Genomic DNA, 54,074 nt, shown 5'->3' with positions numbered 1-54,074 from the left:
TATCCCGCAACACGCAAAAAAAACGCCGGGGCATGCCCCGGCGTTTCCTTTCGTCCGTCGCCGTCCGCTTATTCTGCGGCGACGCTCTGGCCGGCTTCCCATTTGTAGAGCGAGAAGCTCGGCGAGGTGAGATCGCCGGTTTCGCCGTAGGTTAGCTTGCCAATGGCGGTGTCGATCCCGTCGCCGGACTTGATTGCCGCCGCGACTGCGTTCGGGTCCTCAGCGGAGCCCGCCTTTTCGATGCCGGCCTTGAGGACCTGCACGGCGGCATAGGCATTGAGCGTGAAGGCTTCGGCAGGGATGTTCTTGGCCTTGAGAGCTTCGATCACGGGGGCAGCCTCCGGGTTGCGGGTCGCGTCACTCGCGTTGGTGTAGATCGTGCCGCTGGCCGCTTCGCCGCCGATCGCCCAGAACTCGGTGTTGGAGAGGCCGTCGCCGCCGATGAGCTGCGCTTTGACGCCCTGGTCGTGCATCTGGCGCACGAGCAGGCCCCCTTCAGCGTGGTAGCCGCCGAAATAGACGACATCGACATTTTCGGCCTTGAGGCGCGTGACAATGGCGCCGAAGTCCTTTTCACCGGGAGTCAGACCCTCGTAGACGACTTCGGTGATACCGCCCGCGTTGATCGCAGCCTTGAACCCGTCGGCGAGTCCCTTGCCGTAGGCGGCCTTGTCGTGCAGCACGGCGACGCGCTTGTCCTTGAAGTTCTTGACGACATAGTCGGCGGCGACGACCGCCTGCTGGTCATCGCGCCCGCAGGTGCGCAGCACGTTCCACAGCCCGCGGGTCGTGAGGTCCGGCGTGGTCGCCGTCGGCGTGACCATCAGGATGCCGTTTTCCGCGAGCACGTCGGACGCCGGCATCGAGGTGCCGGAGGTTACCGGGCCGACGACATAGCGCAGACCTTCGCCGGCAAGCTGGTTCGCAACGGATACGGCTTGCTTGGGTTCGCCGCCGTCATCGACGGTCTTGACGACGATCTTTTCGCCATTGATGCCGCCAGCATTGTTGATGGCTTCAACTGCCGCTTCGGCGCCGTTCTTGACCTGCTCGCCGAAGGCTGCGACCGGGCCTGTGAGCGGGGCGATCACGCCAATCGTGATATCGGCATGGGCAAGCGGTGCGAACGCGACACCGGCCGCCAAAGTCAAACCGGTCAATATCGAAAGACGCATGGTGTCTCCTCCTTGGAAAATAACGCTTATGGACTGCTTGATGTAAGCCCTTGGGCGCTGCGCGAAAACCATGATTTTCGTAGGAAGGTCATGCGCAATCAATGCGGCACGGCGTCCTCGCGCGCCGAAAGGGACGCGCCCCATTGCAACCCGCGGGATTTTCCGTCCCGGCAGCAGCCGGGGCGAAAAAGATTGAGCCGATCGCGCTACTTCATGTTTCCTTAAATCGTAGTCGATTGGATAAAAAATGTGCAGCAATTCAAAGTGCTACAGCGTTCTTGCTCGTCTGATAAGACGCGCGGTGCTGTAGCATGACCGTCAAGCGGTCATGGACTCCGACCATTCGGCGAGCGCTGCGATCACGCCGGGCAAGACCGCCATGCGGGAAATCACCGTCTCGGCGCCGGCTTCCGTCAACTTGTCCGCATGCGACGGATAGGTATGGGCGCCGCCGGTGAAGCCGACGACGCGCATCCCTGCGGCGCGGGCGCCATGGATGCCGTGCACCGAATCCTCGATGACGAGGACGCGCGAAGGGTCGATTCCGAATTGGGCGGCGCCATGCAGGAAGATGTCCGGCTTCGGCTTGACACGGTCTGGGCCGAGATCGCGCGCCGAGTAGATATGCTTGCCGAAATGCTCCCTGATGCCGACCTTGCCGAGCATTATGGCAAGGCGCTCGGAGGTGGAGTTGGAGCAGACGCAATGCGGCAGTGTCAGTTGCATCAGCGCCAGCTTGACGCCGTCGATGATCTTGACGTCGCGGGCGAGCCGCTTGTCGAGAATCGTGTCGACCTTGTCGATCAGCGATGCCGACAGGGGAATGCTCGCTTCCTTCTCGATTGCGAGCAGCGTGTTGCGCCAGGTCATGCCAGCGAAGCGCTCGGCCATTTCCTCGACGCTGATCGGATAACCCGCTTCCGTCAGCAATCCGGCCTCGACTTCCGAGGCGATGATTTCCGAGTCGACGAGAACACCGTCGCAGTCGAAGATAATGAGATCGATACCGGTCATTTGGGAGTCAGTTCCTTGGGAGAAAAAGGCGCCACTGGCAGGGGAGGAGTCTGGATCGCCATGAACGCGACAGCAGGCAGAGCTTTATACGATGGCGGCCCAAAGCTCAACCTTTGGAAATCGCCGGAAGAGTACCCGGGCTTCCTCGACAGCGTCGGCATGCGCCTCTATCTGTAGCGCATGAACAAGGAACGCGACGACACGCTTGCGAGCCGCATCAGCCGCGTGCTTGCCGAAAGGATCATCTCCGGAGCGCTGCCGCCGGGCGAGCGGCTGCGGCAGGATCACGTTGCCGAGGAGTTCGGCGCCAGTCACGTTCCTGTGCGCGAGGCCTTTCGCCGGCTTGAAGCGCAGGGGCTCGCGGTCAGCGAACCGCGCCGTGGCGTGCGCGTCGCCGCTTTCGACCTCAAGGAGGTGCGCGAAGTGGCCGAAATGCGGGCCGTCCTGGAGGTTTTGGCACTACGCCGCGCTGTGCCGCACCTGACGCCAGCGATCCTCGATCGGGCCGAGGCGGCAACAGTTGCGGCCGACCGTTCCCGGGACGTGCGCTCCTGGGAGGCGGCGAACCGCGCCTTCCACCGGATAATTCTCGAACCTTGTGGCATGCCGCGCTTGCTCGCGGCGATCGACGATCTTCATGCGGCAAGTGCCCGGTTTCTTTTCTCGGCTTGGCGTTCGAGCTGGGAAGCCCGCACCGACCACGATCATCGGGCCATTCTGGCGGCGCTCCGTCAAGGGAAGGGCGAGGAGGCGGCAGCCATTCTCGAGCGTCATGTGGGCTGGATCGGCAAGACTCCGGTGAAGACCGCGGCCGGTGAGATCCACGACGCCTTCTCTATCGTCGGTTAGAGCCGTCGCTGCGACGATTCAAAATTATCTATAATTTCTGCAGCCGGAGGCGCGCGGATGCGTCACTCCAGAGCTTCCGTTCGGTTGCGGCGCAAATTCGCGGCCCCGTGACTATTGATCGCGTCTCAGCCTACGGTTATTGGATGATTATAGATAGTTCCAGAAATTATCTATAATTCGGAGTTTCAACTTGAGAGAACCAATGTCCGATCTTGTTTCTACGCATTCGCCCGTTTTCGATCCGCTGCGTCTCGACGGAAAAGCGTGGCCACTCAAGGCGCTGTTCGTGCTGGCAGGCACAGGCTTCCTTGCAATCTCCTCGCAGATCAACGTGCCGATGGTGCCGGTGCCGATCACCATGCAGACCTTCGCAATCACCATGATCGGCGTCATCTACGGCTGGCGTCTGGGTGTGGTCACCATCATGGCATGGCTGACCGAAGCCTTGGTCGGGCTGCCTGTGCTTGCCAATGGCGCGGGCGGCATCGCCCACTTTGCCGGTCCGACGGCCGGTTATCTCGCCTCGTTTCCGCTGATCGGCGGCCTCGCCGGTTGGCTGGCCGCGCGCGGCTGGACAGGCGATCGGGTGGTGCTGAGCTTTATGGCGCACTTCTCCGCCAATATCCTCTGCCTCGTCATCGGTGTGGCGTGGCTTGCGACGCTGATCGGCCTCGAAGAGGCTATCATGTTGGGCGCCGCTCCATTCCTGCTCGGTGCGGTCCTGAAATCAGCGCTCGCCGCGGCGGTTCTCAAGGCAATCCAGCGCTCCATTCGTAAGCCGGCAGGCCTGTTTTGATGGTTCGCCTGCGCGGGCATCACCTTCTGTGTCTGCTGACCTTCGTGGGCGAGGGCTATACGCCCTCGTTCACCGGCAACTATCGCCAGATTGCCGGTCGCCTTTCGGCCGGCGAGCCGATCGAGATCGTCGACGGGCCGGACGATATCTGCGCGCCGATGCGGGATGTGCCCGAGGCGCATTGCCGCAACGAAAATATCGGCTGTCGCGACAACCGGGCTTTGGCTGCGGTATCCGACCTGCTCGAGCTGTCGCTTGGTCATGGCTCGGTTCTCATTCTCGATGACGGCCGCCTTCAGGACCTCCGCGGCGCCTTTGCGCGTGGCTCTGTCCGCGCCGCCTGCGATGAATGCGAATGGTCCGCGCTTTGCACACGCGTCGCGACGGATGGATTTGACGGCGTGCTCGTTCGAGGAGTGCCGGCGCCGCCTGCCGCATCACTATTGCGGAAAGAGCTCTGAGAAGGCTTTTTCGCCGGTGTCGGTAAAGCGGATGGCACGGCTGTTCTGCTCGCGGTTCGCCCAGCCCTTGTCGATGAAGAGGGTCAGGAACGCCTCACCGAGCGAGCCGGCAAGATGCGAGCGACGCTCGCTCCAGTCGAGGCACGTCCGGCAGATCGGCCGGCGCGATTTCTTGAGTGCAGCATAATCGATGCCCAAGGCCTCGACCCGGGCCCGACCGGCATCGGTCAGCGCAAGGTCTTCGCCGGTCAATACGATCTGGCGCGCAGCGACCAGGCTGTCGAGCATGCGCACGCCGTAATCGCCGGCCAGATGATTGTAGCAGACGCGCGCCTTTCTCAGCGCCGGGTCCTTCGGCCCCGGTTGATGGCGCGTCAGGCCGTGGCTCGCGGCAAAACCCATGATGCTTTCGAGCATCAGCCCGACCTCATCCTCGCTCAAGGCATAATAGCGGTGGCGGCCCTGCTTGCGCTGCGTCAACAGGCCGCCAGCCTCGAGCTTGGCGAGGTGCGAACTCGCGGTCTGCAATGTGATTCCGGCATGGGCCGCAAGCTCCGTCGGCGTCAATGCCCGACCGCCCATCAGCGCGGTCAGCATGTTGGCGCGCGCAGGATCGCCGATGAGCGAGCCAATCAAGGCAATGTCCGGACCTTCCTTCATACTTCGATCTTAGTCGAAGCATTCGCGCCGGACAAGGAGGCATAATTGTTTCCAGGCCAGAAGGAGAAAACCATGATCACCTGCTTCATCTGTTACGAGATCGACCCGTTCCGCAAGGACGACTTTGCGACCTACGCCCGCAATTGGGGCCAAGCAATTCCCCGCTGCGGCGCCGATCTCATTGGCTATTTCGGGCCGCACGAAGGTTCGGCGACGACCGCCTACGGCGTCTACAACATCGGGAGCCTCGCCGCCTACGAAGCCTATCGCGCCAGACTCGCCGCCGACCCGCTCGGGCGCGAGAACTACGAGTTCGCCCGGAGGGAACGCTTCATCCTGAAGGAGGATCGCATCTTTTTGCGGAACGTCTCTCTGCCGCATGGAAAGGAATGACGCGATGATTGCTGTGATATTCGAAGTCGTCCCGGCCGAGGGGAGGCGCGACACCTATCTTGGTCTTGCCGCCGATCTGCGGCCCCTGCTGGACAGCATCGATGGCTTCATTTCCATCGAGCGTTTCCAGAGCCTCACCGATCCGAACAAGCTGCTGTCGCTCTCCTTCTGGCGCGATGAAGCGGCGGTGCAGACGTGGCGCAACGGCGCCGAACATCGCGCCGCCCAGGAGGCGGGCCGGCGTGGAGTCTTTGCCGACTATCGTCTGAGGATTGCTGCAGTCGTCCGGGACTACGGCCTCAACGATCGCGATCAGGCGCCGCCCGACAGCCGCGAGTGGCATGATCGGGACGAGACGACGTGAGGAAGGCGCTCCACAGGTGAACCAATGATGCGGATTGGTCGGCATAAGCATGGACGCCAATTTTTCTGGAGCGGCTTCAGCCTTTGGTAACCATCTTCGGTAACCATAAGCGTATAGTCAGTCCGAGTAAGCGTATTTGCGAGTTGTCCAATGTCTTCAGTTGTTTCGCTTGCCGAAATCTCCCGTGCCGCCCGTCCGTTGAACTGGCTCGACAGCATCATCAAGGGAGATTGCGTGGCAGCGCTGAACGCGCTTCCCGATAATTCCGTCGATGTCGTTTTTGCCGATCCGCCCTACAATCTCCAGCTCGGTGGCATGCTGCACCGGCCGGATCAATCGCTGGTCGACGCCGTCGACGACGACTGGGACCAGTTCGCCTCCTTCGAGGCTTACGATGCCTTCACCCGCGCCTGGCTGCTCGCCTGCCGCCGCGTCCTTAAACCGACCGGTACGCTTTGGGTGATTGGTTCCTATCATAACATCTTCCGGGTCGGCGCAATTCTGCAGGACCTGCATTTCTGGATCTTGAACGACATCATCTGGCGCAAGACCAATCCGATGCCGAACTTCAAGGGCCGCCGTTTCCAGAACGCCCATGAAACGCTGATCTGGGCGACGCCGAACGCGAAGGCCAAGGGCTACACCTTCAACTACGAAGCCATGAAGGCGGCAAACGACGACGTTCAGATGCGCTCCGACTGGCTGTTCCCAATCTGCTCGGGCAATGAGCGCCTGAAGGGTGACGACGGCAAGAAGGTGCATCCGACGCAGAAGCCGGAGGCGCTTCTCGCCCGTATCCTGATGGCCTCGACCAAGCCCGGCGACGTCGTGCTCGATCCCTTCTTCGGCTCCGGCACCACCGGCGCTGTTGCCAAGCGCCTCGGCCGCCACTTCGTCGGCATCGAGCGCGAACAGGACTATATCGACGCCGCCGCCGAGCGCATCGCCGCCGTCGAGCCGCTCGGTAAGGCGACGCTTTCCGTGATGACCGGCAAGAAGGCGGAGCCGCGCGTTGCCTTCAACACGCTGATCGAAAGCGGGCTGATCAAGCCCGGCACGGTCCTCACCGATGCAAAGCGCCGCTACAGCGCTATCGTGCGTGCGGATGGTACGCTCGCCTCGGGCGGCGAGGCGGGCTCCATCCACCGCCTTGGCGCGAAAGTTCAGGGGCTCGATGCCTGCAACGGCTGGACATTCTGGCACTTCGAAGAGGGAAGCAGCCTGAAGCCGATCGACGAACTCCGATCCGTCATTCGAAATGACCTGGCAAAACTGAACTGATCAACCAGTTCCGCTTGGGTCTTCGAAAAGCGCTCCATCCGGTTTTTGTACCTTCAGTCCCGGGGGAGAGCTTTAAACGCCCGGAATCCGCAAGGATTCCGGGCGTTTGTAATCAACGTCGGAAAAGAAAGACCCGCCGCGGCTGCAGCGGGTCCTTTGTCGAGAGACGCGGCGTATCAGAGGAAGAAGTCGTCGAACCGCAAGCTGGAGACGCCATTGACCTTGATCTGGAAATCGGCGTAGCCGTCGCCATTGACGTCACCGGAGACGACCCCGTAGCGGAAATTGAGCTCGCCCGCCTCTCCGGAGAAGGTGCTGCTGCCGATGAAGGTGAAGCTCTGATTGCCGCTCCAGGTCGTGTCGGCGTCGATCGTCGAAAGGTCGATCACGTCGTATTCGGAACGATGGAAATCGGTGATCACATCGCGGCTGCTGCCGACCGCCGTTTCGCTGATCGAATTGAAGTCGAAGTCGTCGGCGCCGGTACCGCCGACCAGATAGTCGAACCCTGTGCCGCCGCGCAGGATGTCTGCGCCGGAGCCGCCATAGAGATCGTCTGCACCGCTGCCGCCGTCGAGAAAGTCGTTGCCGCCGAGGCCGTCGAGGATGTCGTTGCCGCCGAGTCCGCGCAGGACGTTGGCGACCGAGCTGCCGGTAATATCGTCGTGGCCGTAATTCGTGCCCGTCGCATTCTCGATGCTGATCAGGTCTTCCCGACGACCCGTGCCGGTGGTCGCATATTTATAGCCGAGGTCGATCGTCACCCCTCTGCCGCGCTCCGAGCTGAAGCTGTCCTGCAGTTGATAGCTGATCGTATCGACTCCGGTGCCGCCGTTGAAATAGTTCTTGAAACCGACGGAGAGGAAGGTGTCGTTGCCGCTATCGCCATAATAGTCGCTCGCGTAGGTCTCGATCTCGAAGCGGTCGTTGCCGGTGCCGCCGGAAACTACGTCATAGGAGCTTGCGTCGCGAACACGTGCGTCGGCGATGTAAAGATCGTCGCCGGCACCCATGAAGATATCGTTGCCACCCTCGAAGTAATTCACGACGATGTCGTTGCCGTATCCCGCATCGACGAAGTTGTATCCGCCGTAGACGTCAGTCCTGTTCAGGTAGATCTGGTCGTTGCCATCAAGTGCATAGATCTCAACCGAGATGTAACCGTTCTGAACGATCTTATCGCTGTAGTTCGTTCCGTAGATACGCGTCGCCATGGAGAAGAACCTTTCGGGGTGGACGTCGAATTCTGGCCGTGATCATGAACGGTGGGACCTGAATGACGGCTGAACCGATTGTGGCGCTTTGGTGATTTCACAGCCACCACGGACATGGAAAAACCGTGCGGCGTCATGACTTAAGAGTCTTAATGCGTGTCGTCCAAAACTAGTGATGAATGCCATACGCCGCGAGATCGACCTTCAGCTTCTCGGGATCGATGAAGCGAACCGCATGCCAGCCCGCAGCGCGCGCGCCTTCGACATTGGCGATGCTGTCGTCGATGAAGAGCGTGGCGGCGGGCTCGAGGTCAAAGGCCTCGGCATGGGCCTCATAGATTGCGACGTCCGGCTTTATCAGCCCGACGTCACCGGAGACCGTCACGCCGCGCGGCAGCGTCAGGAACGGAAAAAGCTTCTGCGCCTCCCGGAACGTATCGGACGCAAAATTGGTGAGCATGGTGACGTCGCGTCCTTCGGCGATCAGTCCCTCCATCAGGGAGACGGTCTCGACATAGGCATGCGGTACCATCTCCTGCCAGCATCGGCGAAATGCGCGAATCTGCTCCTCGCGGTCCGGGTGTTCCCGAATCAAGATTTCCTCCGCCTCGTTCCATGAGCGTCCGCGATCCTGCTCGACGTTCCAGTCGTGCGTGCAGACATTGGCGAAGAACCAGTTGCGCTCGGTCTCGTCGGGAATGATGCGGCAGTAGGGAAGATGCGGGTCGTAGTGGATCAACACCTTGCCGATATCGAAGACTATGTGGCGTATGTTGGCGCTGCTCATCGGCAATCCTTGGTTGTCCAACAGGTTCTGTGCGGGGAGATTGACGAAAAACGCTTCATGCCTCGGCTCGATCTAGCTTCGCTCGGCCTTGAAGGCGTTTGGTATAGCCTGGGCGATTGCCTTTTTCATGACGGTTGGCAGCGCCTGTGCCTTTAGTGACGCGATCGGTTCCCACCATCCGTTCGCGCCTGTCTCGGCGCGCTGGACATTGGCGCGGTAGACCGAAAGGTGCAACTCGAAATGGGTGAAAACATGCGTGATCGCTCCGCAGGGCTCCCAGCGCGCGGCGAACGGCTGGGCATAGATCGAGGTCTCGCCGTCGCGGCGGGCCGTCCACCCTGTGCCGGGAACCTCGGTCATGCCCCCGAGAAGGCCCGTATCGGCGCGCTTCTGCAGGTAGACGGCGTTCGAGTTGTCGATCGCCACGAAAGCTGCGCCGAGACGTAGCGGCTTTTGCTTCTTTTCCGCCTTGCGCGGGAACGTTTCGGGGTCGGCCGTCGCAAGTGCCAGACAGCTTGAACGGAAAGGACAGAGCGAACAGGCTGGCCGCTTCGGGGTGCAGATCGTCGCGCCGAGATCCATCATCGCCTGCGCAAAGTCGCCCGGGCGATCCTCCGGCGTCAGGGCAAGGACACGCGCCCGCATTTCGGGTTTGGCAGCCGGCAATGGCGTTTCGATGGCATGGAGCCGGGAAATCACCCGTTCGACATTGCCGTCGAGAACGGCGCTTCGGCGGTTGAAGGCAATCGCGGCGATCGCCGCCGCCGTGTAGTCGCCGATGCCCGGAAGTGCTTTCAGGCCCTCCTCGGTGTTCGGAAAGTGCCCGCCGTGCTCACCCGCTACCGCTTCGGCGCATTTTTTCAGGTTGCGCGCGCGGGCGTAATAGCCGAGCCCGGCCCAGGCTTTCATCACGTCCTCGGTATCCGCAGCGGCGAGATCATCGATCGTCGGCCACAGCTTCAGGAACTTGTTGAAATAGGCCCTGACCGCCTGGACGGTGGTCTGCTGCAGCATGACCTCGGACAGCCAGACATGGTAGGGATCGGCGACCGCGCCCTTTCGCGCCATCGGCGGCGAGACCCGCCACGGCAGGTCGCGATGGTGGCGATCATACCAGTCGAGAAGAAGAAAGGTGGCGTCCGCCTCCTTCGGGGTGTCGTGCATCATTTGCCGGGGAATCCTTTTCCGGCCTATAGTTGGATCACGTCAGCCTGGGCTGCAAGGCGCAATCGGAGTTGCAAACAGAAAGTCGTGCCGGTGAATCAAGAGAAGGCCCGCAAGGGCGTCGTCCAGATCAGCGAGGTCGCGAACGGTCTGATCGATCCGGTGCTCGCCAAGCGCGCGGGCATCAACACCATGCTGCTGGGCTCCTGGGACGAGATCGCCGGGCCGAAGTTTGCCGACTGCACGCGGCCGGAAAAAATCGCCTGGCCGCGGCGCGCCTCCGAAATGGGCGGCGAGGGCGGCCATCAGCCGGGTGTTCTGACCATCGCCTGCGAGGGCGCGAGGGCACTTTTCCTGACCCACGCCCAGGGCGAACTGATCCAGCGGATCAACGGCTTCTTCGGTTTCCATGCGATCGGGCAGGTGCGCATCGTGCAGAAGCCGGTTGCGGCGTCGCCTAGACCGTCCCGTCGTTCGCCTCCGCTCGTCGGCGAGCCCGCGCGAAAGCTCGAAGCCATGGTGGAAGGCGTGGAAAGCGAGGCGCTGAAGGCAGCGCTCCGGCGCCTTGGGACCGCCGTGTTTTCGTCGCGTCCGAAGAGAACCTGATCTTCAAGCGGTCACATTTCTTTGAATTCAGTTGAGACGCCGCCCCTTGTCGCCTCCAGTCAGGCAAGTTATCGAATTCGCAATTCAATTTTCCCTCATAGAACACGGGTCAAATTCATGTCCGCTTCCGAAAAGAGCCTTTCGAAACGCCTTCTGGGCGGTGCTGCCGTCGCCGCGCTCGCCCTGATGCTCGTCGCCTGCAGCGAGGAGAAGAAGGAGACGGCTTCGACTGCGCCGGCCGAAACCAGCGCGACCACAGAGGCGACGACCACTGCGTCCACCCCGGCAGCACCGGCCGCCACCAGCGAGGCAAAGCCTGCTGAAACCGAGGTTGCCCAGGCATCCCCATCCACTGCCGCCAAGATTGAACTGCCGCAGCCGGAAGGCACTGTCGACGTGAAGAAGCTGCTCGAACCGGGCGCGCTGCCGGAAATGGCGCTTGGCGAGGCCAACGCACCGGTGACCATCGTCGAATACATGTCGATGACCTGCCCGCACTGCGCGAACTTCCACAACAAGACCTTCGACGCCATCAAGGCGAAATATGTCGACAGCGGCAAGGTGCGCTTCATCATCCGCGAGTTCCCGTTCGATCCGCGCGCGGCTGCGGCCTTCATGCTGGCGCGCTGCGCGCCGGAAGGACAGTATTTCCCGATGATCTCCATGCTGTTCAAGCAGCAGGAGCAATGGGCCGCAGCGCAGAATGGCCGTGATGCGCTCTTGCAAATGTCCAAACTCGCCGGTTTTACACAGGAGAGCTTCGAGGCCTGCTTGACGAACCAAAAACTTCTGGATGATGTGAATGCAGTAATGCAGAGGGGCGCCAAGGATTTCGGTGTCAAGTCGACGCCGACCTTCTTCGTCAACGGTGAGCACTATTCGGGAGACATGTCGGTTGACGTTATGTCGGCCCTCATCGACAGCAAGCTCTGATCCTTCGCTTTTCCTCAAAACGGGCGACGGCGGCAACCGTGCGCCCGTTTTTGCTGTTCAGAGCAGAGGGGGTTCTGAACCGCGCGGAGGGGGGTACACGCCATCCGCCCCAGCGTTCCGCCGATGAAGTTCAACAAGCTCCGCCTGCTCGGCTTCAAGTCCTTCGTCGAACCGACCGAATTCATCATCGAGCGCGGGCTGACCGGTGTCGTCGGCCCGAACGGCTGCGGCAAGTCGAACCTTGTCGAGGCGCTGCGGTGGGTGATGGGCGAAAACTCCTACAAGAACATGCGCGCCTCCGGCATGGACGACGTGATCTTTTCCGGCTCAGGCAACCGGCCGGCGCGCAACACGGCTGAAGTCGGCCTCTATCTTGACAACGCCGATCGCACGGCCCCTGCCGCCTTCAACGACAGCGACGAGATCCAGGTGACCCGCCGCATCGAGCGCGAGCAGGGATCGGTTTACCGCATCAACGGCAAGGAAGCGCGTGCCAAGGACGTGCAACTGCTTTTTGCCGATGCGTCGACCGGCGCGCGTTCGCCGTCGATGGTCGGCCAGGGCCGGATCGGCGAACTGATCGCCGCCAAACCCCAGGCCCGGCGCCAACTGCTTGAAGAGGCGGCCGGCATTTCCGGCCTGCATTCGCGCCGCCATGAGGCGGAATTGCGCCTGCGGGCGGCCGAGACCAACCTCGAGCGGCTCGATGACGTGACGTCCCAGCTCGAAAGCCAGATCGAGAGCCTGAAACGCCAGTCCCGCCAAGCCAACCGTTTCAAGATGCTATCCGCGGATATCCGCCGGCACGAGGCGATCCTTTTCCATATTCGCTGGGTGCAGGCCAAGGAGGCTGAGGCCGAGGCGACAAGCCAGCTGAACCAGATCACCGCACTAGTCGCCGAGAAGGCGCAGATCCAGATGGAGGCAGCGAAAGCCCAGGCGATCGCCAGCCTCAAACTGCCGGAGCTGCGCGAGAACGAGGCGAAGCTCGCGGCGGCGCTGCAGCGCCTACAGATCGCCCGCGCGCAACTGGAGGAGGATGCAGGCCGGATCCTCAGGCGCCGCGATGAATTGCAGCGTCGGCTGGCGCAGCTCGCTGAGGATATCGCGCGCGAGGAGCGGCTGGTTGCGGACAATGCCGGCATTCTCGCTCGCCTCGACGAGGAGGAGGCGGAGCTCCAGGACGTCCTGGCGGAGGCGGATGACCGCGCCGGCGAGGCGCGCGAACGGCTGGAGGCGGCCGACGGGACGCTGTCGATCAGCGAGGCCGAACTTCAACGGCTGACGGCTGAGCGTGCCGAGGCCCAGGCTGCCCGCAATCAGATCGAGAGAACGCTTCGCGACCTCTCCGAGCGGCAGGCGCGTCTCGCCCGTCAGCTTTCCGACCAGACGCGTGATCTCGATGATCTCGATCGCCAAATGGCGGCACTTCCAGATCCGCATGAAAAGCAGGGGCAGGTGGAGGTCGCGGAAGCTGCGCTCGAAGAAGCCGAAACCGCTGTCATCGCCATCGAAGAGGCGCTTTCCGACGCCCGCGCCGATGAAACTGCTGCGCGCCCGCCGGTCGACCGGGCGCGTGCAACGTTGAATGGCATCGAAGCCGAGGCACGCACGATCCGCCGGATGCTGGAGGCGGTCGGTGGCGGGGCCTATCCGGCGATCGTCGAGGAGGTCAAGGTCGAGCGTGGTTTCGAGACGGCACTTGGTGCAGCGCTCGGCGACGATCTCGATTCGCCTTTGGATCAGGCGGCGCCCGCCCATTGGCGAATGCCCGGCGACCATTCTGCCGATCCATCCTTGCCGGCTGGTGCCGTGCCGCTGGACGGCTATGTGCGCGGGCCGGAGGCGCTGAAGCGGGTGCTTGGCCAGATCGGTATCGTCGAAAGCGAAGCGGAGGCGGAGCACCTGCTGCCGCTTTTGAAGACCGGCCAGCGCCTGGTGACGAAAGAAGGCGCGGTCTGGCGCTGGGACGGTCACGTGACGGGATCGGAGGCGCCGAGCGCCGCAGCCTTGCGGCTCGCGCAGAAAAACCGGCTTATCGAGCTCGAGAGCGAGACCGAGGATGCGACTGAGGCGTTGCGGCGGGCCGAGGCTGACCTCACCGCGGCCAGTGCACGCATCCGTGCCGAGGATGAACGGCTGCGGCTTGCGCGCGATGCCCAGCGCATGATCGCCCGTCAACTCGGCGAAGCGCGGGAAGCCTTGGCTACGGCCGAGCGCGCCTCGGGCGATCTCGCCCGCCGTCGTGCCGTGCTTACCGAAACCAAGCTTCAGGTGGAGGGGCAGGTCGACGAGGCGGCGGAACAGATCGAGGCGGCCAATGACGCGCTTGCCGCAGCACCCGATCTCTCCGAACTCGAGCTTAGCCTCCGCAACCAGGCGGCCGTGGTCGCCGCCGATCGCGCAGCGGTCGCCGAAGCCCGTGCCGCTCATGATGGCCTCGCCCGCGAAAACGAGGTGCGGCTGCGCCGACTTTCGGCGATCGCCGCGGAGCGCGAGACGTGGCGAGCGAGGGCCGCGAGCGCGGAGGAACATATCGGCACGCTGCGCGATCGCGAGGCGGAAGCGCGGGAAGAAGTCGAGGAACTGATCGATGCGCCCGACGAGTTCGAGGACAAGCGCCGCGCGCTGATGAGTGAATTGCAGAAAGCGGAGGCTTCGCGCCGCGAAGCGGCCGATATTCTCGCCGAAGCGGAAGGTCGCCAGCGGGAGACCGATCGGGTGGCCGCGGCTGCGCTTTCGGACCTCGCGGAGGCGCGTGAAAAGCGTGGTCGCGCGGAGGAGCGCCTGGTCTCGGCCCGCGAGCGGCGCGTCGAGATCGAGGCGCGCATTCACGAAGGGCTTGCCTGCGCCCCGCATGAGGTAATGCGCCTGACGGGACTGGCTGCCGATGAGGCGCTGCCCGGCATGCACGGCGTCGAGCGCGAACTCGAGCGGCTGAAGATCGAGCGGGAAAGGCTCGGAGCTGTCAATCTTCGTGCCGAGGAAGAGCAGAAGGAACTCTCCGATCGCCTGGCTGCGATCCTCAAGGAGCGCGACGATGTCATCGAGGCAATCCGCAAGCTCCGCAGCGCCATCCAGAACCTCAATCGCGAGGGGCGCGAGAGGCTGATCGCCGCGTTCGACGTGGTCAACGGGCAGTTCCAGCGGCTGTTCACCCATCTCTTCGGCGGCGGCACGGCGGAGCTCCAATTGGTCGAGAGTGACGACCCGCTGGAGGCCGGCCTCGAAATTCTTGCCCGTCCGCCCGGCAAGAAGCCGCAGACGATGACGCTGCTCTCGGGCGGCGAGCAGGCGCTGACGGCGATGGCGCTGATCTTTGCCGTGTTCCTCACCAATCCGGCACCGATTTGCGTGCTCGACGAAGTGGACGCCCCGCTCGACGACCACAATGTCGAGCGCTATTGCAACCTGATGGACGAAATGGCGGCCTCGACAGAGACCCGCTTCATAATCATCACTCATAACCCGATCACCATGGCCCGCATGAACCGTCTCTTCGGCGTCACCATGGCCGAACAGGGTGTCTCGCAGCTCGTTTCCGTCGATCTGCAGACGGCAGAGCGTATGCGGGAAGTGGTCTGATCGGTCCGCCCTTGGCATTTCCAGCGGCTTCGAACAGGTCGAACCGGCCGTCGCCGCACGGGTGCGTCAGCTTCACGTTTCAATTTTGATGCACTGCAGCAAAATTCTTCGCTGAGTGCATTTTCACGCCGAAGCATATACTGTAGATCGTCATAAAAGGCTGTTTCGGGTGGAGAGCAGGCATGGCGAAATGGGTATACACCTTCGGCGGAGGCAAGGCCGAAGGGCATGCGGGGGATCGCGACAGGCTTGGCGGCAAGGGAGCAAACCTCGCCGAGATGTGCAATCTCGGCCTGCCGGTGCCGCCGGGACTGACGATCGTCACGGATGCCTGCAACAGCTATTTCGAGAACAATAGAGCCATGCCCGACGGCCTGCGCGAGCAGGTGCGGGAAGGTATTCGGCGGATGGAGGAGATTACCGGCCGGACATTCGGCGATACGACCCGTCCGCTTCTGCTGTCCGTTCGCTCCGGCGCGCGCGCGTCGATGCCCGGCATGATGGATACCGTTCTCAACCTTGGCCTCAACGACCAGTCTGTGCACGCCCTTGGCCACGACGCCGGCGATGCGCGCTTCGCCTGGGATAGCTACCGACGCTTCATCCAGATGTATGGCGATGTCGTCATGGGCGTCGACCACGAAGTCTTCGAGGAAATCCTTGAAGACGAGAAGGGGCGGCTCGGCCACGAGCAGGATACCGAGCTTTCGGCCGTCGAATGGCAGCACGTCATATCGCGCTACAAGGAAGCGATCGAGGAAGTGCTTGGCACGCCGTTTCCGCAGGATCCGGAGGTTCAGCTCTGGGGAGCGATCGGCGCCGTCTTTTCGAGCTGGATGAACCCGCGTGCGATAACCTACCGCCATCTTCACGGAATTCCCGCCGCCTGGGGCACGGCGGTCAATGTTCAGGCGATGGTCTTCGGCAATCTCGGAAATTCGTCGGCCACCGGGGTCGCCTTCACGCGCAATCCTTCGACCGGCGAAAGCGAACTCTATGGCGAGTTTCTGGTGAACGCCCAGGGCGAAGACGTCGTCGCCGGCATTCGCACGCCGCAGAACATCACCGAGGCCGCGCGTATCGCGTCGGGTTCCGACAAACCCTCGCTCGAAAAGCTGATGCCCGAGGCGTTCGCCGAATTCGAGGCGATCTGCAACAAGCTGGAGCGGCACTACCGCGACATGCAGGACCTGGAGTTCACGATCGAGCGCGGCAAACTGTGGATGCTGCAGACCCGGTCCGGCAAGCGCACCGCCAAGGCGGCCCTGAAGATCGCGGTCGACATGGCCGAACAGGGGCTTATCTCCAAGGAAGAGGCGGTGGCGCGCATCGACCCGGCCTCGCTCGACCAGCTGCTGCATCCGACGATCGATCCCCACGCACGGCGGGACATTATCGGTTCCGGCCTGCCGGCTTCGCCCGGCGCGGCAACCGGCGAGATCGTCTTTACCTCCGAGGAGGCCGTGCAGGCGGTCAAGGAAGGCCGCAAGGTCATTCTGGTCCGCGTGGAGACGAGCCCCGAGGACATTCACGGCATGCATGCGGCGCAGGGCATCCTCACGACCCGCGGCGGCATGACGAGCCACGCCGCAGTCGTTGCCCGCGGTATGGGCACGCCTTGCGTCTCCGGCGCGGGCAATATCCGCGTCGATCCGCGCAACGAGCTGCTGATTGCCGCGAGCGTCACCTTGAAGAAGGGTGACGTCATAACCATCGACGGGTCTTCCGGCCAGGTGCTGAAGGGCGAAATCCCGATGCTTCAGCCCGAACTTTCAGGCGATTTCGGCAGGATCATGGAATGGGCCGATGCAAGCCGCCGGATGACCGTGCGCACCAACGCCGAAACGCCGGCGGACGCGCGTGCCGCCCGCTCCTTCGGAGCCGAAGGCATTGGTCTCTGCCGCACCGAGCACATGTTCTTCGAGGACGATCGCATCAATGTGATGCGCGAGATGATTCTGGCCGAAGACGAGGCGGGCCGGCGCACGGCGCTTGCCAAGCTTCTGCCGATGCAGCGCTCGGATTTCATCGAGCTCTTCTCGATCATGCACGGCCTCCCGGTAACGATCCGCCTTCTCGACCCGCCGCTGCATGAGTTCCTGCCGAAGACGGACGAGGAGATCGCCGACGTCGCCGCGGTCCTTTCGATCGATCCTTCGGAATTGCGCCAGCGGGTAGATGCCCTCCACGAGTTCAACCCGATGCTCGGTCACCGCGGTTGCCGTTTGGCGATTTCCTATCCGGAAATTGCCGAAATGCAGGCGCGCGCCATCTTCGAGGCCGCGGTCGAGGCGGCGCATGAGACCGGTGCGGCTGTGGTCCCGGAGATCATGGTGCCGCTCGTCGGCCTTCGCTCGGAACTCGACTACGTCAAGGAACGGATCGAGACCGTTGCCAAGGAAGTGATAGGGGAAGCGGGAATTGGTATCGACTATCTCGTCGGCACGATGATCGAGCTGCCGCGGGCAGCCTTGCGCGCCGGCGTCATCGCCGAGGCGGCCGACTTCTTCTCCTTCGGCACCAACGACCTGACGCAGACCACCTTTGGCATCTCGCGCGACGATGCGGCCCCGTTCCTCGCCACCTATCAGCAGAAGGGCATCATCGAGCAGGATCCGTTCGTCTCGCTCGATTTCGAGGGCGTCGGAGAGCTGATCATGATTGCGGCGGAGCGCGGGCGCCGGACCAAGAACGGTCTGAAGCTCGGCATATGCGGCGAACATGGCGGCGATCCCGCGTCGATCCGCTTCTGCGAGGAGGCGGGTCTCGATTATGTCTCCTGTTCGCCCTTCCGCGTGCCGATCGCCCGTTTGGCGGCGGCGCAAGCGGCGATCAACAGTGGCAGCGAGGCACAAGCCTCTGCAGCGGCGAGTTGATCGCTGGCGCTTGACCGGCGGGCGGTGGAAACCTCGAATATCCGGCCACCATCAGTTCGGCCTGACGACCACCCGCCGTTCGACAACTATCGGCCGGCTCCAGCCCCACATCATCAGATCATTGCTGTAGCGCAGGCTGCGTGCCTCGGCGCGGCGGTCGAGTTCGATGCGCTGAAGGCAGGTCGCGAAGGCATCGGTGCCGCGGCGGAAGCCGTAGGAGGCGCAGGTGTTGCTGTCGGCAGCCCGCCGTTCCTCTGGTGTCTGGCACGCGGCGAGCAATAGCCCGGTCACGGCGAGGGTCAGCAGTCTCAAGGGTTTCATCATTGCCTCCTGATCGGCACCAGTGGCACGCGACGCTTCCGCACAAGATCAACGGGCCACGAGCGATACAGCGCGGCGTCGGTCAAGGCCGCCAGTGCCGGCGTGTTGGAACAGAGGTCGGCCGCAAGGCGGGTGTCATGTCCACGGTGGAACGAGGGAAAAGGCGCAATGCGCTTCGTGGCTCTGTATGTAGAGGCCATAGGCATGCACGGGTGACGCATGACGTAGATCCGCAAGGCGCAATTCATTTAACAACAATATCATGCGCCCGCCGCCGGCGACCGGTCAACGGTCGCTGAGCCGCTGTTCAGATCCGCTCGAGCACGCCGACAAAGGCCTCGGCAAAGCTCTTCAGATCCGCGGTTCTCTCGCTCGGCTGCTCGACGCGGATCGCGCTTCCGTCTCCGCCAAGGCAGACGAACAGGATTGTAGGCATTTTTCCGGCATCGCTGTAACGAATGGCAGCGATCGTGAGACAATCTTCGAGGAGACCGGACGCCGGCAGGGTGAAAAGCAGTTCGCCACCGATATCGGCGGCCACCGTACGCACAAAGGCGGCAAATTCTTCCTTGGTCCCGGAAAATCCATCGAGAGAAAGTTCCAGCTCAAGCAAGGCCATAGGGATGGCCGCGTCGCCTGGCTGAGGCAGCGGGGTGGGGGCAGGCTTCGTCACGGTTGTTTCCGATGCGACCATGATGTCCTCTCCGTTGGTTGCCGTGCGCTCGTTCCATTCGCCGACGCCGGCTGATGCCTCCAGTTGAACTCCTTCCGCCACGGAACGTTTGGCGGGAATTTGAAACAGGTGATTAACGAGAATGGCGAATTTGCGGCAAAGCTTCAAGTGCGGCATTGTCGGAGGGATGGGCGAGCATTGTCTGTTCCCACGTCCGCAGCCATGGTCTAAGAAGGCCGTGGTCTGTTCCGCTTGGGGGATTGATTCCGTTAGATGATTGTCCGCTACGAGCGTCCCTATTCGCACGCCGCCCACTGGGCGCGCCGGCTTGCCCGCATTGCATTCGCGATCTTCGCGTTGTCGCTGCTGGCGCATCGTTTTGGCCCGTTGACCACACCGCATTTTCTGGCGCTGGCATTGCTGTCGGGCGCCTTTGCGCTTGTCGGCGTGGTGCTCGCGACGATCGGGCTTGCGCGCTTGTGGCAAGTGGCGGCCGTCGGCGGCATCGCGTCGCTGTCCGCGCTGGTCTACGCCGCTGCTCCGCTCGGCTTTCTCGGCTTCGGTGCCGTGCAATATCTGAGGCGGCCGACGATCTACGACGTCACGACCGACGCGGTGACGCCGCCGCCATGGATCAGGGTTCCGGCGGCCGAAAGGAGCTGGCTCGCGCGCAACCCGACAGTCACGCCGCAGGATCGGGAGGCGCAAATCGTCGCCTATCCGGGATTGACGGGACGGCGCTACGACGGCGCGCTCGACCGCGTGTTCCAGGGCGTGCGCAAGGTGGTTGGCGAAACGCGCATCGCCACCACGGCGGAGCTCGGTGTCGAGAACGCCCGCGCGGACTTCGAGGATCTGGCCGTCCGCCCCGGTGCCGGGGTGGACACGAACGGTGAGCCGGACGTCATTCCGGTTCCGGCCGCACGTCCCGCGCCTGATACAGACGGCGCGCTTCCCGGACGGCTCTCCAGCGACATCGTGCTGCAGGGCGAATGGCGTACGCTGATTGTCGGCTTTCGCTTCGATGTGCTGATCAGGCTACGGGAAGAGGCGGAAACGACGTTTGTCGACCTGCGCGTGGCATCGCGCTACGGTGCGCACGACCTCGGCATGGGCGCCGCCTTTGCCGAAGAATTCCTGCGAGCGCTTGATGCCGAACTCCTGGGTATTGCCGGCGGTTGACGCGGCGCCAACGGGTTATCCAGCGCCGCCGGGGACCAGCCGATAGTCGCCGAAGAGCGATGGCGGACCATCGGTTTCGACGCGACCCTGTTCGACGAGGTCTTCGAGGTGCGCCAGGACCGAAAGTGCCGCTGCACCGTGGAGCCGCGGATCGGTAGAAGCATAGATCACCTTGACCATATCCGGAATCTTCTGGTCGCCGCTGCGGATGCGTTCAAGCACCGAGCGCTCGCGCATCTTGCGATGTGCCCGAAGCGCCCGGAGGAACGAACCAGGCTCGGTAACCGGACCGCCATGGCCGGGCAGATACAACCGGTCGTCTCGCTGCAACAGTTTCTCCAGCGAGGCCATGTAGTCGGCCATGGCGCCGTCCGGCGGCGCGACGATGCTCGTTGCCCAGGCCATCACATGATCGGCGGAAAAGAGAATGCCGGTGCCGTCAAGCGCGAAAACGGCATGATTTGCTGTGTGGCCAGGCGTCATCACGGCAGTCAGGCTCCAGCCGTCGCCGTCGACCCGTCCGCCCTCGGTAAGCGCGATGTCAGGCGCGAAAGCCATGTCCGAGCTTTCGGCGAACGGATTGGTTTCGCCGGCGTGCAAGGGGCGCGCTGCCCGGTGAGGGCCCTCGGCAACGATTATGGCGCCGGTCGCAGCCTTCAGCCGTCGGGCGAGGGGGGAATGATCGCGATGCGTATGACTAACGGCGATGTGCGTCACTTCGCGACCATCGAGCGCCGCCATAAGGGCGCGGAAATGCGAGTCGTCCTCCGGCCCCGGATCGATCACCGCGACAGAGCGCCTGCCGACGATATAGGTGTTCGTTCCATGGAAGGTGAACGGGCCGGGGTTGTTGACAGTGATCCGCTGTACGCCATCGGCAACCGTTACCGCTTCGCCGTGGGCCGGGTTGAAGTCGAGATCGAAATCCGGTCCCTGCATGCGTCTCTTCCTGGCTTTCAATTGTACCCGATCCCGGCAGTGGCCATCGCCTTTGCGCCTGCCTTCGCCATCTTGCGCGCTTGCGCCGGCGCGTCGCGACAATAGGCCAAAGGGTTATAGGAGGAAACTGCTTCCCGCTCCGGAATTATAAACACGGCGGTCGCTGTTCGCATTGAACCGTTCTATGGTCGGCGAAATAAATCTGCGTGCGAAGCGAAGTTAAGCATTGTGACGGCGCACGAGCTTTGCTAATCAGGCGCACGATTTGGCGAGGTGATCTCGCCGCCTTAAGTTGGGGCGTAGCCAAGCGGTAAGGCAGCGGTTTTTGGTACCGCCATTCCCTGGTTCGAATCCAGGCGCCCCAGCCAAGTCTCCCTTTTCAAGTCCTGAATCGCCGTTTTCCAGCACTTCTTCCCGTGCTCCAGCATCTCCTCCAATGGCCTCGGGTGGCGACGAATTCGCCACCCGTCGGTTTGGGCTCAGCTAAGTTCCGGAAGTCCATTGATCAACTTGTCGAGCGTGATCGGGTAGTCGCGAACCCTCACGCCGGTCGCGTTGTAGATGGCATTCGCCACCGCCGCTGCGACGCCGCAAAGGCCGAGTTCGGCGATCCCCTTGGCCTTCATCGGCGACGACATCGGGTCGGTCTCGTCGAGGAAGATGACCTCCTGGTGGGGGATGTCGGCATGCACAGGCACCTCATAGGCAGCCAGGTCGTGGTTGACGAAGAAGCCGCGCGCCTTGTCGACGACGAGTTCCTCGGACAGGGCCGCGCCGACGCCCATCGTCATGGCACCGATTACCTGGCTGCGTGCCGTGATCGGATTGAGGATCCGACCGGCAGCGCAGACGGCCAGCATCCGCCTGAGCCGCGCCTCGCCGGTCGCCACGTCCACCCCGACTTCCACGAAATGCGCGCCGAAGGTGGACTGTTGATGGGTCTCCGTGAGCTTGCCGAATTCAATGCGATCCTCGGCCGCGAGTCCTTCGTCGCCGGCGGCTTCAGCAAGCGTTATTCGGCGGTCGCCGGACCGGACCTCGCCATCTGCGAAGATCACATCGTCGGCGTTGTTGAAGCCGAGCTTTTGGGCCACGGCCTCGCGCAGCTTGACGCAAGCGGCGTAAACCCCCGCGGTGGAGCTGTTTCCTCCGAACTGTCCACCGGAGCCCGAGGACACCGGAAAACGGGAATCGCCGAGACTGACCGCAACGTTGTCTACCGGGACACCGAGCATCTCCGCGGCGGTCTGGGCGATGATCGTGTAACTCCCCGTGCCGATATCGGTCATGTCGGTCTCGACGGTGACGACACCTCCCCGGTCGAGGCGGACACGCGCTCCAGAGGGGACCACAAGATTGTTGCGGAAGGCCGAGGCCACCCCCATGCCCACGAGCCAGTCTCCGTCCCGGCGGCTTCCCGGTCTCTTGCTGCGATCCTTCCAGCCAAACCGTTCGGTCCCGGTGCGCAGGCAGCCGACGAGGTCGCGGTGCGAGAATGGCCGCTCGGGCTTCTCCGGATCGACCTGCGTATCGTTGATGATCCGGAACTCGACGGGGTCGAGCCCCAGCCTCTCCGCCATCTCGTCGATCGCGATCTCCAGGGCCATCATGCCCGGCGCTTCGCCCGGTGCCCGCATGGCGTTGCCTTCAGGCAGGTCGAGCGTCGCAAGGCGCATCGCTGTCATCCGGTTCTCGCCGGCATAAAGCAGGCGCGTTTGCTGAACGGCCACTTCGGGGCCGCCGCCCGGAAGATCGCCGGACCAGCTCTCATGGGCAATCGCCGTGATCCTGCCGTCGCGCCCGGCGCCGATGCGGATTCGCTGGATCGTAGCAGGGCGGTGCGTGGTGTTGTTCATCAGGAAGGGGCGGGGGAGGGCTACCTTTACGGGACGCTTTGCTTCGCGCGCAGCAAGGGCCGCAAGAACCGCGTCTGCACGAAGGAACAGCTTGACGCCGAACCCGCCGCCGATGAACGGCGACATGATGTGCACCTTCTCTTTGTCGATCCCGAGGGTCGTCGCCAGATCGGTCCGCCACCAGTCGATCATCTGGCTCGACGTCCAGACAGTCAGTTCATCGCCGCTCCAGGCGGCGATGGAGGCATGCGGCTCCATCATGGCATGCGACTGGTCCGGCGTGGTGTAGGTCTGGTCGAGCTTGACCGGTGCTGTCTCGAACGCAGCATGGAAATCGCCTGCGGCGGAGTCCGGTTCGCCATCCTCTGGCTTGACGGCGGTGTCCCTGGCTGCCGCGAGGTCGAAGACACCCTTCTCCTCCGCATAGTCGACCTTGACGAGCGAAGCGGCGGCGCGGGCTTCTTCGAAGGTTTCCGCGACTACGACGGCAATAGCCTGGTGATAGTGCTGTACCTCCGCGCCACCGAAGAGCTTGGCCGTATTGTATTTGCCCTTCTTCAACTCCCCCACGCCGTCGGCGGTGACGACCGCGAGCACTCCAGGGGCGCTCTTTGCCGCGGTGACGTCGATGGACCTGATTCGGCCTTTGGCGATCGCCGAGCCAACGATATAGCCGTAGGCATAGGGCGTGTTCGGATCATGCCATTCATAGGCATAGACCGCCTTGCCCGCGGTCTTGAGCGGGCCGTCGATGCGGTGGATGGGCTGACCGACGAACTTGAGCTGGTCGATCGGGTTCGTCGTTGCTGGTGTGTCAAATCTCATTTTCTCATCCCCTCGCTTCGGCAAGAACCGCGCTCAGCATGCGTTCGACGAGCGTGATCTTGAAAGCGTTCTGTTCGGTTGGTCGGGCGTCTGCGAGAAGCCTGGTGCTGGCCGCCTTAGCTCCCCTCGGAAGCTCTTTTTCGGCAGCTTCGTCGCGCCAAGGCTTGGGTGCGATGCCGCCGACGGCGATGCGGCCGGTTCCGTCCGGCTGCACGATGGCGCCGACAGAGACCAGCGCGAAGGCGTAGGACGCGCGATCACGGACCTTCCGGTAGATATGTTTGCCGCCCATCGGCTTCGGCAGGACGACCGCGGTGATCAGTTCGCCGCGCTCGAGTACATGCTCGATTTCTGGCGTCTCGCCCGGAAGGCGATGGAAATCCGCGATCGGAATGCTGCGCGTGGTGCCGTCCGCTCCGATGGTCTCGACGACGGCGTCGAGCGCCCGCATCGCGACTGCCATGTCGCCCGGGTGCGTCGCGATGCAGGCGTCGCTCACTCCGACCACGCCAAGCTGGCGGCTGAAGCCGGCAATCGCTGCACAGCCGCTGCCGGGCTGCCGTTTGTTGCAGGGCTGATTGGTGTCGTAGAAATACGGACAACGCGTGCGCTGAAGCAGGTTGCCGGCCGTCGTCGCCCTGTTGCGCAACTGTCCTGACGCCCCGGCGAGCAGGGCGCGTGACAGAAGTCCATAGTCGCGGCGAATCCGTTCGTCGGCCGCAAGATCGGTATTGCGGACGAGGGCACCGATCCTGAGGCCGCCTTCCGGCGTCGGCTCGATCCTGTCCAGCCCAAGGCCGTTGACGTCGATGAGATGGGTGGGCGTCTCGATCTCAAGCTTCATCAAATCCAGCAGATTGGTGCCGCCGGCGATGAATTTTGCGCCGTCGGTGCTGGCCGCGGCCTTTGCTGCCGCCTCGATCGAAGAGGCGCGCTCGTAGCTGAAAGCTCTCATGTCTTCCTCCCCGCAACTTCGGTAATGGCTTCGACGATGTTTGAATAAGCGCCGCAGCGACAGATGTTACCGCTCATGCGTTCCCGGATTTCGGCCGCCGTGATCTCGGCCGGCGCCGTCAGGTCACCCGTCACATGGCTCGGAATATTGGCCCGGATCTCCTCCAGCATGGCGACGGAGGAACAGATCTGGCCGGGGGTGCAATAGCCGCATTGGAAACCATCGTGCTCGACAAACGCAGCCTGCATCGGATGAAGATTGCCCGGCTGTCCCAATCCTTCAATCGTGGTGATGCTGCCGCCTTCGTGCATGACGGCGAGGGTCAGACAGGCATTGATACGGCGTCCGTCGACGAGGACGGTGCATGCGCCGCACTGACCATGGTCGCATCCCTTCTTGGTGCCTGTCAGATGGAGGTGCTCGCGCAGCGCGTCGAGAAGCGTCGTCCGGTTGTCGAGCTCGAGTTCGAGGCGTTCACCGTTCACGGTGAACGAGACGTTCGTGCCTGTCGATGCTTCAGGGATGTTCGTCTGAGAATGACCGAGCGAGGGTGCGCCCGCTACTGTAACGGTGGCGGCGGAAGCGACCAGCAGGTCGCGCCGCGAGATTTCGAGTGCGCCAGGACTTTGCATATCCAGCTCCATGTCTTGATGATGAAAGGTCTAGGACGGCGTGAAAGTTGTCCGATGAGCCGCCAAGGCGAAACAACGCAAACGGCAGAACGATCCCGTTCATGCGTTCACAAGTGAGTTAGCGCGCCGGCAGCCGCGGAATAGTGCCTCAAAATTGATAGGGCCTATTAGCCGTGTTCATGAATGCCCGGCCCAACCGCACGGGCGAAGCCGATTGCTCGCGAACAAAACGCCCGTCCGCGCGTTGGGGGGTGACATGCAGCAAGGAGCTCGAGATGCCTTCGAAAAAGCAAAATACCTCGCTGCCGCGCGAGGAAGACTACCGGGATTTTGAGGAGCGGAACATCCGCGACGGCTGGCCGTATTCGGACCAACCCGATGCTGCCCCCAACAAGCCAAAGAACCGAGCCTACGGTGAACCTGAGGCTAACTTCGACAGAGAGCAAAAGTCCGGCTTCAGCATCGAGGGAAAGGAGGAGGTGGGCACCGATAGCCAGCTTACATCGAAGCAGGAGCCTATCCGGCAAAGCGACGATCTTGAGGTCCGTGTCACAGAATATCTGGAGAGCATGGAAGACTTGGACATAAACAGTATCGATGTCCATGCTCGTGGCGGCACGATCATACTCGAAGGCGCCGTTGAGACGGCCGCCATTGCTCGTAAAATTGAGCTGGCCGTCTTGTCCTTCCACGGGGTTCGGCACGTCCGCAACAATTTGCGCATTGCTGGGGTCGATGCGCGGGTTCCGGACCAAGACGTTTGAACAAGCGGGAAACTGCTTTGGCCGGCCACCCGATCTCGATACCTGCATGATCGGGACAGCCGGCTGGACTTGGCTTTCCTCCTGGATAACGGCGCCTGCTCAAAAGCGCGCAAGAGCCCGAAGAGTCGGAACAAGGCATTTCCTCCGGAGTTGCTAATGCACGCGGCGAGAAGCGGCCGGTCTCGTCAATCAGCGGATGCCGATCCATGGGTGCGAAAGAAGCCGATATTGCCGAAAGGCTGGCCACGGAGCCGGGACGAGGAAGGGACGCCGTCACCCCGGGAGACATACCTGCGAAGGGGATGCGGGACGTATTCTGGCGAGTCGTATCGGAGATCGGCGAAGAGCGGATCGTTCTGATCGCGGCGGGGGTGAGCTTTTATCTTCTGCTGGCGCTGTTTCCTGCGCTGGCTGCCCTGGTTTCAATCTATGGACTCGTCTCGGACCCTTCCGCGATCGGCACACACATGAGCATGCTGGCAGCGGTGTTGCCACCCGGATCCTACGATCTCATCATGGATCAGTTGCAGAACCTCACGACGCAGAAGACGACCACGCTCGGTATCGGCTTCCTTGTGAGCCTGCTGGTCTCGTTGTGGAGCGCTGCCAATGGCATTGCGGCGCTCTTCGACGCGATGAATGTTGCCTATGGTGAGAAGGAAAAGAGAGGCTTCCTGTCGAGAACCCTCTTGTGTCTCGCATTCACCTTCGCGGCCCTGTTGTTCGCCGTCGTGCTGATCGTGGCGATTGGCGTGGTGCCGGCGGTACTCGCCTATTTGTGGCTCGATCGGTGGGTGGAGGTCTTGACCAAGGTGGCGAGGTGGCCGGCCATTCTGCTTCTTGCCACCATCGGCACCGTCCTCATCTATCGTTTTGGGCCAAGCCGGGAACGGGCGAAGCTCAGATGGCTGAACTGGGGCGCGGTATTCAGCACATTGCTCTGGCTCGCCGCCTCGTGGATTTTTTCCTTCTATCTGGAACACTTCGCCAACTACAACGCCACATATGGTGCTCTCGGCGCACTTGCTGGCCTCATGATGTGGGTCTGGATCTCGGTAATCATTCTTATCGTTGGTGCGCTCCTCAATGCCGAACTCGAGCACCAGACAGCGACGGACTCCACAACAGGTGAGCCACTGCCAATGGGCGAACGCGGTGCTTACGTGGCCGATACGCTGGGGAAGGCGGCCGATTGACGGGCGAACTCACGGGACACGAATGGCTCCGCGAGATGGGGCCGTTTGCCCGCAAGGCGTCTGAAACATCGACAATAATTCCGGAATCGGCCCTGGCAGGGAACAAGGCTTCAAGTGGCTCGTTTGATTGCACACACGTGAATCGATCCCGTTACGCGATGGGAGGAGCCGAAAATGAACAATGAACCAAATGACCGCGGCGACCCATTGGGAGCGCCCGCCATGGCCCCGCAAAGTGTCGACGATATTCATGGCGCGCAAACCAGCGGAACTGGCATGACAGATCGCAACTTGCAGCAGGCAGTGCAGGAGGATCTGAACGACGTCAGAGAGTTCGCCGACGAGCAGGCGGAGCGCACCAAGGAAGCCGCAAGCCGCGCCGCCGAGCACGAGAAGAACGTCGTGGCGCGCCAGTTGAGCGGCGTCGCAATGGCCGTTGAGAAAGTCGGCTCCGAACTCCAACAGTCGGATCAACAGGCTCTCGGCCGCTACGCCCAACAGGTCGGCACGTCGCTCGGGAACTTCGCGCGCGACGTCGAAGGGCGCGACTTCGGCGAAATTGCGGGAATGGCTGAAGACTTCGGCCGAAAGCAGCCGCTCGCCTTTCTCGGAATGGCGGCGATCGCGGGCCTGGCCGCCAGTCGGTTTCTGACCGCCTCGGCTCAGCGTCGCACTCGCCGGAATGTTTCCCGAACGTCCTCCGCGTCGCCGTCGGCAAGTGGCCGATCCAGTGAAGGCGGGTGGAATTTTGAGGAGGATCAGCGCAATGGCTAACCATCGGGACGACCGCCCCTTGTCGGAACTCATGACCGGTTTGGTGGCGGATATATCCGGGCTTTTCCGCAAGGAAATCGACCTGGCAAAGACAGAGGCATCCGAGACATTGAACCGGGCAGTAGGCAGCCTCGAAACGCTTCTTGTCGGCTTGATCTTCGCAATCGGCGCCATCGGTGTGCTCCTGGCCGCGGTCGTCCAGGGACTGGCCGCGTTTCTGGTGACCCGGGGCATAACCGAACCGAATGCCGAGGCATTGTCAGCGGCTATTGTGGGTGTCGTCGTGGGATTGCTCGCCTGGGCAATGATTTCGCGCAGCCTGTCGACACTGAAGGGCAGCAGTCTCAAGCTCGATAGAACAGCAACCTCGCTGCAGCGCGACCTGGACGTGGTGAAGGAGAGAGTGCGATGAACGATGCTTCCCACACGCATTCGGCTGCCGAGTTGCAGCAAGAGATCGAGGCCGATCGCCAGCGGATCGAAGAAAAGCTCCACGCTATTCAGGAGCGCATGTCGCCAGGACAGCTGATGGACGAACTGCTCGACTATGCCAAGACGAGCGGGGGAGCCGAATATCTCAGCAATCTTGGTGTCGCACTTAAGGCAAATCCGATCCCTGTCGCATTGATGGGGGTCAGTCTCGCTTGGTTGCTCGCCAATCCGGGATCCCGCGCTCCAGGATTAAGGGAAGACGACGAGGTGGATGAATATCCGCTCGCGACCGTGAAGGGTTCCGTAAGGCGCATCGGACCGGTGGAGGCGAGCTTCGGCGAGCGGTATAGCCACTTCACGGATGAAAGCGGCAATCGCTTCAGGGCCCTGACGGATCCAGAAGGTCGTCGGGCCGGCCACTTCGTCGACCCGAGCGGCAGCGTTTATCGCGGTTTTGCCGACGCGGCCGGAAAGCAGATCGAAGATATACGCGACGAGACCGGTGCCTTGTTCGACGAGGCCTCCGGTTGGGCATCCAGAACATGGCGGGAGGTGGGTGCCACGGTAAGCCGCGTGACCGGCTCCATTGCTGACGCCGGCAAGTCTCTCGCGAGCCGTGCACAGGACGCGGGCCGATCGCTGCAGGATGAGGGTGCGCAGCTCAATGCGGCTATCCTCAAGCATTTCCGCGACCAGCCCCTGGTCGGCGGCGCGCTCGCCTTCGCGGTCGGCGCAGCGATAGGCGCCGCGCTGCCGCATACCGAGACTGAGGATGAGGCCATGGGCGAGGCGTCCGACCAGGTGCGTGGTAACCTGGCGGCGAGAACGAATGCGGCGGTTGGCGAGGCGCTGGAAACGGGGCAGGAGATCCTGGACAAGGCGGGTGATGCTGCGCTTGAAGCTCACGACGCCGCCAAGGAGCGAGTGCGCGAATCGGTCCGCGAATGAAACCGCGCCTCGCGGGTGTACGTCGAAACCCAAGCGATCATAGCGGTCGAGGGATTTTGGGCGGAAAGAAGCCGTGGGTCGGTTTATGGGGTCATTGCTGGACGGCAAGACCCGGGTTCATGGAGTTAAGGCCTCGCCGATCGCTCTGCGGCATCTGAGTGCGCCGAAAAACTCGACGGACGCCGAGCATGACCAGCGTTCTGGTGGGAAGGTCGGCGCCGTCGCCCAAGCATTGTGTCCACTCGCGAGTCCACCTCCCTACCACTCGATGGCCGGTCGGGTGATCATCAGCCAGAAAATCGCAAGAACGGCACCAAATGCCGGAAAGCCGAAGGCGAACCACAGACGGAAGAGCTGATGGTAGCGTTTTGGCAGCGGCTCGACGTCTTTGCACGCCACTTCCGCGAGCCTGCGCATTTCCATCTGCATCCAGACAACCGGAAGCCAAAACGCTCCCGTAACAGCGTACAGAAGCAGGGAAAGAAGTATCCAGCCTTCCATCAATGAGTAGCCGACGTGCCAAGCAAGGGCGATCCCGGTGACGGGCTGCAGGATGACGGCGGTTGCGGTGAAAAGGAAGTCGGCCAGGACGACGATACGCGCCACGGCAGCAATCGTATCTGTGCGACCGGTGCGGTGGGCGAGCAACATGAAGAACGCGATTCCGGCTCCCGTGCCCAGCAGGACTGAAGCGCCGATAAGATGCAGGTACTTGAGCACGAAATAGAGCATCATCGTTCCTTGAGAATCGCCAGCGCGACGAGGTGCAATGCGAGGATCGGCCAGATTTTCATGAGAGGCCCCAGCGGTTCGCTCCATAGCTCTGGGAGCAGGACCGTTCCGGCGAGTGCATAGAAGAGCGACAGACAGATCGCGCCGTAGAGTCCGATGCGGCTGGTTCGACGGACTGCGATCGCGAGCCCGACAAGAATGTCTGCAAGTGCTCCGGCGACGACGCTGGGTCCTGCGAGAATATCGGCTCCGGCTCGTTGCATCAGATCGACGCCGATGCCGTATCCGGACGTAAGCGAGACAATGCCCGTACCGATCCAAAACAGCGACAGAATAATGAAAATAACGGGCTTCAGGAGATAGAGCTTGGCGAACCAGCGTTCCTGGACGGAAACCGGCGTTCTGGCGAGTGCCTCGGACAATGCCAATGGTTGAATCTGCGTGGTCTCGAGCCACGGCTGGATATCGCCAACCGCGCCGCGTGCGATCTCTTTTTGCGCGGTGCTCCGTGTCGGCGGGCGCCAGCCCATTGCGCCGGCAAGATCGCTAAACCTGTAGATGAGATCGGCCAGAAGGATAGGTATCCTGATCACTCGAGCAGCCCGAAAGCCAAGCCAGCGACGGTAGGTGCCTACAACGTCTTCAAAAGACAGGACCTCCGGCCCGGCGATCTCCAGCACGAGCCGCTCGGGAGCATCCGGGCTGACGAATATCTCGACTGTGCGCACCACGTCTTCGAGGCGAACGACCTGGAGCGGGCCAGTCTTCGGCATGAGCGGCAGGACCGGCAAAGCCGCCAACCCCCTGAAGAGGGCACTGGCTCCGAAGGCTCCGGGACCGAGTACGACAGAGGGGCGGAGAATGACCCAATCGAGATCTCGAGCCATCAATGCCCTGTCGCCTTCAAGTTTCGTTTGCGAAAAAGACGAGGGCTGCTCCTTTTCCACGCCCATCGCAGAGAAATGGATAACCCGGCGCACGCCGGCCTGTTCACAAGCCTTGAATAGTGCCGACGGGCCACGCGCATGAACGCCGGACGTACTTTCGCCGGGACCGTCTTGAAGTGTGCCTGCGCAGTTCACGACAGTGGCAACACCCGATAAATGAGGCAGCCAGTCTGCGGGTTCGACTGCCCGCGCGAGATCGATTTCGACGACTTCGCCGCCTCCTCCAGAAGCCAATGTCGAGCCGGGCCGAACCACGCGCACGATTGTCATGCCGCGCTCGGAAAGCTTTGCGCATACTGCTGAGCCGATCAGGCCGGAAGCGCCTACCACAAGCACTCTCATAGTCCATCCTTACGAATGTTCGGCGCTGCGCAGCACTTCACCCGAACGAAGGTCTGGTAGTTCTCGCGGCTCCAGATCTGGGGACAGCCTTATGTGCTCGATGCTCTACAAACTCGCATCAGGTCTTCGCGATTGAATTCGGATTGTGCTTGTCGCTTTCGCTGACAGAACCCTTCGAGGCCTTGGAACCCCCACCCCACTGTTGCGCCTTACGCGCATGGTCGCCTCCGACGTGACCAGGTTGGTTTTTCTTGGCAGTACCGCTTTCTCCCTTGTTCTTGGGACGGTCTGATTTGTTTGCCATCTCATGCTCCATAGGTTTTGGTGCCGGCTTCCGCGCCTGGATCAGCACATGCGGGAAACCTTTGCCCGCCGGCTGCATCCGACCGGAGTTCATCGGGCCATGGTCCCGCCGCCAACCGGTTGAATACCGATCCGAACGATCGAGGAACTGATCGGTTCCAAACTCGCTCCAAGGCAAGGTATGACGCATGAAGTCGAGCGATCCGCCGTGCGGAAGGCAGGTTCTCCCCAACTCCATGTTGTCGCGACCGCGGTCGAGCGAGGGGCGTCACTCGCGTATTTCCGATTGCTGCGCCTCGATCAAAGCGGTCAACGCGGGAACATCGGTTCGTCCCGCGGGTTCGACCATCATCGAGAATCGTCGGTGCTGCTGGCTAACATGTCGACGGAGGATTCAATGGCGTTGTTCGAGATACTGGCTGACCAAAAAACCTCTAAGGAACTCGACGTTGCGCTTGTGATGCTGACCAGCAACGAAGACAGCGGCGGATCGCGCAAGGGAATTATACTTACGCATGAACTCGTCGAGGATGCCTTTGATGGTGACCGCGGCCGAGCGGCTGAAGCGGTCCGGTCCGGAGTAGTCGATCATGAGGCGATGCGCAGGATCGGCAGCCCGGACAAGCTCGTCTACCAACCTCAAAACGCAGACGGGGCAAGTGCCGCCCATTGGACCTTGGCTGTGTTCAGCCGGGACGATCTGGGCCTGTTCGAGGGACCGGTACGCACCGAGATGAAAGCGGGCTCGCCTGTCGGCGGCACTCGCACGTAGCTGCCATGTGGCAAGCGGTTTGGCTCAGCGGTCAACATGCCACTGGAAGACCTTTGAGCCGCCTCTTCGTTCGGTACCTCCTTCGACTGTCACGACCGCCCCGGAAACCCGACGCCGCTTAGGAGATATCGATGTCAGGCAGAGTAGTGTCTGCGAGCGGAGCGTGCGCCGGCCTGGCCATGGTCTTGGTGCTGATGGCGTCGGCCACGCGTCGAGGGCGAAGTCACTGGCGACCGATCAACGCGACGAGCCACTGGATGCACGGCCAAGCCGCTGCCTCCGTATCCCGCTTCGACCTCTCTCACACGCTCACCGGTTTCGCGACGCACATGCTTGCCTCGCTCTGGTGGGCGCTGCCGTTTTCTGCCTTGCTGGGGAGAAATACGGCGAGCTCGCCGCGTGTGGTGGCGGCGGCCGCAGGCACGACCGTACTCGCGGCCCTCGTTGATTACGGTCTGGTGCCGAGACGCCTTACTCCGGGCTGGGAACTGGCCTTACCGAAAACGGACTTCGCGAAGGCTTATGTCGCCATGGCTCTAGGCCTGGCATTGGGCACCTTCCTGCATCACGATGCGCGGATGCGCTGATCTGGATCGCAGATCGAGCTTCGTAGTTGCGGCGATGGTGACGCCCCTCAAATGTGACATCCTGGGAACAACATCCGATCTGACGTGTTGGAAAATCGAGGCCAGCGTGCGTTGGCGAAAAATCCAAACACTTCGGGAGAGTTTTATATGAGCAGTCGGCCACCCCCAATTCCTCCGGAAAATCGCAGCGGGAAGGGAACTGGAGAGCCCGCAACGAACGCATCGGTTGAATCCAAGAAGCGAGAGACACCCTCGGATCCAGAGAAGAAGGGGCAGCAAGGCAATACCAAGATCAACACGACCCATCAGGGCTACCAACAGGATCGATGAGGAGCATCATGTCCACTTCCAAGACGACGCCGGCAAGCATTCGCCAAGGCGGCCCAGGTGCTTCGCATGAAAATGCCAAAGCTCCGCTGGATATCCCGAAGCCACCTGCCGAACCTGACAAGCGTACCCGCAGCAAGGTCTCTGGCGGCGGAGGCGAGCACGACAGCCACCACAGCCACGATCCGGGGCGAAAAGGCGGCCAAGGTTAGATCATTTCACTTTGAGCTACGCAGAAACTACGCAATTCTGGATGGAAACCGCTTTACAGTTTTCTTTCCTGGAATTGCCGCTAGTCAATTCCCCCGTCCGCGTAAGTGTGGCGACCGACAAAATCGAGGTCATGGTTACCGTACCGACGCGTGGTCGAGGCCTGTCGCAACTCCTCCCACGGCAGGCTCTTTTTTTGACGATGGTGGTTAAATCGGCCAAACGGTGCGTTGGGCGACTGGATGAGTGGAATGCCGGCCTGTTGTTGTTCCCTGGTTACCCTGTCACGCTGCCTGCAGAGTTCAAGAGGCCGAGCGGGAGTCGTCGCAGGTTGTGCTCAACGGTCATGTTGCTAATGTCTGCCGGACCGGTCCCGGCGTGTTCGCCGCATCTGGCAGACACGGGATCTGCTCATAACTATCATCTCGTGCCGAGCCGCCTGCGCTAGCCATACCGGAAGAATGGAGACGGAGAATGTCGGACCAGCACCATCACCACGACCATGATCGTGACGACAAGCACGGCGAGGAACGGTGGAAACACAACGGTGTCCGCGTCATCAAAGGTGATCAATTGGACGGCAACACGGCCCAGACGCCCGGCATGTACCGGCAGGCAGCCATCAATCATGCGCGTGTCGGCGCCCAAAAGATCTGGGCCGGAACCGTCGCGATCGAGCCCAATGCCAAGACCGGCGTGCATCACCACGGGCCGCTCGAAAGCGTGATCTTCGTCATCCGCGGCAAGGCGCGCATGCGCTGGGGCGACAGGCTGGAATATGTCGCGGAGGCAGGCCCGGGGGACTTCATCTACGTGCCGCCATACGTGCCGCACCAGGAAATCAATGCGGATCCTGAACATCCGCTCGAATGCGTGCTGGTACGGTCCGATAACGAGGCCGTCGTCGTTAACATCACCGATATCGATCCGGTCGAGAAGCCGGAGGAGATCTACTGGGTGGATCCGATCCACAAGCATCCGGGCTGACCGTTTGCCAGCACCGAGGCATCTTGCTTGGATGCCATACTGTGGATCGCTACAGCCCACACGAAAAACCCGCCTGCTTTCGCGGACGGGTTCCATAGTCGGTGTACGGTGAGGGTTCTCACTCCGCCTTCGCCCCGCCCAGAAATTCCTCGCACCAGCTTGGGCCGTTGGCGCGCTTGCGGTCGCCGACGAGGCGGATCGAGCGGATGACGTAGTCGGAAGAGACGGTGAGCTGGACGGAACAGCTCAGATATTCCGTGCGGGCGGCGGAGATGCGCTTGCCGCGTTTGCCGTCGGCGGTCTTTTCATACTCGGCCGGGATCTTGCGGGTCTTGTAGCCGCCCTTCCAGCTGTAGACGGTGTCGTCACCGGATTCGACGTCGGCGATCGGCGGGCCGAACCGGGCGAAGAAGATACCAGCGGGCTTGCCCAGCCACCGGGTCTCGACGGCGTTTTTTGCCACCCCTGAAGTCGTCGTACAGCCGGCAAGGGCCAGCACAAGGCCGGCGACCGTCATCATGCGGAAGTTCATGTTTTTGTCCCTTTGAGTCTCGTTCTGAAATCTGCGGCGCGGAAGCCCGTATCCCCCGGCTTTCCTAGCTTTCCGCTGAGCCTCTAGCGCTAAAAGACGCGAAAGAAAATCCGCCCTGGCCGCCGGGATTCAGGAAAATATAAAGCGTTGCAGAAACGCCCTATTGCCGCTCCAGGCGAGGTGCGCCAACGGGTTTCCACCGATTGAATTTTTCGCGCTAGGCTGCATTCTTTTTGAGATAGGCGCTTGTGAAATCGAAAATGCTGTTCTATAGAGGCGCCGCTGGTCACGGAGTGTAGCGCAGTCTGGTAGCGCACCACGTTCGGGACGTGGGGGTCGCGTGTTCGAATCACGCCACTCCGACCAGCCAAATCAATTACTTATCGAGCTATTTTGCCGCCGACGAGCCGAGCGAACGACGGATCGCACCTTCTCGGGCGGCGCGGCCTGACGGCGCCCTGCCGAGGCGGACTGTCTCACGGCGTTCTGAAACGGTGAAACAGTCCTATCGATCGTCATGATCGACACGCCACCTTACGGTTAGACGATTGAAATTGAAGCCCTGATTTCTCAGGGGCGAGACGGGACTGATCGCCTCTTGGCTTTGCGCGATCTTGGCGTGGGCAGTTTGGCTGCTTCCTTGGCAGGCTTGAATCGAGGCGCGTAGCTTCTTTCGTTGTTCACCTTGAAATAGTCTGTTAACCATATGCCGTCTTTGCAGGGTGAACGATCGCCGCCATTATCCCTTCAACAAACGCATTCTGGTGAGGCTGTGATGTTGAAGGAACCAATTTTCACACTGCGCGAGATCGTTATCTGGTCCGCCATTCTCGGCAGCGTCGTCGGCTACCAGCTTTGGCGCAACGGCGACCCGCCGCCGCTGACGATGCAACTTGCCCCAATCGAGCGGCCCGCCTGACGATTTGCGGGCGCAGACTGCTACCTTACTCCTCAGGAAGTCCATTGCGTCTTGCGGCTCTCAGCAGGTCCACTTCCGGTGCGGCAGGGCCGAATTCGTCTCCGAGGCGGTTGGCTTCGTCCTCGTCCAGGCGGTATTTCCGCGCAAATGCTTCGATCGTCATAGTGCGGCCGTCGAAGCCTCCGTCGGGCCTTTCCTTCCCATTGTTGCCAAGCATGGCTGCGTCTCCTTGCTATGCTTGGCGAAAAGCTAGGGCGGGAGCGTCGGTTTGGAAGAGTGAGGCGAAGCGAGACGGCCGCCGGCCGAATGGCATGGACCAATGAAAAAGGGGCCGAGCGGCCCCTTTTCCAGCTTCGACAAGTTGCCGATCAGCCGTCGATCGAATCGATGATTTCCGCCGCCTTGCCGGCATTGACGCGGCGGATTTCCGCGTCTTCACGCCGGCTGGCAAAGAGTTCCGTTGCCATCAGTTGATCGGCGAGGTCTGCCGGCAGCGAAAGGATAACCCGGCTCTCCTCCGCATGAATGCCACCGAGCGCCGCGCGTTTGGCGGTGATCATGCCGCCGGCGACCGTGTTGTTGGTGTCCGGGTCGATCAGGATGAAGGCGCCGGTGGTACGGTTCTGTTCATAAGCGTCGAAGATCGCCTGTTCGTCGAAGGCCAGGTGAACCTTGCCGATCGCGTTCATCGGCAGCTCTTGCGTTTGGTTCCACTTGCCGGTCTTGAGATCGAGCTGGCTTGCGGGCTGCACCTGCACGCGCTGGCGGCGGCTGCCGGATTTCAGCCAGTAACGCTTGCCGGGCTGGATGCCTTCCGGCTGGAGGGCGACAAGCTGGGCGTCGAAGGCGAGCCCGGTCATCGGCTGGCTGTCGATCGCGGCGATCACGTCGCCGCGGGAAACGTCCACCTGGCGGTCGAGCACGAGCGTGATCGCGTCGCCGGCAACGGCGGCATTGCGCACGAGATCGAAGGTGACGATCTTCGTGACGTTGGCAACCATGCCGGACGGCAGGATGACGACGGAATCGCCGGGCTTCACCGAGCCACCGGCGACGGTGCCCTGATAGCCGCGGAAGCTCTCGCCCGGGCGCGAGACTCGCTGCACCGGCAGGCGGAAGCCGACCGTCTGTGCAGAGCGCGTTGTCGCGAGTTCGAGGACCTCGATCAGCGTCGGGCCATCGTACCAAGGCATGGAGGCGCGGCCGTCATAGACGACGTTCTCGCCCTTGAGTGCCGAAACCGGGATCGCGGTGACCTGCCGGACGCCGAGCGACAAGGCGAGTTCCTTGAACTCGTGCGAGATCTGCTCGAAGCGGCTGCGGTCGTAATCGGTGAGGTCGATCTTGTTGACGGCGAGCACGAACTGGCGGATGCCCATCAGCGTCGCGATCGTTGCGTGACGCCGGGTCTGCTCCAGGAGGCCGACGCGGGCGTCGACCAAGAGCACAGCGAGATCGGCAGTCGAAGCGCCGGTCGCCATGTTGCGGGTGTATTGTTCGTGGCCGGGCGTGTCGGCAACGATGAAGGAGCGCTTGTCGGTCGAGAAATAGCGGTAGGCAACGTCGATGGTGATGCCCTGTTCGCGCTCGGCCTGCAGCCCGTCCAGAAGCAGCGCGAAATCGGGCAGGCCAAGGTCGTTCTGCTTGCCGCTGGAATCGCGCTCGAGCGTGGCGGCTTGGTCCTCCTTGACCGCCTTCGTGTCCCAAAGCAACCGGCCGATCAGCGTCGATTTGCCGTCATCGACGCTGCCGCAGGTGATAAGGCGAAGCGGGCGGGTATCGCGCGTGGCGCGCACCGGCTCCTGCGCCGGATGGGCGACGACTTCGGTTGTGTCGTCCAGGGCGGCGTTCGCGATTGCGGGTGCGGTCATCAGAAATATCCCTCGCGTTTTTTCTTTTCCATCGAGCCGGACTGGTCCCTGTCGATGGCGCGGCCCTGCCGTTCGGAGACGGTCGCGGTTTCAAGTTCGGAAATAATGTCGTCGAGCGTGGTGGCACCGGAGCGGATGGCCCCCGTCAGCGGGAAACAGCCGAGCGTGCGGAAGCGGATCACTTCCTCGCGCTTAAATTCGCCCGGAAGGAGTTCGAGACGCGGATCTTCGGCAAGGATCATCATGCCGTCACGCTCGACGATCGGACGCTTCTTGGCAAAATAGAGCGGCACGATCGGGATCTCTTCCGCCTGGATGTAGCGCCAGATGTCGACCTCGGTCCAGTTGGAGAGCGGAAAGGCGCGCACGCTCTCGCCCTTGCGGACCATGCCGTTGTAGATGTTCCAGAGCTCGGGACGCTGGTTGCGCGGATCCCAGCGGTGGTCCGGCGTGCGGAACGAATAGATGCGTTCCTTGGCGCGGCTTGCTTCCTCGTCGCGGCGTGCGCCGCCGAAGGCCGCGTCGTACTGGCCGGCGTCAAGCGCCTGGCGCAGCGCTTCGGTTTTCATGATGTCGGTGTAGAGCGCCGAGCCATGCGAGAAGGGAGTTACGTTCTCTGCTGCCCCGCGCGGGTTGGTGTGAACGACCAGATCGAGATCGTATTTTTCGACGATCTCGTCGCGAAACGCGATCATCTCCCGGAACTTCCAGCCGGTGTCGACATGAAGCAGCGGAAAGGGGACGCGGCCGGGATAGAAGGCCTTGCGCGCCAGATGCAGGAGCACGGACGAATCCTTGCCGATCGAATAAAGCATGACCGGACGCTCGAATTCGGCGGCAACCTCACGGAAAATGTGGATCGCTTCGTTTTCAAGTGCCTTCAGATGCGGGTCGAGCGGCGGCTTCGCGCTCTGCGGATTATGCAGTTCCGTTTCCGGATGGTTGTGGGGCATTTCGAACTCCGGGGAGGATACGTGTCTCTCGGTGCGCCGGCCGCTTTCAGGCAGCATTGCTGGCGCTGGGAATGATGGAGGAGGCCGCTTCCGGCACGTGCAGGCCGCATTCGCGCTTCTCGTCGTTCTCCCACCACCAGCGTCCGGCGCGCTCGGGCTCGCCGGGCTTTATCGCACGGGTGCAGGGCTCGCAACCGATCGACGGATAGCCGCGGGCGTGGAGCGGGTTGACGGGAATGGCATTGGCCGCGACGTGGGCGCGGATCGTTTCGATATCCCAGTCCGCCAGCGGATTGATCTTTATGAGGCGGCGTTCGAGGTCCGCTTCGGCAAAGGGCGTGGTGGCGCGATTGCCTGACTGACCACGGCGAAGGCCGGTGATCCAGTAGCTTGCACCCTCGAGCGCACGCGCAAGCGGTTTCAGCTTGCGCACGCCGCAACAGGCATGTCTGGCTTCCACGCTTTCGTAGAAGCCGTTCACGCCATACTCAGCCACATAGGCGTCGATGTCGGCCTTTTCGGGGTAGAAACGCTTGATCAGGATCCCGTAGGTTTCCTCGGTCTTGTCGATAAGCGCGACGGTCTCGTTGAAGAGGCGGCCGGTCTTCAGTGTCGCAACGTCGATATCGAGCTGATCCGTGCCGATCGCGGCCGTGATGACCTGGTCCTCGATGCCGAGCGACGTCGTGAAGACGGCTCTGCCTTCAAGATCGGCGACCAGCGCCAGGCGTCCGGCAAGATCCAGGCCTGCGAGCGCTTCGCTCAGGGCTTTCGCTTCGGCTTCGAGGGTCTGCGTGGTCATGGCTAAATCCCGTTGCAATTTTCACGGAATATCGCAGCCGTTTGTGACAAATGACAGAAAAACGGATTTCTATTGCTCAAGGATCAGAGCAAATATCTCTCTGATCCATAAAGTTCTAAGAAAACCTAGTAATTTGATGGATTATTTCCGCCCCCTGGCAAGCGTGCATACCCTTTCGTTTGCTGCAGGCGGTCCAAGCCCTCCGCCATCGACAACGAGGGCATTACCATTCAAGAATTGTTGAATGCCCTGTCCTTTCGCTTCAGGTGCTCCACGTTCACCTTGATCGTTTTGGCGCATCGAAGGAGACAGGAGATGGCAGAAATGGCAAGGTCCTTTTCCGCTCGCATGCTCGGTGGAGGTGTCCTCGGATTGCTTCTCGTCACAGGCGCCTACGCGCACCACGGCTGGTCCTGGGCGGAGGCCGATCAGATCGAGCTTTCCGGAACGATCCGGGAGATTTCCATGTCCCCGCCGCATCCAACGCTAGACGTCGAGACGGAGAATGACGGCGTCTGGCGGGTCGAACTCGCCAACCCGCGCCAGACAGAACGCTCGGGCTTTGTCGACGGAGTGGCGAAAGTCGGCGATCCGGTGGTGGCCCTCGGCAACCGTTCGCTCGATCGCAATGAGAAGAGGATGAAGGCTGTCCGGATCACCGTCGCCGGCAAGGCCTACGACCTCTATCCGGAACGGATACAGACGAATTGACGAGCGGTGCGGAGGCGTTGGAGTGGATCGGCGCCCTGCCTTTCGCGGTGGCGATACGGCGCTCCGCGCTCCTCTACCTCTTCGTAAACGCGGCCCATATCCTGTCGATCGGGATAATCGTCGGCGCGATCCTGCCGCTCGACCTGCGCCTGATCGGGTTCTTCGGCAAGGTGCCGATCCCGGCGATCGGCCCGTATCTTTCGCGCGCCGCGGCAACCGGCATAGTCCTCGCCATGGTCACGGGCTTCTGCCTCTTCAGCGTCCGCCCCCTTGAATATGCCGGCAACCCTGCCTTCCTGACAAAGATCACGTTGCTCGCACTCGGCGTCGTCAACGCGGTTCTGTTGCATCTGACGCCGCAATGGCGCGCCGCCGTCAAAGGCGGACCGCTCTCCTGGAGAATCCGCCTTTCGGCACTGTTTTCCATGGCGGTCTGGACCGGAGCGGTTCTTGCCGGCCGCTGGATCGGCTTCCTTTCGGAGTAGCGCGCCGCGTGTTTCGTTAGGTCGGTCGAGCATGCAGTCCGCCCTCCCGACGGGGAGAGCGGTGCCTGTGTGGCACTGTTCACGGACTACCGGTCGCTGATCGCCCAGCGCGGGTTGATCCACGGCTCCTGGTTCGAGCGGGCGAGGGGTTGCTTGCCGAGGATGTGGTCGGCCGCCTTCTCGCCGGTCATGATCGAGGGACCATTGAGGTTGCCATACGTGACGTGGGGGAAGATCGAGGAGTCAGCGACGCGCAAACCCTCGACGCCGATCACTCGCGTTTCCGGATCCACCACCGCCATCGGATCGTCCTTGGCTCCCATCTTGCATGTACCGCAGGGATGGTAGGCGCTTTCGAGATGCTCGCGCAGGAAGGCGTCGATCTCGTCGTCCGTCTGGACCTTGTCGCCCGGCTGGATTTCCGGTCCGCGATATTGGTCGAACGCCTTCTGGCCGAAGATCTCGCGCGTCAGTCGCACGCAGTGGCGGAATTTCTCCCAGTCTTCGGGATGGCTCATATAGTTGAAGCGGATCACCGGATCGGCCTTCGGGTCGGACGAGCGAAGGGCGACGCTGCCGCGCGACTTCGAGAGATTGTAGCCAACATGGACCTGGAAGCCATGCGTGTTGGCCGCTGCCTTGCCGTCGTAGCTGATCGCCACCGGCAGGAAGTGATACTGGATGTCGGGCTGCTTGACTCCGGGTGCCGAGCGCAGGAAGGCACAGGCCTCGAACTGGTTGGAAACACCAAGGCCCCTCTTGAAGAGCAGCCATTGCGCGCCGGCGACGCCCTGCCAGAACCACGGCAGCCAGGAATAGAGCGAAACCGGCTTGGTGCTTACCTGCTGGAAGTAGAACTCCATGTGATCCTGAAGGTTCTGGCCGACGCCCGGGCGGTCGACCTTCACCTCGATACCCATCTCCTTCAGATGCGCCGCCGGTCCGATGCCGGAGAGCATCAACAGCTTCGGCGAGTTGAAGGAGGAGGCGGACACGATCACCTCGCGATTGGCCTTCACAACCTCGGTCCGGCCGTTGCGCTCGATCTCGACACCGGTTGCGCGGCCGTTCTCGATCACGATCTTGTGGGCAAGGCAGCGGATCAGTTGGACATTTGGGCGCTTCAACGCCGGCTTCAGATAGGCGGAAGCGGCGGACCAGCGTCGGCCTTGCCAAGTCGTCTGCTCCATCAGGCCGAAGCCTTCCTGCTTCGAGCCGTTATAGTCGTCGGTGAGTTCGAACCCTGCCTGCTTTCCCGCTTGGATGAAGGCGTGAAAGAGCGGGTTCCGGACGCTGCCACGCTGCACATGCAGCGGCCCGTTGGTGCCGCGCCAGCCGTCTTCGCCGCCATGCGAATGTTCCATCCGCTTGAAATAGGGAAGCACGTCGGCATAGGCCCAGCCTTGGGCGCCGAGTTCTTCCCAGCGGTTGAAGTCCTCCGCGTGCCCGCGCACATAGACCATGCCGTTGATCGAGGAAGAGCCGCCGATTACCTTGCCGCGCGGCGCGGTGATGCGCCGGTTGTTGAGGTTCGGTTCCGGCTCGGACAGATAGCCCCAATTGTAGCGATTCATGCTCATCGGCCAGGCAAGAGCCGCCGGCATCTGGATGAAGGGGCCCACGTCCGAGCCGCCGAACTCCAGCACGATGACCGAATGCTTGCCGTCTTCCGACAGGCGATAGGCCATGGCCGAGCCTGCGGAGCCGGAACCGATGATGACGAAATCTGCCTGCATTCTCGCTACTTTCTCTGTTCGGATGCCCCTGATCCGGCTGCCGCCACCTTCTCCCCGCTTGCGGGAGAAGGCACTCGCGGCGCCCGCTCAAGCCTCCTCTGCCGCTTGCGTGGAAGCTCACGGCGCTCCCAGTCCCTCTCCCCGCATGCGGGGAGAGGGTTAGGGTGAGGGGCAAATGTTGTCAGTACGGCGCCTCGACCTTCCCCATGCCGACATAGACGGTCTTGAGCTCTGTATAGTGGTTCAACGCCGCGACCGAATTTTCCCGCCCGAAGCCCGATTGCTTCGAGCCGCCGAAGGGGATCTCGACTGGGCAGAGATTGTAGGTGTTGATCCAGAGCGTGCCGGCCTCGAGCTGGTCGACCACCCGGTGAGCGCGGGTGATGTCGGCGGTGAAGACGCCGGCGGAAAGGCCGAATTCGGTGGCGTTCGCGCGGGCGACGACCTCCGCTTCGTCGTCGAAATCGAGCACGCACATGACCGGCCCGAAGATTTCCTCGCGCGCGATCGTCATCTCGTCGGTGACGTCGGCAAATACGGTCGGCTGGATATAGGTGCCCTCGGTGTTGACGGCGTTCGGAATGCCGCCGCCGGTCACGAGCCGCGCGCCTTCCGCCTTACCCTTCTCGATGTAGGAGAAGACCTTGTCGCGCTGTGCTTTCGAAACCATGGGGCCAAGCTGCGTCGCCTCCTCCATGGGGTCGCCGATGACGATCGCCTCCGTGCGTTCCTTGAGCCGCGCCAGAAAGGCGTCCTTGACCTTCCGCTGCACGAACACGCGGGTGCCGTTGGAGCAGACCTGCCCGGTCGAATAGAAATTGCCGAGCATGGCGCCGCCGATCGCGCTTTCGAGATCTGCATCGTCGAAGACGATCAACGGCGACTTGCCGCCGAGTTCCATCGTCACATGGCGAAGCCCGGCTGCGGCTGCCTCATAGACCTTGCGGCCCGTCGGCACAGAGCCGGTCAGCGATACCTTGGCGACATCGGGGTGGTTGACGAGCAGCGGACCTGTCGACCGGTCGCCCTGGATGACATTGTAGAGGCCTTTGGGCAGGCCGGCCTCGACCAGGATTTCGGCGATCTTCAGCGCGCCAAGCGGCGTGTTTTCCGAAGGCTTGAAGACCATGGCGTTGCCGGCAGCGAGCGCCGGTGCGCCCTTCCAACAGGCGATCTGCTGCGGATAGTTCCAGGCGCCGATGCCGACGCAGACGCCGAGCGGGACCCGCTTGGTGTAGGCGAAGTCGCCGCCAAGCGGGATATAGTCGCCATTGAGCGCCGCCGCCGCGACACCGCCGAAGAACTCGAAGCTGTCGGCGCCGGAAGTCGGGTCGGCGACGATCGTCTCCTGGATCGGCTTGCCGGTGTCGAGTGTTTCCAGTTCGGAAAGCTCGCGGTTGCGCTCGCGCATGATTTCCGCGGCGCGTTTCAGGATGCGGCCGCGCGCCGTCGGGCTCATCGCCGCCCATTCCGGCTGTGCCCGTTTCGCGGCGGCGATCGCCTTTTCGACGATCGCGGGCGTCGCGGCATGAAGCCGGGCGATCACCTCGCCGGTCGCTGGATAGATGCTCTCGATCACCGAGCCGGCGGCGTCCTCGACATATTCCCCGTCGATGAAGTGCGAGGCTTTCGGTTGGGCTCTCATGTCATTCTCCTCGCGGGTAGCGTTTGGATTCCTCGAGATTGTCGAGGTTCATGTGGTTGCGCATGTAGCGCTCGGATGCCTTCTGCAGCGGCTGATGGTCCCAAGGATAGTAGGCGCCGTTCCTGAGCGCCTCGTAGACCACCCAGCGCCGGGCCTGGCTTTCGCGCACGGCCGCATCGAAGGCGTCCATGTCCCAGTGGGCGGCGCGCATGTCGCGGAAGGCGGCGAGCGTTGCCGCATCGACAGAGTTGCGCGGTTTTTCCGCCAGGTTGGTGAGTTCCAGTGGGTCGCTTTCGAGGTCGTAAAGCTGGTCCGGATCGAGGGTGCAGTGGATGTATTTCCACTTTCCTTCACGAATGCAGACGAGCGGTGCGTAGGAGGCTTCCGCCGCATATTCCATCAGCACCGCCTCGGTGCGCTCCGTGCCGCCCACCATCGGCAGAAGGCTGATGCCGTCCGTCCAGGGCTTTACCTCTTCCAGCGAGATGCCGGCGAGTTCGGCAAGCGTCGGCGTCACGTCGAGGTTGGAGGTGGGCGCCAGATGCAGGCCGGGTGTAACCCCCGGCCCGGCGATCATCAGCGGCACGCGCGCGGAGCCTTCGAAGAAGTTCATCTTGAACCATAGGCCGCGTTCACCGAGCATGTCGCCGTGGTCGGAACAGAAGAGGATGACTGTATCGTCGAGCATTCTCGTCCGCGACAGCGTATCGATGAGCTCTCCCACTTTTTCGTCGAGATAGGAGATATTGGCGAAATAGGCGCGGCGTGACTGGCGGACATTCTCCTCGGTAAGCGCGAAGTTCTCGTAGTCGCAGGAATGCATGATGCGCTGCGAATGCGGATCCTGCCGATCGAAGGGAAGCGCGCCGATCTCCGGCAGCAGGTGCTCGCAATTCTCGTAAAGATCCCAGAATTTGCGCCGTGCGACATAGGGGTCGTGAGGATGGGTAAAGGAGACGGTGAGGCACCAGGGGCGGCGGCTTTCGTCGTCGTTCTCGCGGGAGAGCTGATAGAGCTTCTGGTTCGCCAGAAACGCCACCTCGTCGTCATATTCCATCTGATTGGTGATCTCCGCCACCCCGGCGCCGGTGACGGAACCGAGATTGTGGTACCACCAGTCAATCCGCTCGCCGGGCTTGCGATAGTCCGGCGTCCAGCCGAAATCGGCCGGATAGATATCCGTGGTCAAGCGCTCTTCGAAGCCATGCAACTGATCCGGCCCGACGAAATGCATCTTGCCGGAAAGGGCGGTGTAATAGCCGGCCCGGCGCAGGTGGTGGGCATAGGTCGGGATCGAAGACTGGTATTCGGCAGCGTTGTCATAGACGCGGGTGCGGCTCGGCAGCTGCCCGGCCATGAACGAGGCGCGCGCCGGCGCGCAGAGCGGCGACGAAGTGTAATTGTTGCGGAAGCGGGCGGAGCGCTTGGCCAGTGCCTTCAGGTTTGGCGCGTGCAGGAAGTCGGCGGGGCCGTCCGGAAAGAGCTTCCCGTTCAGCTGGTCGACCATGATGATCAAGATATTCGGCTTTCCGGCAGTCACGTCGTCGGTTCCTCGAAGGTTTGAATTCCAGTTTGTTTCGGTTGTCACACCGGAGATCGCCTCATCCGGCGCCGCCATCTTCTCCGCGCTCGCGGGGAGAAGGATATGGCGCGCGCCCAAGTCTCCTCGCCCGTGCAGGGAGAGGGCTAGGGTGAGGGGTAGCTTTCACCATCACCCACCCGCAAATGCGCATTCACGTAGTCTTCCGTGAGCGCGATCGAAGCTTCGATGCTGATCGGCGCCGATTTCAGACTTTGCCGGATGTAGAGCCCGTCGATCATCGCAGCCGCGCCCTCGGCGATACGCTCCGCGTCATCGGCTGTAGAGAGCGGCCTGAGGCTGGCCAGCAGATTGGAGCGCAGCCGGCGCGCATAGATGACGAGGAGGCGGCGGACATCCTCGGAACGTTGCGCCTCCGAATAGAAGGCGAGCCAGGCGGCGATCGTCTCGGGCGCGAACTGCTCAGCCCTGAAGCTCACGCGGATCAACGCACTCAGCCTTTCGCGCGGCGTCTTCGCCGCCTGGAGCGCAGCGACCGCGTCGTCGCGCAACTGCGCTAAAAGACTGCGGATCGTTGCGATCAACAATTGGTCCTTGCTGCCGAAGTAGTGGTGCGCGAGCGCCGGCGAGACGCCGGCGGTTCTGGCGATATCCGACATAGTGACCGAGAGCGTGCCCTGGTCGCCGATCACGCGCAGCGCCGCGTCCACCAGTGCCTTTCGCCGCACAGGCTCCATCCCGATTTTCGGCATCCGAAACTCCCTCGACTGCCTTCAGTTTATTTTTGATTGACTCATCAATCAATAAAAATTTTGTCGCTTTTTCTCTTTCTTTTTACTGAGAAATCCGGCTCAATCACGAGGTGGCGTTCATGCTTGCCGATATGACTGGAGGTTGAAAATGGTCCACGCGTTCGATCCCGCCGGTAGAGAGGCTGTCGCCGGAAAATGGGCGTGGTTCGTCGCGCTCGGCGTGCTGTTGATCATGTGCGGCGGCATCGCTTTCGGCAATCTGTTCATGGCGACAGTCGCCTCGGTCTATTACGTCGGCGCCATCATGCTCGTCGGCGGTCTGCTCAACCTCGCGCACGCGTTTCAGGTCAGAGGCTGGGAAAGCATCGTCTATTGGGTCTTGAGTGGCGCCTGCTATGCGGCGGCTGGCCTCTTTGCTTTCATCAACCCCGTACTTGCCTCCTCGGTCCTGACCTTCCTGATGGCCGTAGCATTGCTCGTTGCCGGCTGCTCCCGCCTGTGGGTCGGCTTCAAGCTCAGGCCGCTCGCTGGCTGGGGCTGGATAGTCATCGGCGGACTCGTCACCCTGGTTGCCGGCCTCGTCATTGCTGCCGGATGGCCGGTCAACAGCCTGTGGATTCTGGGGCTGTTCCTCGCAGTCGATCTCGTGATGCAGGGCCTTGCGCTGATCGCTTTCGGCGTTCTCGCCAAGGGTTAGGAATCCATCGCATTTTCAATGCTCTGCAGCCTTGAGGCGTGCACGACGGCGGCCGCCACTCTTGTCATGCAAGCTTCATGAAACTTTCACATTCGCGAAAGGTTTCGTTGATGCTTACCCTTGATGCTGGCGCGGCCTTTGTTCGTGTATGTTCCTGGAGCCGGCATGTCCGTCGCCCCCGCCGAAATCCTCTCGCTTCGCCGCTTCGGCGACGACCAGATTGTCACGCTTGCCAAACTTGTCATCGAGAACGCCTTCCAGCCGATCGTCGAGGCGACCACCGGTGCCGTTTTCGGCTATGAATCGCTGATGCGCGGGTTCCAGCGCCTGGGCTTTGCTTCGCCGCTCGAATTGCTGGACAAGGCGGAGGAGGTGGGCCAGCTTCTGGCACTCGAACATCTTATCAACAGCCGCGCCGTCGCCGCGTTCGCGACGATTCCCGATTTTTCGGCCCGGACCCTTTTCCTGAATTTCGATTCGAGGTTGGTTGGTGGCGAGGACGATATCGTCGAGCGCCTCGTCAACCACCTGAAGCGCGCCAATATTGCGCCGTCTTCCCTCTGCTTCGAGCTTTCGGAGCGCTTCGACAGTGGGAAGATGCCCGATTTTTCCGCGCTCGTCCGGCAATTGCGGCTTGCCGGCTTCAAGCTCGCCATCGACGATTTCGGCGCAGGCTTCAACGGGCTGAAATTGCTATGCGACCAGCCCGTCGACTACGTGAAGATCGATCGGCATTTCATCTCCGGCATTGAGCGGGACCCGCGCAAACGTCATCTCGTTCGCCATACAGTCAATACGGCCCACGTGCTCGGAACGCGGGTGATTGCGGAGGGCGTGGAGACGGAGGCCGAGTTCCTCGCCTGTCGCGATCTCGGATGCGATCTGGTGCAGGGCTATTTCATTGCCCGGCCGACCACCCATCTTAGCGAGCTGCAGCCGGCGTACCCTCATCTGGAATTAAGCGGTGCCGCGCGGCGCTCCTCCGCGACGCTCGACAGCATCCTCATCAGGAAGCAGATCGAACAACTTCCGGCCGTGAGGGAGAGCGACGAACTCGAATCCGCCTTTGATCTTTTTCGGGTCAATCCGCGCCAGCCCTTCTTTCCGGTGCTGAACGCCAACGGTGAGCCGCGCGGCATCCTGCACGAGTATCACGTCAAGGAGATGATCTATCATCCCTTCGGCCGCGACCTGCTGAAGAACCGCATCTACCAGCGCCGCATTTCGCATTTCGTCAGCCCGGCGCCGATCGCCGATCTCGATACGCCTGCCGACGAGATGCTGAAAATCTTCGCCGGCATGGACGGCAGCGACTGTGTGATCCTGACTGAAAACATGCGCTACGCCGGTATTCTTTCCGCTTCGTCGCTGTTGAAGATCATCAACGAGAAGCAGTTGAAGATGGCGCAGGAGCAGAACCCGCTGACGGGCCTGCCGGGCAACCGCGCGATCCGCGACTACGTGCAGGACGCGATCCTCGACGGCGACGAAACGCGCTACTTCTGCTATTGCGATTTCGACGACTTCAAGCCGTTCAACGACACCTACGGTTTTCAGAAGGGCGATCTGGCGATCACGCTGTTTGCCGCCCTGCTCAGACGCCACTTCATTGGCGAGGAGAAGTTTCTGGGGCATGTCGGCGGCGATGATTTCTTCGTCGGCGTCAGCGGCTGGACCGATCAGGAAATCCGCTCCGTCCTTACGCGCCTCGCCGAGGATTTCCGCTCGGATGTCCGGCAGCTCTATTCCGCGGAACATCAGTCCGAGGGACGGATCAGCGGATATGGCCGCGACGGAGTAAGCAAGAACTTTCCCCTGATGCGTTGTTCGATCGCCGTTCTCGTGCTTCCGCAGGGCTTCATTCTATCGGACACTCAGACGGTCAGCGCGCGGATTGCTGAAATCAAAGCACGCGCTAAGGAAAGCGAAAGTGGCCTCGTTTTTGAGTTGCTCCACGGCGATTGATTATTCGCCTGCCGATATCGGGTTTCCGGAACTGTGAGCGGGCGGTAGGTATAGGCGCAATCACCTTTGCGAGGACGCCGCCATGACCCTTCCGACCGAAATGACCTATGTGGATCTGCCGGACCCGGGTGGACCGGAAAACATGGTCCTGGCACGCGGACCGCTGCCGGACGTCAAAGCCGGCGATATCCTGATCCGCGTCGAGGCGTCCGGCATCAACCGGCCCGACGTGCTGCAGCGCAAGGGCGACTATCCGCCGCCGCCCGGCGCGAGCCCGATCCTCGGTCTCGAGGTGGCTGGCGAGGTGGTGGCTCTCGGCGAGGGGGCAACCGGTTTCTCGATCGGCGACAAGGTCTGCGCGCTCGCCAATGGCGGCGGCTATGCGGAATATTGCGCGGTGCCGGCGACGCAGGCGCTCCATTGGCCGAAGGGCTATGATGCGACAAAGGCCGCCGCCCTGCCGGAGACTTTCTTCACCGTCTGGGCCAATGTCTTCGACATGGCGGGCCTCAAGACAGGTGAAACGATCCTCGTCCATGGCGGATCGAGCGGCATCGGGACGACCGCAATCCAGCTCGCCAAAGCGTTCGGCGCCGAGGTTTTCGTGACCGCCGGCAACGCCGAGAAGTGCAGGGCCTGCGAGGCGCTGGGGGCCAAGCGAGCGATCAACTATCGTGAGGAAGACTTCAAGGCCGTCGTGCTCGAAGAGACCGGCGGGCGAGGGGTCGACGTCGTTCTCGACATGGTCGGCGGGCGCTATTTCGACCGCAATATCGGCTCGCTCGCAAAGGACGGCCGTCTGTCGATCATCGCCTTCCTGGGTGGGGCGCGCGTGGAAAGCGCCAATATCGCACCCATCCTGACGAAGCGGCTGCATGTCATGGGATCGGCGCTTCGCCCACGCACGCCCGCTGAAAAACGGGCGATCCGCGACGGGCTTGCGGCAAAGGTCTGGCCACTGCTTGAAGGGCGCGCGGTGGCACCGGTCATTCACGCGGTCTTACCCTTCGAGAGGGTCGCCGACGGTCACCGCCTGATGGAAGAAGGCGATCATATCGGCAAGATCGTGATGACGATGGGCCGATCCTAAGAGTGCCAAAGCAGGTGATCTCACCGGTGCTTTCGCTCCCTAAGACGATAGTTGGTCTTGTATTCGGATGGGAATGACCTACCTTGGGGCCATCGTCAACGAACAGAAAGGAAGGTGGTCCAATGTCTAATGAGATTTCGAACCTCGTGACAGGCATGGGAGAGGTGAAGGAGTCGAGGCAGCCCTCGGCTTGATTGCCGCCTTCCTTGGGCCTGTGAGGCCCGGCCGTCATTAGGCCAGAACTCATGGAAGGGTCGCCTCGGGCGGCCCTTTTCCTTTTCTGAAAGAGTTCTCGCGCAGCGGTCCAGAGCAATTCAGGAAAGTGTGTAACGGTTTTCCGTCCGGAATTGCGCAGCTCCAAAGAGTTAGATCATTTCACTGCTTCAATGAAACAATGAATTGATCTAAATCCCGAAGCGGCCGAGCGCGGGGATTTTTACCCCGGGCCGTGCAATATCAACGCCCGCCACCAATCCCATGAAGTGCAGCTCCAGCCCACTTCGCCAGCCGGCGGAAATGCCGGCCAGCCCGTAGAGGGTTGCGTGCAGGTCGCCGCCGTCGCTATCGATGTGGAAAAGCTTGCCCTCCGGCAAGTAGTCGCGGCCGACAGCGTTCGGCGGTAGCACCGCGCCAATCTCGGGCACTGAACGAAGCACGTGCGCGACGAAGGTGTTCGAGTTCGGTCCGGGCCATAGCCTGTAGGTGCCGGGCGAGGCGTAGGGGTATTCGGCAATCGCCCGCTCGACCTTCGGAATCAGGCGTTGCGCCTTCTCTCCCGTGATCATGACGACGATGCGCGGCTCGTTCGAATACCACCGGCCATCGGCCTGATAGGCATTCTTGCGGACCGGTTTGCCCCAGCCGACCTTTTCGTATCGGGTATAGGCCAAGGCCCCTTCATCCTTGGTGACGATCCACGCGTGGCTGGCGACGGCCCCCTTCATGCCGCCGGTGGTTGCCGAGAGGATATAGACTGCCGCCTCCGGGCTTTCTGCCGGTTTGGGGAGAAGACCGGCAGATGACCAATCTGCCTCCCGCCAGCTCTGCGGCCTGTCCTTGATGTACCACCAGCCGGCCGAGGCAAGTGCCGGAAGCAGGTAGATGAGCATAAAGGCGACAAACAGCCTGCGGATGAATTTCATCGCACACCCCGGTTCCCAGCGATCGGATTCCTGATAAATGCAGAGGCGAAAGAGGAATTTTGAGGGCAAGCATGTCTAATCCGGTCCTGGTCGAAGTAACCCGCGGAAATCTCGTCGAAAGCCGTCATCGCGGCACGGTGATCGTTGTCGACGGCGACGGCAACACCGTGTTTTCGTTGGGCGATACGGATGCTGCCGTCTTCCCGCGTTCGGCCTGCAAGGCCATGCAGGCCCTGCCGCTGGCCGAGAGCGGCGCGGCGGACGCCTACCGGTTCGGCGCCAAAGCGCTGGCGCTCGCCTGTGCCTCGCATTCCGGTGAGCCGGAACATGTCGCGCTCGCGGCGGAAATGCTGGCGGCAGCCGGCCGTGACGTCGATGCGCTGGAATGCGGCGCCCACTGGTCCTTCGACCAGAAGACGTTGATCGCGCAGGCGCGTTCGATCGAGGCGCCGAGCGCCCTGCACAACAATTGCTCCGGCAAGCACGCCGGCTTCGTCTGCGCCTGCTGCCATTCCGGCACGGAAGTCCGTGGCTATGTCGGCTACGACCATCCGATCCAGCAGGAAATCCGCGGTGTCATGGAAAGTCTTACGGGGGCAATCCTCGCGCGCGACAATTGCGGGGTCGATGGCTGCTCGATCCCCACCTATGCCGTACCCCTGAAGGGGCTCGCCCACGGCTTCGCCAAAATGGCGACAGGGGTGGGGCTTGCGGCGGAACGGTCGCGCGCGTCCAGGCGTCTGGTCGAGGCTTGCATGGCCGAACCCTTCTACGTTGCCGGCACCAAGCGTGCCTGCACGCGGCTGATGAGGGCCGCGCCGGGCCGCATCTTTGCCAAGACCGGTGCCGAAGGCGTCTTCTGCGCGGCAATTCCAGAGAAGGGGGTCGGCATTGCGCTCAAATGCGAGGACGGCACGACCCGCGCCGCCGAGGCGATGGTTGCCGCGACGCTTGCGCGGTTCTTCGCCGATGAACCGCAGATCCACACGGCGCTGATGGCGCAAGCCAACCACCCGATGCGCAACTGGAACGGCATGCATGTCGGCGACGTGCGCGTGACGGAGGCGTTTGGGGCGTGAGCCTCTACGCCATGATCAGTGCGGTGGAGCCGTCGCCATAGGGTGACAGGGGCTCGGCTGCCATGTCCGCCGGCACGACGAGGCCGGCGAGTTCGCTGACGCTCATGATGCGGTGAGGGGAGGCTGCGCCGAATTTCTCCGGCGTCGCGAGCACATAGGTTTCTGCGGACTGCCGGGCGATTGCCCGTTTTATCGCCGCTTCTTCGTAGTCTCCGGTCGAAAGCCCATGCGCCGGATGGATGGCGGTAACCCCGAGGAAGAAGATGTCGACGCGGATCTGTTCGATTGCGGCGACCGCCGTCGCCCCCGTCGCCACCATGGAATGTTTATAGAGCCTGCCGCCGATCAGGATCACCTCGGCGTCGTGTTTTTCGAGTTCGGCGGCGATCGTCGGACTGTGCGTGACGATGGTCGACCGCAAGTCGCGCGGCAAGGCGCGAGCGAGTTCCGCATTGCTCGTGCCGCCGTCGAGAAAGACGGTTTGCCCGGGCTTGACGAGGTCCGCCGCCCGTCGTCCGAGCCGGCACTTGAGGTCGCTGGCGATCGCCTGGCGGGCGGCGAAATCCGGAAGCGGCGGCGTCAGCGGCAGGGCGCCGCCGTGAACCCGCTTCAACAGGCCCTCGGCCGCCATTTCCCTGAGGTCGCGACGGATGGTGTCTTCCGAAAGCCCGAGTTCGTCGGCGAGCGCCTTGGCAACGACTTGCCCGTCGCGGGCAAGCCTTGTCGAAATCATCGCTCGTCTCTGTGTTGTCAGCATCGATTCCCCTTGATTCTTCACGATATTGCATGAATATTCGCGATAACTCCAGAAATATCTGGAAGTTTCGTGCAAAAATCATGGAGAAAGTCATGCTAATTCTGATTGCCGGCCCCTACCGCTCCGGGACGGGGGACGATCCATCGAAAATGGCGGAAAACTTGAAGCGTCTGGAGGAGCCGTCCTATGCGCTCTTCAGGGCTGGGCATGTGCCGATGATCGGGGAGTGGGTTGCCTTACCCGTGTGGCACGCGGCCGGTGGAAGCCGGGTGGGCGACGAGCTTTATGAGGAGATCTTTCATCCCGTTGCCGGCCGGCTGCTTGCGCTCTGCGACGCCGTCCTGCGCTTGCCGGGCGAGTCCAAAGGCGCAGATAATGATGTGCGCATCGCCCGCGAGCGCGGCATTCCGGTCTACGACCGCCTCGAAGATGTGCCGGGCTGTGCAGGGACGATAGCCGCGTGACCGAAAGGCCCGGCGGATCATAGACGCCGGGCCGTTCCGGACCTTGTCAACCGCGGCAATTTCATTTCTTCT

General features: G+C 62.2%; 55 protein-coding genes and 2 tRNA genes. 31 read left to right on the top strand and 26 right to left on the bottom strand.

Annotated elements, in window-relative coordinates:
- Positions 1-68 precede the first annotated feature (68 nt).
- Both ILFOPFJJ_RS11050 and ILFOPFJJ_RS11045 read right to left on the bottom strand, forming a co-directional pair.
- Complete coding sequence (locus ILFOPFJJ_RS11050) at positions 69-1,175, bottom strand: branched-chain amino acid ABC transporter substrate-binding protein (RefSeq protein WP_173510597.1); 1,107 nt, start codon at positions 1,173-1,175, stop codon at positions 69-71.
- 318 nt (positions 1,176-1,493) lie between these two features.
- Positions 1,494-2,189 (bottom strand): HAD family hydrolase, encoded by a 696-nt coding sequence (locus ILFOPFJJ_RS11045; protein WP_173510596.1) that lies wholly within the window; start codon positions 2,187-2,189, stop codon positions 1,494-1,496.
- A 180-nt stretch (positions 2,190-2,369) separates the two neighbouring features.
- Here ILFOPFJJ_RS11045 and ILFOPFJJ_RS11040 point away from each other — a divergent pair, with 180 nt between their 5' ends.
- From ILFOPFJJ_RS11040 to ILFOPFJJ_RS11030, 3 genes are all read left to right on the top strand, one after another.
- Positions 2,370-3,038: a GntR family transcriptional regulator gene (locus tag ILFOPFJJ_RS11040; RefSeq protein ID WP_173510595.1), complete on the top strand. Its 669-nt coding sequence runs from the start codon at positions 2,370-2,372 to the stop codon at positions 3,036-3,038.
- Between the two features lie 202 nt (positions 3,039-3,240).
- A complete protein-coding gene (locus tag ILFOPFJJ_RS11035; RefSeq protein ID WP_173510594.1) occupies positions 3,241-3,834 on the top strand; it encodes a biotin transporter BioY in 594 nt (197 codons plus the stop codon).
- Positions 3,831-4,295, top strand: a complete 465-nt coding sequence (locus ILFOPFJJ_RS11030) for a DUF1284 domain-containing protein (RefSeq protein ID WP_173510593.1) — start codon at positions 3,831-3,833, stop codon at positions 4,293-4,295. Before ILFOPFJJ_RS11035 ends, ILFOPFJJ_RS11030 begins: the two co-directional genes overlap by 4 nt.
- Here ILFOPFJJ_RS11030 and ILFOPFJJ_RS11025 read toward each other — a convergent pair.
- Positions 4,275-4,955, bottom strand: a complete 681-nt coding sequence (locus tag ILFOPFJJ_RS11025) for a winged helix-turn-helix domain-containing protein (protein ID WP_173510592.1) — start codon at positions 4,953-4,955, stop codon at positions 4,275-4,277. The two genes, ILFOPFJJ_RS11030 and ILFOPFJJ_RS11025, sit on opposite strands and share 21 nt — an antisense overlap.
- A 72-nt stretch (positions 4,956-5,027) precedes the next feature.
- Here ILFOPFJJ_RS11025 and ILFOPFJJ_RS11020 point away from each other — a divergent pair, with 72 nt between their 5' ends.
- The 3 genes from ILFOPFJJ_RS11020 to ILFOPFJJ_RS11010 all read left to right on the top strand — a co-directional run bounded on the left by ILFOPFJJ_RS11020 (position 5,028) and on the right by ILFOPFJJ_RS11010 (position 6,993).
- Positions 5,028-5,348, top strand: coding sequence for an NIPSNAP family protein (locus ILFOPFJJ_RS11020; RefSeq protein ID WP_173510591.1), 321 nt, complete (start codon positions 5,028-5,030; stop codon positions 5,346-5,348).
- 4 nt (positions 5,349-5,352) lie between these two features.
- Positions 5,353-5,712, top strand: a complete 360-nt coding sequence (locus ILFOPFJJ_RS11015; RefSeq protein WP_173510590.1) for an antibiotic biosynthesis monooxygenase family protein — start codon at positions 5,353-5,355, stop codon at positions 5,710-5,712.
- Between the two features lie 150 nt (positions 5,713-5,862).
- Positions 5,863-6,993 (top strand): site-specific DNA-methyltransferase, encoded by a 1,131-nt coding sequence (locus tag ILFOPFJJ_RS11010; protein ID WP_173510589.1) that lies wholly within the window; start codon positions 5,863-5,865, stop codon positions 6,991-6,993.
- 176 nt (positions 6,994-7,169) lie between these two features.
- On the opposite strand, the gene ILFOPFJJ_RS11005 is transcribed toward ILFOPFJJ_RS11010, so the two are convergent.
- The 3 genes from ILFOPFJJ_RS11005 to mutY form a co-directional block, all read right to left on the bottom strand.
- Complete coding sequence (locus ILFOPFJJ_RS11005; RefSeq protein ID WP_173510588.1) at positions 7,170-8,207, bottom strand: calcium-binding protein; 1,038 nt, start codon at positions 8,205-8,207, stop codon at positions 7,170-7,172.
- 169 nt (positions 8,208-8,376) lie between these two features.
- On the bottom strand, positions 8,377-8,994 hold the full coding sequence (locus ILFOPFJJ_RS11000; RefSeq protein ID WP_173510587.1) for an HAD family hydrolase: 618 nt from the start codon (positions 8,992-8,994) through the stop codon (positions 8,377-8,379).
- Between the two features lie 72 nt (positions 8,995-9,066).
- Entirely contained in the window at positions 9,067-10,161 is a 1,095-nt protein-coding gene (mutY, locus tag ILFOPFJJ_RS10995; protein ID WP_173510586.1) for an A/G-specific adenine glycosylase, read from the bottom strand.
- Between the two features lie 90 nt (positions 10,162-10,251).
- Between mutY and ILFOPFJJ_RS10990 the strand changes: the two genes are divergently transcribed.
- The 4 genes from ILFOPFJJ_RS10990 to ppdK all read left to right on the top strand — a co-directional run bounded on the left by ILFOPFJJ_RS10990 (position 10,252) and on the right by ppdK (position 18,158).
- Positions 10,252-10,764: a DUF721 domain-containing protein gene (locus ILFOPFJJ_RS10990; protein WP_173510585.1), complete on the top strand. Its 513-nt coding sequence runs from the start codon at positions 10,252-10,254 to the stop codon at positions 10,762-10,764.
- A 117-nt stretch (positions 10,765-10,881) separates the two neighbouring features.
- Positions 10,882-11,697, top strand: a complete 816-nt coding sequence (locus tag ILFOPFJJ_RS10985; RefSeq protein WP_173510584.1) for a DsbA family protein — start codon at positions 10,882-10,884, stop codon at positions 11,695-11,697.
- 123 nt (positions 11,698-11,820) lie between these two features.
- A complete protein-coding gene (locus tag ILFOPFJJ_RS10980) occupies positions 11,821-15,282 on the top strand; it encodes a chromosome segregation SMC family protein (RefSeq protein ID WP_173510583.1) in 3,462 nt (1,153 codons plus the stop codon).
- 182 nt (positions 15,283-15,464) lie between these two features.
- Positions 15,465-18,158 (top strand): pyruvate, phosphate dikinase, encoded by a 2,694-nt coding sequence (gene ppdK, locus ILFOPFJJ_RS10975; RefSeq protein WP_173510582.1) that lies wholly within the window; start codon positions 15,465-15,467, stop codon positions 18,156-18,158.
- A gap of 51 nt (positions 18,159-18,209) precedes the next feature.
- On the opposite strand, the gene ILFOPFJJ_RS10970 is transcribed toward ppdK, so the two are convergent.
- Complete coding sequence (locus ILFOPFJJ_RS10970; RefSeq protein WP_376741408.1) at positions 18,210-18,482, bottom strand: hypothetical protein; 273 nt, start codon at positions 18,480-18,482, stop codon at positions 18,210-18,212.
- A gap of 304 nt (positions 18,483-18,786) precedes the next feature.
- A complete protein-coding gene (locus ILFOPFJJ_RS10965) occupies positions 18,787-19,173 on the bottom strand; it encodes a hypothetical protein (protein WP_173511491.1) in 387 nt (128 codons plus the stop codon).
- Between the two features lie 252 nt (positions 19,174-19,425).
- On the opposite strand from ILFOPFJJ_RS10965, the gene ILFOPFJJ_RS10960 reads away from it, so the two are divergent.
- The gene (locus tag ILFOPFJJ_RS10960; protein ID WP_173510580.1) at positions 19,426-20,334 is read left to right on the top strand and encodes a DUF1499 domain-containing protein; all 909 of its coding nucleotides are present in this window, start codon (positions 19,426-19,428) and stop codon (positions 20,332-20,334) included.
- 15 nt (positions 20,335-20,349) lie between these two features.
- Here the strand turns inward: ILFOPFJJ_RS10960 and ILFOPFJJ_RS10955 are convergent, their stop codons facing one another.
- On the bottom strand, positions 20,350-21,273 hold the full coding sequence (locus ILFOPFJJ_RS10955) for an MBL fold metallo-hydrolase (protein ID WP_173510579.1): 924 nt from the start codon (positions 21,271-21,273) through the stop codon (positions 20,350-20,352).
- Positions 21,274-21,566: 293 nt separating this feature from the next.
- On the opposite strand from ILFOPFJJ_RS10955, the gene ILFOPFJJ_RS10950 reads away from it, so the two are divergent.
- Positions 21,567-21,641: transfer RNA gene (locus ILFOPFJJ_RS10950), tRNA-Gln, on the top strand.
- 111 nt (positions 21,642-21,752) lie between these two features.
- Here ILFOPFJJ_RS10950 and paoC read toward each other — a convergent pair.
- Genes paoC through paoA form a run of 3 tightly spaced genes read right to left on the bottom strand, consistent with a single transcriptional unit; the run spans position 21,753 to position 25,553 of the window.
- On the bottom strand, positions 21,753-23,954 hold the full coding sequence (paoC, locus tag ILFOPFJJ_RS10945; protein ID WP_173510578.1) for an aldehyde oxidoreductase molybdenum-binding subunit PaoC: 2,202 nt from the start codon (positions 23,952-23,954) through the stop codon (positions 21,753-21,755).
- 4 nt (positions 23,955-23,958) lie between these two features.
- On the bottom strand, positions 23,959-24,909 hold the full coding sequence (locus ILFOPFJJ_RS10940; RefSeq protein ID WP_173510577.1) for an FAD binding domain-containing protein: 951 nt from the start codon (positions 24,907-24,909) through the stop codon (positions 23,959-23,961).
- On the bottom strand, positions 24,906-25,553 hold the full coding sequence (gene paoA, locus ILFOPFJJ_RS10935; RefSeq protein WP_173510576.1) for an aldehyde dehydrogenase iron-sulfur subunit PaoA: 648 nt from the start codon (positions 25,551-25,553) through the stop codon (positions 24,906-24,908). Before paoA ends, ILFOPFJJ_RS10940 begins: the two co-directional genes overlap by 4 nt.
- Before the next feature lie 263 nt (positions 25,554-25,816).
- Here paoA and ILFOPFJJ_RS10930 point away from each other — a divergent pair, with 263 nt between their 5' ends.
- From ILFOPFJJ_RS10930 to ILFOPFJJ_RS10910, 5 genes are all read left to right on the top strand, one after another.
- Entirely contained in the window at positions 25,817-26,305 is a 489-nt protein-coding gene (locus ILFOPFJJ_RS10930; RefSeq protein WP_173510575.1) for a BON domain-containing protein, read from the top strand.
- Positions 26,306-26,511: 206 nt separating this feature from the next.
- Positions 26,512-27,501, top strand: coding sequence for a YihY/virulence factor BrkB family protein (locus ILFOPFJJ_RS10925; RefSeq protein ID WP_173510574.1), 990 nt, complete (start codon positions 26,512-26,514; stop codon positions 27,499-27,501).
- A 174-nt stretch (positions 27,502-27,675) separates the two neighbouring features.
- On the top strand, positions 27,676-28,275 hold the full coding sequence (locus tag ILFOPFJJ_RS10920) for a nutrient deprivation-induced protein (protein WP_173510573.1): 600 nt from the start codon (positions 27,676-27,678) through the stop codon (positions 28,273-28,275).
- Positions 28,268-28,687: a phage holin family protein gene (locus tag ILFOPFJJ_RS10915; protein ID WP_173510572.1), complete on the top strand. Its 420-nt coding sequence runs from the start codon at positions 28,268-28,270 to the stop codon at positions 28,685-28,687. Before ILFOPFJJ_RS10920 ends, ILFOPFJJ_RS10915 begins: the two co-directional genes overlap by 8 nt.
- Positions 28,684-29,655, top strand: a complete 972-nt coding sequence (locus ILFOPFJJ_RS10910; protein ID WP_173510571.1) for a DUF3618 domain-containing protein — start codon at positions 28,684-28,686, stop codon at positions 29,653-29,655. The genes ILFOPFJJ_RS10915 and ILFOPFJJ_RS10910 overlap by 4 nt, the downstream gene beginning before the upstream one ends.
- Before the next feature lie 258 nt (positions 29,656-29,913).
- On the opposite strand, the gene ILFOPFJJ_RS10905 is transcribed toward ILFOPFJJ_RS10910, so the two are convergent.
- From ILFOPFJJ_RS10905 to ILFOPFJJ_RS35030, 3 genes are all read right to left on the bottom strand, one after another.
- Positions 29,914-30,387 (bottom strand): DUF2269 family protein, encoded by a 474-nt coding sequence (locus tag ILFOPFJJ_RS10905; protein ID WP_173510570.1) that lies wholly within the window; start codon positions 30,385-30,387, stop codon positions 29,914-29,916.
- Positions 30,387-31,676, bottom strand: coding sequence for an SDR family oxidoreductase (locus tag ILFOPFJJ_RS10900; RefSeq protein ID WP_173510569.1), 1,290 nt, complete (start codon positions 31,674-31,676; stop codon positions 30,387-30,389). Before ILFOPFJJ_RS10900 ends, ILFOPFJJ_RS10905 begins: the two co-directional genes overlap by 1 nt.
- A gap of 118 nt (positions 31,677-31,794) precedes the next feature.
- Positions 31,795-32,169: a hypothetical protein gene (locus ILFOPFJJ_RS35030; protein ID WP_246299585.1), complete on the bottom strand. Its 375-nt coding sequence runs from the start codon at positions 32,167-32,169 to the stop codon at positions 31,795-31,797.
- On the opposite strand from ILFOPFJJ_RS35030, the gene ILFOPFJJ_RS36200 reads away from it, so the two are divergent.
- The 5 genes from ILFOPFJJ_RS36200 (at position 32,161) to ILFOPFJJ_RS10875 (ending at position 34,862) form a co-directional block, all read left to right on the top strand.
- Positions 32,161-32,751, top strand: a complete 591-nt coding sequence (locus tag ILFOPFJJ_RS36200) for a hypothetical protein (RefSeq protein ID WP_312032695.1) — start codon at positions 32,161-32,163, stop codon at positions 32,749-32,751. The two genes, ILFOPFJJ_RS35030 and ILFOPFJJ_RS36200, sit on opposite strands and share 9 nt — an antisense overlap.
- Positions 32,752-32,882: 131 nt before the next feature.
- Positions 32,883-33,338 (top strand): hypothetical protein, encoded by a 456-nt coding sequence (locus ILFOPFJJ_RS10885; protein WP_173510567.1) that lies wholly within the window; start codon positions 32,883-32,885, stop codon positions 33,336-33,338.
- 147 nt (positions 33,339-33,485) lie between these two features.
- A complete protein-coding gene (locus ILFOPFJJ_RS35025) occupies positions 33,486-33,668 on the top strand; it encodes a hypothetical protein (protein WP_246299584.1) in 183 nt (60 codons plus the stop codon).
- An 8-nt stretch (positions 33,669-33,676) separates the two neighbouring features.
- A complete protein-coding gene (locus tag ILFOPFJJ_RS10880) occupies positions 33,677-33,877 on the top strand; it encodes a hypothetical protein (RefSeq protein ID WP_173510566.1) in 201 nt (66 codons plus the stop codon).
- A gap of 472 nt (positions 33,878-34,349) precedes the next feature.
- Positions 34,350-34,862, top strand: coding sequence for a cupin domain-containing protein (locus tag ILFOPFJJ_RS10875; RefSeq protein WP_173510565.1), 513 nt, complete (start codon positions 34,350-34,352; stop codon positions 34,860-34,862).
- Between the two features lie 118 nt (positions 34,863-34,980).
- On the opposite strand, the gene ILFOPFJJ_RS10870 is transcribed toward ILFOPFJJ_RS10875, so the two are convergent.
- A complete protein-coding gene (locus ILFOPFJJ_RS10870) occupies positions 34,981-35,394 on the bottom strand; it encodes a hypothetical protein (protein ID WP_173510564.1) in 414 nt (137 codons plus the stop codon).
- Between the two features lie 289 nt (positions 35,395-35,683).
- Here ILFOPFJJ_RS10870 and ILFOPFJJ_RS10865 point away from each other — a divergent pair.
- Together ILFOPFJJ_RS10865 and ILFOPFJJ_RS10860 are read left to right on the top strand one after the other, a co-directional pair.
- Positions 35,684-35,760: transfer RNA gene (locus ILFOPFJJ_RS10865), tRNA-Pro, on the top strand.
- Between the two features lie 409 nt (positions 35,761-36,169).
- Complete coding sequence (locus ILFOPFJJ_RS10860) at positions 36,170-36,313, top strand: hypothetical protein (protein WP_173510563.1); 144 nt, start codon at positions 36,170-36,172, stop codon at positions 36,311-36,313.
- Positions 36,314-36,338: 25 nt separating this feature from the next.
- Here ILFOPFJJ_RS10860 and ILFOPFJJ_RS10855 read toward each other — a convergent pair whose 3' ends face one another.
- The 4 genes from ILFOPFJJ_RS10855 to ILFOPFJJ_RS10840 form a co-directional block, all read right to left on the bottom strand.
- On the bottom strand, positions 36,339-36,530 hold the full coding sequence (locus tag ILFOPFJJ_RS10855) for a hypothetical protein (protein WP_173510562.1): 192 nt from the start codon (positions 36,528-36,530) through the stop codon (positions 36,339-36,341).
- A 151-nt stretch (positions 36,531-36,681) separates the two neighbouring features.
- Entirely contained in the window at positions 36,682-38,184 is a 1,503-nt protein-coding gene (gene cysN, locus ILFOPFJJ_RS10850; RefSeq protein WP_173510561.1) for a sulfate adenylyltransferase subunit CysN, read from the bottom strand.
- Positions 38,184-39,137 (bottom strand): sulfate adenylyltransferase subunit CysD, encoded by a 954-nt coding sequence (gene cysD, locus ILFOPFJJ_RS10845; RefSeq protein WP_173510560.1) that lies wholly within the window; start codon positions 39,135-39,137, stop codon positions 38,184-38,186. Before cysD ends, cysN begins: the two co-directional genes overlap by 1 nt.
- A 46-nt stretch (positions 39,138-39,183) precedes the next feature.
- A complete protein-coding gene (locus tag ILFOPFJJ_RS10840) occupies positions 39,184-39,939 on the bottom strand; it encodes a phosphoadenylyl-sulfate reductase (RefSeq protein WP_173510559.1) in 756 nt (251 codons plus the stop codon).
- Positions 39,940-40,263: 324 nt separating this feature from the next.
- Between ILFOPFJJ_RS10840 and ILFOPFJJ_RS10835 the strand changes: the two genes are divergently transcribed.
- Complete coding sequence (locus ILFOPFJJ_RS10835) at positions 40,264-40,650, top strand: DUF6152 family protein (RefSeq protein ID WP_173511489.1); 387 nt, start codon at positions 40,264-40,266, stop codon at positions 40,648-40,650.
- Positions 40,647-41,135 carry a DUF6644 family protein gene (locus ILFOPFJJ_RS10830; RefSeq protein ID WP_173510558.1) on the top strand — a complete coding sequence of 163 codons (489 nt, stop codon included), beginning with the start codon at positions 40,647-40,649 and terminating at the stop codon, positions 41,133-41,135. Before ILFOPFJJ_RS10835 ends, ILFOPFJJ_RS10830 begins: the two co-directional genes overlap by 4 nt.
- Before the next feature lie 86 nt (positions 41,136-41,221).
- On the opposite strand, the gene betA is transcribed toward ILFOPFJJ_RS10830, so the two are convergent.
- From betA to betI, 4 genes are all read right to left on the bottom strand, one after another.
- Entirely contained in the window at positions 41,222-42,871 is a 1,650-nt protein-coding gene (betA, locus tag ILFOPFJJ_RS10825) for a choline dehydrogenase (protein WP_173510557.1), read from the bottom strand.
- A 181-nt stretch (positions 42,872-43,052) separates the two neighbouring features.
- A complete protein-coding gene (betB, locus tag ILFOPFJJ_RS10820) occupies positions 43,053-44,516 on the bottom strand; it encodes a betaine-aldehyde dehydrogenase (RefSeq protein WP_173510556.1) in 1,464 nt (487 codons plus the stop codon).
- 1 nt (position 44,517) lies between these two features.
- On the bottom strand, positions 44,518-46,056 hold the full coding sequence (gene betC, locus ILFOPFJJ_RS10815; protein ID WP_173510555.1) for a choline-sulfatase: 1,539 nt from the start codon (positions 46,054-46,056) through the stop codon (positions 44,518-44,520).
- Between the two features lie 146 nt (positions 46,057-46,202).
- Entirely contained in the window at positions 46,203-46,808 is a 606-nt protein-coding gene (betI, locus tag ILFOPFJJ_RS10810; RefSeq protein ID WP_173510554.1) for a transcriptional regulator BetI, read from the bottom strand.
- Positions 46,809-46,956: 148 nt separating this feature from the next.
- Between betI and ILFOPFJJ_RS10805 the strand changes: the two genes are divergently transcribed.
- The 3 genes from ILFOPFJJ_RS10805 (at position 46,957) to ILFOPFJJ_RS10795 (ending at position 50,560) form a co-directional block, all read left to right on the top strand.
- Complete coding sequence (locus tag ILFOPFJJ_RS10805) at positions 46,957-47,505, top strand: HdeD family acid-resistance protein (protein ID WP_173510553.1); 549 nt, start codon at positions 46,957-46,959, stop codon at positions 47,503-47,505.
- A 165-nt stretch (positions 47,506-47,670) separates the two neighbouring features.
- Positions 47,671-49,470: an EAL domain-containing protein gene (locus ILFOPFJJ_RS10800; RefSeq protein ID WP_173510552.1), complete on the top strand. Its 1,800-nt coding sequence runs from the start codon at positions 47,671-47,673 to the stop codon at positions 49,468-49,470.
- An 82-nt stretch (positions 49,471-49,552) separates the two neighbouring features.
- A complete protein-coding gene (locus ILFOPFJJ_RS10795; RefSeq protein WP_173510551.1) occupies positions 49,553-50,560 on the top strand; it encodes an NAD(P)H-quinone oxidoreductase in 1,008 nt (335 codons plus the stop codon).
- A gap of 404 nt (positions 50,561-50,964) precedes the next feature.
- On the opposite strand, the gene ILFOPFJJ_RS10790 is transcribed toward ILFOPFJJ_RS10795, so the two are convergent.
- Entirely contained in the window at positions 50,965-51,702 is a 738-nt protein-coding gene (locus ILFOPFJJ_RS10790) for a DUF3750 domain-containing protein (protein WP_173510550.1), read from the bottom strand.
- 71 nt (positions 51,703-51,773) lie between these two features.
- Here ILFOPFJJ_RS10790 and ILFOPFJJ_RS10785 point away from each other — a divergent pair, with 71 nt between their 5' ends.
- Positions 51,774-52,781, top strand: a complete 1,008-nt coding sequence (locus tag ILFOPFJJ_RS10785) for an asparaginase (RefSeq protein WP_173510549.1) — start codon at positions 51,774-51,776, stop codon at positions 52,779-52,781.
- 4 nt (positions 52,782-52,785) lie between these two features.
- Here ILFOPFJJ_RS10785 and ILFOPFJJ_RS10780 read toward each other — a convergent pair whose 3' ends face one another.
- Positions 52,786-53,538 carry a DeoR/GlpR family DNA-binding transcription regulator gene (locus ILFOPFJJ_RS10780; protein ID WP_173510548.1) on the bottom strand — a complete coding sequence of 251 codons (753 nt, stop codon included), beginning with the start codon at positions 53,536-53,538 and terminating at the stop codon, positions 52,786-52,788.
- Between the two features lie 92 nt (positions 53,539-53,630).
- Here ILFOPFJJ_RS10780 and ILFOPFJJ_RS10775 point away from each other — a divergent pair, with 92 nt between their 5' ends.
- Positions 53,631-54,002, top strand: coding sequence for a DUF4406 domain-containing protein (locus tag ILFOPFJJ_RS10775; RefSeq protein ID WP_173510547.1), 372 nt, complete (start codon positions 53,631-53,633; stop codon positions 54,000-54,002).
- Positions 54,003-54,074: the final 72 nt, after the last annotated feature.

It is taken from the genome of Sinorhizobium psoraleae, from assembly GCF_013283645.1.
Classification (GTDB): domain Bacteria; phylum Pseudomonadota; class Alphaproteobacteria; order Rhizobiales; family Rhizobiaceae; genus Sinorhizobium; species Sinorhizobium psoraleae.
The sequence above is the reverse complement of the archived record's forward strand: the minus strand, read 5'-3'. Positions and strand labels throughout refer to the sequence as shown.

Excerpts from the sequence above, each read along its gene's own strand:
- ILFOPFJJ_RS11050 (WP_173510597.1), bottom strand. The coding sequence starts at position 1,175 with ATGCGTCTTTCGATATTGACCGGTTTGACTTTGGCGGCCGGTGTCGCG.
- ILFOPFJJ_RS11045 (WP_173510596.1), bottom strand. The coding sequence starts at position 2,189 with ATGACCGGTATCGATCTCATTATCTTCGACTGCGACGGTGTTCTCGTC.
- ILFOPFJJ_RS11040 (WP_173510595.1), top strand. The coding sequence starts at position 2,370 with ATGAACAAGGAACGCGACGACACGCTTGCGAGCCGCATCAGCCGCGTG.
- ILFOPFJJ_RS11035 (WP_173510594.1), top strand. The coding sequence starts at position 3,241 with ATGTCCGATCTTGTTTCTACGCATTCGCCCGTTTTCGATCCGCTGCGT.
- ILFOPFJJ_RS11025 (WP_173510592.1), bottom strand. The coding sequence starts at position 4,955 with ATGAAGGAAGGTCCGGACATTGCCTTGATTGGCTCGCTCATCGGCGAT.
- ILFOPFJJ_RS11020 (WP_173510591.1), top strand. The coding sequence starts at position 5,028 with ATGATCACCTGCTTCATCTGTTACGAGATCGACCCGTTCCGCAAGGAC.
- ILFOPFJJ_RS11015 (WP_173510590.1), top strand. The coding sequence starts at position 5,353 with ATGATTGCTGTGATATTCGAAGTCGTCCCGGCCGAGGGGAGGCGCGAC.
- ILFOPFJJ_RS11010 (WP_173510589.1), top strand. The coding sequence starts at position 5,863 with ATGTCTTCAGTTGTTTCGCTTGCCGAAATCTCCCGTGCCGCCCGTCCG.
- ILFOPFJJ_RS11005 (WP_173510588.1), bottom strand. The coding sequence starts at position 8,207 with ATGGCGACGCGTATCTACGGAACGAACTACAGCGATAAGATCGTTCAG.
- ILFOPFJJ_RS11000 (WP_173510587.1), bottom strand. The coding sequence starts at position 8,994 with ATGAGCAGCGCCAACATACGCCACATAGTCTTCGATATCGGCAAGGTG.
- mutY (WP_173510586.1), bottom strand. The coding sequence starts at position 10,161 with ATGATGCACGACACCCCGAAGGAGGCGGACGCCACCTTTCTTCTTCTC.
- ILFOPFJJ_RS10985 (WP_173510584.1), top strand. The coding sequence starts at position 10,882 with ATGTCCGCTTCCGAAAAGAGCCTTTCGAAACGCCTTCTGGGCGGTGCT.
- ILFOPFJJ_RS10980 (WP_173510583.1), top strand. The coding sequence starts at position 11,821 with ATGAAGTTCAACAAGCTCCGCCTGCTCGGCTTCAAGTCCTTCGTCGAA.
- ppdK (WP_173510582.1), top strand. The coding sequence starts at position 15,465 with ATGGCGAAATGGGTATACACCTTCGGCGGAGGCAAGGCCGAAGGGCAT.
- ILFOPFJJ_RS10970 (WP_376741408.1), bottom strand. The coding sequence starts at position 18,482 with ATGATGAAACCCTTGAGACTGCTGACCCTCGCCGTGACCGGGCTATTG.
- ILFOPFJJ_RS10965 (WP_173511491.1), bottom strand. The coding sequence starts at position 19,173 with ATGGTCGCATCGGAAACAACCGTGACGAAGCCTGCCCCCACCCCGCTG.
- ILFOPFJJ_RS10960 (WP_173510580.1), top strand. The coding sequence starts at position 19,426 with ATGATTGTCCGCTACGAGCGTCCCTATTCGCACGCCGCCCACTGGGCG.
- ILFOPFJJ_RS10955 (WP_173510579.1), bottom strand. The coding sequence starts at position 21,273 with ATGCAGGGACCGGATTTCGATCTCGACTTCAACCCGGCCCACGGCGAA.
- paoC (WP_173510578.1), bottom strand. The coding sequence starts at position 23,954 with ATGAGATTTGACACACCAGCAACGACGAACCCGATCGACCAGCTCAAG.
- ILFOPFJJ_RS10940 (WP_173510577.1), bottom strand. The coding sequence starts at position 24,909 with ATGAGAGCTTTCAGCTACGAGCGCGCCTCTTCGATCGAGGCGGCAGCA.
- paoA (WP_173510576.1), bottom strand. The coding sequence starts at position 25,553 with ATGGAGCTGGATATGCAAAGTCCTGGCGCACTCGAAATCTCGCGGCGC.
- ILFOPFJJ_RS10930 (WP_173510575.1), top strand. The coding sequence starts at position 25,817 with ATGCCTTCGAAAAAGCAAAATACCTCGCTGCCGCGCGAGGAAGACTAC.
- ILFOPFJJ_RS10925 (WP_173510574.1), top strand. The coding sequence starts at position 26,512 with ATGGGTGCGAAAGAAGCCGATATTGCCGAAAGGCTGGCCACGGAGCCG.
- ILFOPFJJ_RS10920 (WP_173510573.1), top strand. The coding sequence starts at position 27,676 with ATGAACAATGAACCAAATGACCGCGGCGACCCATTGGGAGCGCCCGCC.
- ILFOPFJJ_RS10915 (WP_173510572.1), top strand. The coding sequence starts at position 28,268 with ATGGCTAACCATCGGGACGACCGCCCCTTGTCGGAACTCATGACCGGT.
- ILFOPFJJ_RS10910 (WP_173510571.1), top strand. The coding sequence starts at position 28,684 with ATGAACGATGCTTCCCACACGCATTCGGCTGCCGAGTTGCAGCAAGAG.
- ILFOPFJJ_RS10905 (WP_173510570.1), bottom strand. The coding sequence starts at position 30,387 with ATGCTCTATTTCGTGCTCAAGTACCTGCATCTTATCGGCGCTTCAGTC.
- ILFOPFJJ_RS10900 (WP_173510569.1), bottom strand. The coding sequence starts at position 31,676 with ATGAGAGTGCTTGTGGTAGGCGCTTCCGGCCTGATCGGCTCAGCAGTA.
- ILFOPFJJ_RS36200 (WP_312032695.1), top strand. The coding sequence starts at position 32,161 with ATGACGCATGAAGTCGAGCGATCCGCCGTGCGGAAGGCAGGTTCTCCC.
- ILFOPFJJ_RS35030 (WP_246299585.1), bottom strand. The coding sequence starts at position 32,169 with ATGCGTCATACCTTGCCTTGGAGCGAGTTTGGAACCGATCAGTTCCTC.
- ILFOPFJJ_RS10885 (WP_173510567.1), top strand. The coding sequence starts at position 32,883 with ATGTCAGGCAGAGTAGTGTCTGCGAGCGGAGCGTGCGCCGGCCTGGCC.
- ILFOPFJJ_RS35025 (WP_246299584.1), top strand. The coding sequence starts at position 33,486 with ATGAGCAGTCGGCCACCCCCAATTCCTCCGGAAAATCGCAGCGGGAAG.
- ILFOPFJJ_RS10880 (WP_173510566.1), top strand. The coding sequence starts at position 33,677 with ATGTCCACTTCCAAGACGACGCCGGCAAGCATTCGCCAAGGCGGCCCA.
- ILFOPFJJ_RS10875 (WP_173510565.1), top strand. The coding sequence starts at position 34,350 with ATGTCGGACCAGCACCATCACCACGACCATGATCGTGACGACAAGCAC.
- ILFOPFJJ_RS10870 (WP_173510564.1), bottom strand. The coding sequence starts at position 35,394 with ATGAACTTCCGCATGATGACGGTCGCCGGCCTTGTGCTGGCCCTTGCC.
- ILFOPFJJ_RS10860 (WP_173510563.1), top strand. The coding sequence starts at position 36,170 with ATGTTGAAGGAACCAATTTTCACACTGCGCGAGATCGTTATCTGGTCC.
- ILFOPFJJ_RS10855 (WP_173510562.1), bottom strand. The coding sequence starts at position 36,530 with ATGCTTGGCAACAATGGGAAGGAAAGGCCCGACGGAGGCTTCGACGGC.
- cysN (WP_173510561.1), bottom strand. The coding sequence starts at position 38,184 with ATGACCGCACCCGCAATCGCGAACGCCGCCCTGGACGACACAACCGAA.
- cysD (WP_173510560.1), bottom strand. The coding sequence starts at position 39,137 with ATGCCCCACAACCATCCGGAAACGGAACTGCATAATCCGCAGAGCGCG.
- ILFOPFJJ_RS10840 (WP_173510559.1), bottom strand. The coding sequence starts at position 39,939 with ATGACCACGCAGACCCTCGAAGCCGAAGCGAAAGCCCTGAGCGAAGCG.
- ILFOPFJJ_RS10835 (WP_173511489.1), top strand. The coding sequence starts at position 40,264 with ATGGCAAGGTCCTTTTCCGCTCGCATGCTCGGTGGAGGTGTCCTCGGA.
- betA (WP_173510557.1), bottom strand. The coding sequence starts at position 42,871 with ATGCAGGCAGATTTCGTCATCATCGGTTCCGGCTCCGCAGGCTCGGCC.
- betB (WP_173510556.1), bottom strand. The coding sequence starts at position 44,516 with ATGAGAGCCCAACCGAAAGCCTCGCACTTCATCGACGGGGAATATGTC.
- betI (WP_173510554.1), bottom strand. The coding sequence starts at position 46,808 with ATGCCGAAAATCGGGATGGAGCCTGTGCGGCGAAAGGCACTGGTGGAC.
- ILFOPFJJ_RS10805 (WP_173510553.1), top strand. The coding sequence starts at position 46,957 with ATGGTCCACGCGTTCGATCCCGCCGGTAGAGAGGCTGTCGCCGGAAAA.
- ILFOPFJJ_RS10800 (WP_173510552.1), top strand. The coding sequence starts at position 47,671 with ATGTCCGTCGCCCCCGCCGAAATCCTCTCGCTTCGCCGCTTCGGCGAC.
- ILFOPFJJ_RS10795 (WP_173510551.1), top strand. The coding sequence starts at position 49,553 with ATGACCCTTCCGACCGAAATGACCTATGTGGATCTGCCGGACCCGGGT.
- ILFOPFJJ_RS10790 (WP_173510550.1), bottom strand. The coding sequence starts at position 51,702 with ATGAAATTCATCCGCAGGCTGTTTGTCGCCTTTATGCTCATCTACCTG.
- ILFOPFJJ_RS10785 (WP_173510549.1), top strand. The coding sequence starts at position 51,774 with ATGTCTAATCCGGTCCTGGTCGAAGTAACCCGCGGAAATCTCGTCGAA.
- ILFOPFJJ_RS10780 (WP_173510548.1), bottom strand. The coding sequence starts at position 53,538 with ATGCTGACAACACAGAGACGAGCGATGATTTCGACAAGGCTTGCCCGC.
- ILFOPFJJ_RS10775 (WP_173510547.1), top strand. The coding sequence starts at position 53,631 with ATGCTAATTCTGATTGCCGGCCCCTACCGCTCCGGGACGGGGGACGAT.